At 61.3% G+C, this 57,671-nt stretch carries 48 protein-coding genes and 3 pseudogenes (2 of these 51 running past the window's edge); 11 read left to right on the forward strand and 40 right to left on the reverse strand.

Annotated elements, in window-relative coordinates:
• Nucleotides 1-432, reverse strand: partial view of a cupin domain-containing protein gene (locus tag FXB41_RS02670; protein WP_246648537.1) — the 5' portion only. It extends 165 nt beyond the left edge of the window; only the first 432 of its 597 coding nucleotides appear in the window; its start codon is at nt 430-432; the stop codon falls past the left edge of the window.
• A 29-nt stretch (nt 433-461) separates the two neighbouring features.
• Between FXB41_RS02670 and FXB41_RS02675 the strand changes: the two genes are divergently transcribed.
• Nucleotides 462-1,031 (forward strand): hypothetical protein, encoded by a 570-nt coding sequence (locus tag FXB41_RS02675; RefSeq protein ID WP_219679285.1) that lies wholly within the window; start codon nt 462-464, stop codon nt 1,029-1,031.
• A gap of 221 nt (nt 1,032-1,252) precedes the next feature.
• On the opposite strand, the gene FXB41_RS02680 is transcribed toward FXB41_RS02675, so the two are convergent.
• From FXB41_RS02680 to FXB41_RS02720, 9 genes are all read right to left on the reverse strand, one after another.
• On the reverse strand, nt 1,253-2,533 hold the full coding sequence (locus tag FXB41_RS02680; RefSeq protein WP_245285904.1) for an MFS transporter: 1,281 nt from the start codon (nt 2,531-2,533) through the stop codon (nt 1,253-1,255).
• A 180-nt stretch (nt 2,534-2,713) separates the two neighbouring features.
• A complete protein-coding gene (locus tag FXB41_RS02685) occupies nt 2,714-3,766 on the reverse strand; it encodes a 2,5-dihydroxypyridine 5,6-dioxygenase NicX family protein (protein ID WP_219679286.1) in 1,053 nt (350 codons plus the stop codon).
• Between the two features lies 1 nt (nt 3,767).
• Entirely contained in the window at nt 3,768-4,637 is an 870-nt protein-coding gene (locus FXB41_RS02690) for an alpha/beta fold hydrolase (protein WP_219679288.1), read from the reverse strand.
• Nucleotides 4,634-5,350: an isochorismatase family protein gene (locus FXB41_RS02695; RefSeq protein ID WP_219679290.1), complete on the reverse strand. Its 717-nt coding sequence runs from the start codon at nt 5,348-5,350 to the stop codon at nt 4,634-4,636. The genes FXB41_RS02690 and FXB41_RS02695 overlap by 4 nt, the downstream gene beginning before the upstream one ends.
• A 33-nt stretch (nt 5,351-5,383) precedes the next feature.
• Nucleotides 5,384-6,595, reverse strand: coding sequence for an FAD-dependent monooxygenase (locus FXB41_RS02700; protein ID WP_219679292.1), 1,212 nt, complete (start codon nt 6,593-6,595; stop codon nt 5,384-5,386).
• A gap of 37 nt (nt 6,596-6,632) precedes the next feature.
• Nucleotides 6,633-7,121: a (2Fe-2S)-binding protein gene (locus FXB41_RS02705; RefSeq protein WP_219679294.1), complete on the reverse strand. Its 489-nt coding sequence runs from the start codon at nt 7,119-7,121 to the stop codon at nt 6,633-6,635.
• A gap of 1 nt (nt 7,122) precedes the next feature.
• Entirely contained in the window at nt 7,123-7,992 is an 870-nt protein-coding gene (locus FXB41_RS02710) for an FAD binding domain-containing protein (RefSeq protein WP_219679385.1), read from the reverse strand.
• 2 nt (nt 7,993-7,994) lie between these two features.
• Nucleotides 7,995-8,432: an SRPBCC family protein gene (locus tag FXB41_RS02715; protein WP_246648539.1), complete on the reverse strand. Its 438-nt coding sequence runs from the start codon at nt 8,430-8,432 to the stop codon at nt 7,995-7,997.
• A 16-nt stretch (nt 8,433-8,448) separates the two neighbouring features.
• Nucleotides 8,449-10,707 (reverse strand): xanthine dehydrogenase family protein molybdopterin-binding subunit, encoded by a 2,259-nt coding sequence (locus FXB41_RS02720; RefSeq protein ID WP_219679298.1) that lies wholly within the window; start codon nt 10,705-10,707, stop codon nt 8,449-8,451.
• 419 nt (nt 10,708-11,126) lie between these two features.
• Here FXB41_RS02720 and FXB41_RS02725 point away from each other — a divergent pair, with 419 nt between their 5' ends.
• Nucleotides 11,127-11,597, forward strand: coding sequence for a MarR family winged helix-turn-helix transcriptional regulator (locus FXB41_RS02725; protein WP_219679300.1), 471 nt, complete (start codon nt 11,127-11,129; stop codon nt 11,595-11,597).
• A gap of 877 nt (nt 11,598-12,474) precedes the next feature.
• Here the strand turns inward: FXB41_RS02725 and FXB41_RS02730 are convergent.
• From FXB41_RS02730 to mdeB, 8 genes are all read right to left on the reverse strand, one after another.
• On the reverse strand, nt 12,475-13,050 hold the full coding sequence (locus tag FXB41_RS02730; protein ID WP_311985781.1) for an oxidoreductase dimerization domain-containing protein: 576 nt from the start codon (nt 13,048-13,050) through the stop codon (nt 12,475-12,477).
• Between the two features lie 123 nt (nt 13,051-13,173).
• Complete coding sequence (gene scpA, locus FXB41_RS02735) at nt 13,174-15,348, reverse strand: methylmalonyl-CoA mutase (protein WP_219679387.1); 2,175 nt, start codon at nt 15,346-15,348, stop codon at nt 13,174-13,176.
• 34 nt (nt 15,349-15,382) lie between these two features.
• Nucleotides 15,383-17,260, reverse strand: coding sequence for a methylmalonyl-CoA mutase family protein (locus FXB41_RS02740; protein WP_219679303.1), 1,878 nt, complete (start codon nt 17,258-17,260; stop codon nt 15,383-15,385).
• A 110-nt stretch (nt 17,261-17,370) separates the two neighbouring features.
• The gene (locus tag FXB41_RS02745) at nt 17,371-19,386 is read right to left on the reverse strand and encodes an acetyl-CoA carboxylase biotin carboxylase subunit (RefSeq protein ID WP_219679305.1); all 2,016 of its coding nucleotides are present in this window, start codon (nt 19,384-19,386) and stop codon (nt 17,371-17,373) included.
• Between the two features lie 8 nt (nt 19,387-19,394).
• On the reverse strand, nt 19,395-20,924 hold the full coding sequence (locus FXB41_RS02750) for an acyl-CoA carboxylase subunit beta (RefSeq protein ID WP_219679306.1): 1,530 nt from the start codon (nt 20,922-20,924) through the stop codon (nt 19,395-19,397).
• Nucleotides 20,925-20,941: 17 nt separating this feature from the next.
• Nucleotides 20,942-22,654, reverse strand: coding sequence for a dihydrolipoyl dehydrogenase (gene lpdA / locus FXB41_RS02755; RefSeq protein ID WP_219679309.1), 1,713 nt, complete (start codon nt 22,652-22,654; stop codon nt 20,942-20,944).
• Between the two features lie 8 nt (nt 22,655-22,662).
• Nucleotides 22,663-23,943 carry a 2-oxo acid dehydrogenase subunit E2 gene (locus tag FXB41_RS02760; protein ID WP_219679311.1) on the reverse strand — a complete coding sequence of 427 codons (1,281 nt, stop codon included), beginning with the start codon at nt 23,941-23,943 and terminating at the stop codon, nt 22,663-22,665.
• 17 nt (nt 23,944-23,960) lie between these two features.
• On the reverse strand, nt 23,961-26,639 hold the full coding sequence (gene mdeB / locus FXB41_RS02765; RefSeq protein ID WP_219679312.1) for an alpha-ketoglutarate dehydrogenase: 2,679 nt from the start codon (nt 26,637-26,639) through the stop codon (nt 23,961-23,963).
• A 371-nt stretch (nt 26,640-27,010) separates the two neighbouring features.
• Here mdeB and FXB41_RS02770 point away from each other — a divergent pair, with 371 nt between their 5' ends.
• On the forward strand, nt 27,011-27,871 hold the full coding sequence (locus tag FXB41_RS02770; protein ID WP_187435289.1) for an AraC family transcriptional regulator: 861 nt from the start codon (nt 27,011-27,013) through the stop codon (nt 27,869-27,871).
• Nucleotides 27,872-27,943: 72 nt separating this feature from the next.
• On the opposite strand, the gene FXB41_RS02775 is transcribed toward FXB41_RS02770, so the two are convergent.
• The 12 genes from FXB41_RS02775 to FXB41_RS02830 all read right to left on the reverse strand — a co-directional run bounded on the left by FXB41_RS02775 (nt 27,944) and on the right by FXB41_RS02830 (nt 39,273).
• On the reverse strand, nt 27,944-29,167 hold the full coding sequence (locus FXB41_RS02775; protein ID WP_219679313.1) for an ABC transporter substrate-binding protein: 1,224 nt from the start codon (nt 29,165-29,167) through the stop codon (nt 27,944-27,946).
• A 75-nt stretch (nt 29,168-29,242) separates the two neighbouring features.
• Nucleotides 29,243-31,108 carry an AMP-dependent synthetase/ligase gene (locus FXB41_RS02780; RefSeq protein WP_007594447.1) on the reverse strand — a complete coding sequence of 622 codons (1,866 nt, stop codon included), beginning with the start codon at nt 31,106-31,108 and terminating at the stop codon, nt 29,243-29,245.
• A 1-nt stretch (nt 31,109) separates the two neighbouring features.
• Nucleotides 31,110-31,889, reverse strand: coding sequence for an enoyl-CoA hydratase/isomerase family protein (locus tag FXB41_RS02785; protein ID WP_007594449.1), 780 nt, complete (start codon nt 31,887-31,889; stop codon nt 31,110-31,112).
• Between the two features lie 16 nt (nt 31,890-31,905).
• Entirely contained in the window at nt 31,906-33,039 is a 1,134-nt protein-coding gene (locus tag FXB41_RS02790) for an LLM class flavin-dependent oxidoreductase (protein WP_007594451.1), read from the reverse strand.
• Nucleotides 33,040-33,206: 167 nt separating this feature from the next.
• Nucleotides 33,207-33,998, reverse strand: coding sequence for a creatininase family protein (locus FXB41_RS02795; protein WP_007594454.1), 792 nt, complete (start codon nt 33,996-33,998; stop codon nt 33,207-33,209).
• A 4-nt stretch (nt 33,999-34,002) separates the two neighbouring features.
• Nucleotides 34,003-34,767, reverse strand: a complete 765-nt coding sequence (locus FXB41_RS02800; protein ID WP_148754957.1) for an enoyl-CoA hydratase/isomerase family protein — start codon at nt 34,765-34,767, stop codon at nt 34,003-34,005.
• 105 nt (nt 34,768-34,872) lie between these two features.
• Nucleotides 34,873-35,592, reverse strand: a complete 720-nt coding sequence (locus FXB41_RS02805; RefSeq protein WP_007594456.1) for an ABC transporter ATP-binding protein — start codon at nt 35,590-35,592, stop codon at nt 34,873-34,875.
• Nucleotides 35,585-36,310: an ABC transporter ATP-binding protein gene (locus tag FXB41_RS02810; RefSeq protein ID WP_007594457.1), complete on the reverse strand. Its 726-nt coding sequence runs from the start codon at nt 36,308-36,310 to the stop codon at nt 35,585-35,587. Before FXB41_RS02810 ends, FXB41_RS02805 begins: the two co-directional genes overlap by 8 nt.
• Nucleotides 36,307-37,338 carry a branched-chain amino acid ABC transporter permease gene (locus tag FXB41_RS02815; protein ID WP_007594458.1) on the reverse strand — a complete coding sequence of 344 codons (1,032 nt, stop codon included), beginning with the start codon at nt 37,336-37,338 and terminating at the stop codon, nt 36,307-36,309. The genes FXB41_RS02810 and FXB41_RS02815 overlap by 4 nt, the downstream gene beginning before the upstream one ends.
• Nucleotides 37,322-38,332, reverse strand: a complete 1,011-nt coding sequence (locus FXB41_RS02820; protein WP_246648543.1) for a branched-chain amino acid ABC transporter permease — start codon at nt 38,330-38,332, stop codon at nt 37,322-37,324. Before FXB41_RS02820 ends, FXB41_RS02815 begins: the two co-directional genes overlap by 17 nt.
• On the reverse strand, nt 38,305-38,763 hold the full coding sequence (locus tag FXB41_RS02825) for a flavin reductase family protein (protein ID WP_246648545.1): 459 nt from the start codon (nt 38,761-38,763) through the stop codon (nt 38,305-38,307). The genes FXB41_RS02820 and FXB41_RS02825 overlap by 28 nt, the downstream gene beginning before the upstream one ends.
• A gap of 156 nt (nt 38,764-38,919) precedes the next feature.
• Nucleotides 38,920-39,273: a VOC family protein gene (locus tag FXB41_RS02830; protein ID WP_007594462.1), complete on the reverse strand. Its 354-nt coding sequence runs from the start codon at nt 39,271-39,273 to the stop codon at nt 38,920-38,922.
• A 676-nt stretch (nt 39,274-39,949) separates the two neighbouring features.
• On the opposite strand from FXB41_RS02830, the gene FXB41_RS02835 reads away from it, so the two are divergent.
• Nucleotides 39,950-40,507, forward strand: coding sequence for an Lrp/AsnC family transcriptional regulator (locus FXB41_RS02835; RefSeq protein WP_245285907.1), 558 nt, complete (start codon nt 39,950-39,952; stop codon nt 40,505-40,507).
• Between the two features lie 143 nt (nt 40,508-40,650).
• On the forward strand, nt 40,651-41,727 hold the full coding sequence (ribB, locus tag FXB41_RS02840; protein WP_007594472.1) for a 3,4-dihydroxy-2-butanone-4-phosphate synthase: 1,077 nt from the start codon (nt 40,651-40,653) through the stop codon (nt 41,725-41,727).
• Here ribB and FXB41_RS02845 read toward each other — a convergent pair.
• Nucleotides 41,686-42,624 (reverse strand): AraC family transcriptional regulator, encoded by a 939-nt coding sequence (locus FXB41_RS02845; protein WP_219679317.1) that lies wholly within the window; start codon nt 42,622-42,624, stop codon nt 41,686-41,688. The two genes, ribB and FXB41_RS02845, sit on opposite strands and share 42 nt — an antisense overlap.
• A 90-nt stretch (nt 42,625-42,714) precedes the next feature.
• Between FXB41_RS02845 and FXB41_RS02850 the strand changes: the two genes are divergently transcribed.
• From FXB41_RS02850 to FXB41_RS02860, 3 genes are read left to right on the forward strand one after another with little or no spacing between them, the layout of a single operon-like run.
• Complete coding sequence (locus FXB41_RS02850) at nt 42,715-44,784, forward strand: FUSC family protein (protein ID WP_219679319.1); 2,070 nt, start codon at nt 42,715-42,717, stop codon at nt 44,782-44,784.
• Nucleotides 44,781-44,999, forward strand: coding sequence for a DUF1656 domain-containing protein (locus FXB41_RS02855; RefSeq protein ID WP_219679320.1), 219 nt, complete (start codon nt 44,781-44,783; stop codon nt 44,997-44,999). The genes FXB41_RS02850 and FXB41_RS02855 overlap by 4 nt, the downstream gene beginning before the upstream one ends.
• Nucleotides 44,996-45,898 (forward strand): efflux RND transporter periplasmic adaptor subunit, encoded by a 903-nt coding sequence (locus tag FXB41_RS02860; protein ID WP_219679322.1) that lies wholly within the window; start codon nt 44,996-44,998, stop codon nt 45,896-45,898. The genes FXB41_RS02855 and FXB41_RS02860 overlap by 4 nt, the downstream gene beginning before the upstream one ends.
• A gap of 1,047 nt (nt 45,899-46,945) precedes the next feature.
• Here FXB41_RS02860 and FXB41_RS40455 read toward each other — a convergent pair.
• A pseudogene (locus tag FXB41_RS40455) lies at nt 46,946-47,194 on the reverse strand (oxidoreductase dimerization domain-containing protein); the annotation flags it as partial.
• Between the two features lie 311 nt (nt 47,195-47,505).
• On the opposite strand from FXB41_RS40455, the pseudogene FXB41_RS42135 reads away from it, so the two are divergent.
• The 3 genes and pseudogenes from FXB41_RS42135 to FXB41_RS02880 all read left to right on the forward strand — a co-directional run bounded on the left by FXB41_RS42135 (nt 47,506) and on the right by FXB41_RS02880 (nt 49,996).
• A pseudogene (locus FXB41_RS42135) lies at nt 47,506-48,233 on the forward strand (LuxR family transcriptional regulator).
• Between the two features lie 87 nt (nt 48,234-48,320).
• Nucleotides 48,321-48,952 (forward strand): annotated as a pseudogene (locus FXB41_RS02875) (acyl-homoserine-lactone synthase).
• Between the two features lie 84 nt (nt 48,953-49,036).
• Nucleotides 49,037-49,996 carry a LysR family transcriptional regulator gene (locus FXB41_RS02880; protein WP_219679326.1) on the forward strand — a complete coding sequence of 320 codons (960 nt, stop codon included), beginning with the start codon at nt 49,037-49,039 and terminating at the stop codon, nt 49,994-49,996.
• Here the strand turns inward: FXB41_RS02880 and FXB41_RS02885 are convergent.
• The 8 genes from FXB41_RS02885 to trbE all read right to left on the reverse strand — a co-directional run.
• Nucleotides 49,963-50,208 carry a DUF2274 domain-containing protein gene (locus FXB41_RS02885; RefSeq protein ID WP_007594481.1) on the reverse strand — a complete coding sequence of 82 codons (246 nt, stop codon included), beginning with the start codon at nt 50,206-50,208 and terminating at the stop codon, nt 49,963-49,965. The two genes, FXB41_RS02880 and FXB41_RS02885, sit on opposite strands and share 34 nt — an antisense overlap.
• Nucleotides 50,209-50,211: 3 nt before the next feature.
• Nucleotides 50,212-51,420 (reverse strand): TraB/TrbI/VirB10 family type IV secretion system protein, encoded by a 1,209-nt coding sequence (locus FXB41_RS02890; RefSeq protein ID WP_219679328.1) that lies wholly within the window; start codon nt 51,418-51,420, stop codon nt 50,212-50,214.
• A complete protein-coding gene (gene trbG / locus FXB41_RS02895) occupies nt 51,417-52,451 on the reverse strand; it encodes a P-type conjugative transfer protein TrbG (protein WP_219679331.1) in 1,035 nt (344 codons plus the stop codon). Before trbG ends, FXB41_RS02890 begins: the two co-directional genes overlap by 4 nt.
• Nucleotides 52,448-53,131, reverse strand: coding sequence for a conjugal transfer protein TrbF (gene trbF / locus FXB41_RS02900; RefSeq protein WP_219679333.1), 684 nt, complete (start codon nt 53,129-53,131; stop codon nt 52,448-52,450). Before trbF ends, trbG begins: the two co-directional genes overlap by 4 nt.
• Before the next feature lie 98 nt (nt 53,132-53,229).
• Nucleotides 53,230-54,456 carry a P-type conjugative transfer protein TrbL gene (gene trbL / locus FXB41_RS02905; protein WP_219679336.1) on the reverse strand — a complete coding sequence of 409 codons (1,227 nt, stop codon included), beginning with the start codon at nt 54,454-54,456 and terminating at the stop codon, nt 53,230-53,232.
• On the reverse strand, nt 54,453-54,821 hold the full coding sequence (gene trbK-alt, locus FXB41_RS02910) for a putative entry exclusion protein TrbK-alt (RefSeq protein WP_007594492.1): 369 nt from the start codon (nt 54,819-54,821) through the stop codon (nt 54,453-54,455). Before trbK-alt ends, trbL begins: the two co-directional genes overlap by 4 nt.
• A complete protein-coding gene (trbJ, locus tag FXB41_RS02915; protein ID WP_219679338.1) occupies nt 54,821-55,552 on the reverse strand; it encodes a P-type conjugative transfer protein TrbJ in 732 nt (243 codons plus the stop codon). The genes trbK-alt and trbJ overlap by 1 nt, the downstream gene beginning before the upstream one ends.
• Nucleotides 55,552-57,671, reverse strand: partial view of a conjugal transfer protein TrbE gene (trbE, locus tag FXB41_RS02920; protein ID WP_219679340.1) — the 3' portion only. It continues 319 nt past the right edge of the window; the window shows 2,120 of its 2,439 coding nt (coding positions 320-2,439); its start codon lies off the right edge, out of view; its stop codon occupies nt 55,552-55,554. The genes trbJ and trbE overlap by 1 nt, the downstream gene beginning before the upstream one ends.

Consider the following 57,671-nt stretch of genomic DNA (forward strand, 5'->3'; position numbering starts at 1 on the left):
CACGATCGCATAGTCCAGAGAGAGCGTTTTGTGAAACCAGAAGTGTCGACCAGGCCGATCTCCGACAACGTGGTTTTCGGCGAGGAATTCGGCGAGCTTTGTAGTGTCGATCTCTTGATCGGGCGGAAAGTCGGCGATCCTCAGCAGCGACCCACCTTCGGAGTGGAATCCGAAGATGTGGCCGGCAGGCGCAGGATCATCTCCCGGCGCGGCCGCAGCGCCTGTGGCCCATGGAACCTGTGCCGCTGATGCAAACTTCGTGATTGTGACATTGGGCGTGGGCCCGTCGGACACGATCAAGGAGCGCCCCTCGCTATCTTCGCCGGTGACGATCCGTCGGACCGGCTTGTATTTGATTGCGGCGAGGGGCGTGGTTTGCTCGTCTCTCAAATCGCTCATCAATATCTGACCTTCTGACCTCTTTCCCGCCATTTAGATACAGTACGTTTCGTTTTGTCAAGATGACGCAGCAAAAGAACCGGGCTGCACGGGAGGAATCCCCCCGTGAGAACAGGGATGATGACCTCGCGTGGCTTTGGGTGTCCGAGATCAGACCGATCTACAAGCGCAGACAGCCCAAAACCAATAACTTCAGTTTTCGCGACGTCGCGCGGCTGGCAATCGTCGACGAAGGAAAGATTATCCAGAAGCGCTCGCCGTTGCCCGATGGCAATTTGGCCGCAGATATCGCGAATACATCAACCCTCAAGATGCTGATTACGGTTATCGAGCTTCCTCACGCGCATCATCTGCACGTGCCACCTCTTTCATCTCTTCGACCACGAAGACTACGTCACGGGCTGCGCCTTGGTGCAATACGCCCTCCGAACGGCGGGGCGACGCACGAGATCGCGGCAACTTTCATCAAGTACGAGGTGGTGCTGGCCGCTGGACGCTGCGAACAGCGTCGCATAAGCAGATCCCGATTTCTCCAATCGAGAAATGTTGAAAGGACAGCCGAGAAAGTCCGCAAAGCAACAGACTTGTCCGTGAAGCGTCCTTTCTACCGAGTTGACTTATCCCCACGCTAAGGCGGCAGACGTCTTTGGAGATGCGATTTTGTAATCTCCGCTTTGCATGCACTCGCCAGGGTGAATAACGGTCAGATCCGGCTTCCGGGCGTTCAACTGCGACATGGCAAGGCTGGATCAGACATCCTTGACAAGGCCCCGGTTGACGGAGTGCCCGCTCCTTTTCTTTACGCATGCCAGATCGACAACGGTCATCTCGCTGGTCAAACGTCCTTCCACGGTCAAACACCCTTCACCGAAGCAGCCTTCATCTCGGCTTCCGTTTCCGTCTCGACCTTAAAGCCTTTCGCGGACAAATCACGACCGAGGGTCTCTGGAAGCAGAAGAGAGGCGATAATGAAGACAGTCGCAGCAGGCAGGGCCACCGCGACCATGCCGTTGAGCAGGCTTCCGCCAAAATGGGCGGCCGCAAGTGGCACGATCACAGGGGCTATGCTGCCAAGCCCGCGACCTCCCATATAGAACGTCGACACCGCCGTCGCACGCAGGTTGACCGGATAGAGCTCGGAGATCCAGACGCCGGTCACACCCAGGGCCACGTTGCCAATGCCGAAACAGATGTAGAGCCAGAACATCGGCCATTCAGCCTTCGATCCGGCGTAGAGCTGGCTGCCCCAGAGGGCCATACCAACCAGAGACCCAACCCAAAACAGGGCGGGCACGAGAGCTCCGAAGCGGCGGCCAGCTCTGTCGTTGAAAAAGCCGTTCGCGAGGTAGCAAACGCCGCTGACCACGGAGAGCAGAACGGCCGTCGTGCGAACAACATCACCCGGCGTATGCATATCCCGCAGCAGCAGGGTCGGGATAAAGGAGACGACGCTGTAGTAGCAGAGCATGTAGCTCATCAGCCATACGAACGCGATGACGGTCTGCCGTGCTAGCCCATTGCGGAAAAGGTCCGCAAGGGGAAGTGTGCGAGCTTCTCCGGTGACCTGACCGACCTTGCGTTGGGCCTCATACTCCAGCCAAATCTTGGATTCAGGCATGAAGAAACGAATGAAGACAATCAGCAGAATGGGCACGCCGCCACTCAGCAGGCCGATGCGCCAGCTCCATTCGTCGCTGAACGTCGCAATCAGCCAGATGCCAACGATTGAAGCCGTGGATGACGCGATCACGGCACAGCCTTGAAGCGCGGCCGCCCCCAAACCTCGGCTGCCTTTTTTCCAGGCCTCGTTGAAGAGCACCATGCCCACGCCATACTCGCCGCCAAGACCGATGCCGGTGATCAACCGCAGCCCGGCAAGCGACCAGTAATTCCATGCGAATGCGGAAACAATCGCAGCAACGGAAAACAATGCGATCGTGAGCTGAAGCGAGGTCTTTCGGCCAAGTCGGTCACCGATGACGCCGAATAAAGCGCCGCCAATGGCCGATCCGAACAATGTGAGAGCCTGCAGTGAACCGATCTCGGCGAGCGATAGCGACATCGACCGTTGGATCGCGGGCAAAAGGAACGGAAAGATCAGAACGTCGTAGAAGTCGAGAATGTAGCCCAGCATCGCTGAGATCATAATCGAATACCGTTGCCTCGCTGTGTAATCTTCCGAAGTTCTGATAGTTGTAGACATGTGGTGCGCTTCCCGAAAAGAAACTGGACAAGTGATGGTCGTTACCGAGCGCTTTCCGCGTCATTGGGAGTCGCAAATGCGGCTCCGGGCACAGATTTTGATGAGCTAGGCCTAGCGGCCCAGCGCTCTCAATTCCGGATAAGCAAAGTCGCCTTTGTCGAGGATGTGGATATCGTCGAGCCACAGGCTGCAGCCGCGAAGCGGGATGTCCAAATGACACGGCGTGTCATTCGTGCCGCCGAGCTCCGTGTTCGGACCCGTCGAGAACAGGACGTTCCCGTAGAACGAAAGCGCATTCATGATGTGCTCCGACGAGAGTTCCTGGGAGGCCGCGATGTGGTGCCAGGTGGCACGCTCGTTCGATCCCCAGCCGATATGAGAGATCGCCCAACCGCGCGGATCGCCGAAACTGTCGATATAGTTTTTTATGAGGAGCGCGTCGGTCCCCTCGCCCTTGAGATCGACGATGTAACCGTCCTTTACGGTCAACGTGACCGGCGACTGGATATAGCGCTTGAAAGCGCAGAGGATGTCACCTGGCATCAGCACCACCGTGCCGTTAACCTCGCCGTCGGTCGCCTGAGTGAAGGCAAAGCCTGACGGGAAGTGATCCCAGCGCCCGGGCTCATCCGTGTATCCGTATTCGGAAATGACCGGGTATTGCTTCAGGCCATAAGTTACGTCCGTTCCGCCCGGCGACGTGATCCGCATTTTTCTGGCTGACTGGAGAAGGGTTCGAGAGAGCTCGGTTCGCCGACGCAGATCTTCAGTCGGGAACATCTTCTTAAGGATGTGGAATGGCTCCATCACGCGCAAGATGCGCGTGCCAGCTTCCTGAATTTCGGCTTGCTCACGAGAGAATAGCAACCCGAGGAGATCGATCACCATGTCCACGCGCTTGAGCGTATCGATCGCGGGCTGGTTGCCCGTGAGCGCATGCCGGCCCTGCAAGCCCGCGACCTTGCCCTGGCCGTACTTCGGCACATTCAGATGAAAGGTTGTTGCGCCCAGGCTCCGCGCGGCCAGCATGAAAGCGTGAGCATATTCCTGCTGATCCTCGCCGCCACTCAGGACCGCAACGACTTCGTCCTTCTTCACCTTGCAGAGCGTAAGTTCGGCCTTGAAGAGCTCGAGCATTTCAACATCAACGATTTGTCGGGACATCTTAACTGACCTCCTGTTTGCCGAACGTAGACACGCGACCGTCGAACCGATCGTGCGGTCGCGCTAGAAGCTCTTCAACGATTGAAAGGAAACCCTCGGTATCGTCGACTTGCATTTGGTGACCCGCGCTTTCCAGCGTCCTGGTCGCGATCGACGGCAGCAATCTGCGAAATTCTTCTTCATCTTCGGGCCGAATGACCCCTCCGCGTCCCGCAACGATCAATGCGGTCGGAACGCTGAGATGGGCGAGGTCGCGGTGAATATCATCGTGATGAAACCCCTTGTGGCTCTCGATGAGCGCTCGCTCGTCGCAGGTGTGCATCCACTCGGCCCGGGTGCGGATGTGCTGCTCGGGCCACCGTGGAGCAGAGGGGCTCCGTAGCGCCGCGTCGGCTTCTCCGCGCTTCGCGCTTTGCAGCAATTTGAGAAGCGGTTCGACCGGAATCGGATAGGCGCGACGTCCAGGACCGGAAACTGGCGGGTCGACCAGTATCAATTGGTCCATGGACGACGGCCGCCAACGCGCGGCGCGGATCCCGATGCGGCCACCCATCGAGTGACCCATCAGCGTATAAGAGCCCATTCCAAGCGCTTCAGCGAACCCGATGAGGTCGGATGCGCATGCGTCGAGCGAGTAGTCGAGATGCGGGCCGCTTTCGGAAAGGCCGCGACCGCGGACATCGAGCACAAAAACGTCGTGTCCGGAGCACAGACGCTCTGCGATGAAGGCCCATTGCGCCGCAGTCGTCGAGATGCCGGGGACAATGATGATCGCCGGCCCAGCTCCGCCGAACCGCAGGTAATGCTGCCGAATGCCGTTGGCTCGCACATTGGCGCCGTAAAGCAATCCGGATGTCGCGGCACTGCTCACGTCTGCTGATCCTCGATGTGGTCATCCGACAGCGCGCGAAGCCGCTCAATGGCGGCCTCCGTCGGCATGACATCCGCGTATTTGCTCGCAATATCGAACAGGTTAACGGCATGCGACGTGGGCGAGCGGTCGTAGACCGCGTCGCTTGGCACAATTGATTTGAAGTTCAACGCGCACGCATCCACGACCGAGGCCCGCACGCAGCCGCTGGTCGTGCAGCCGGTCACCACCAGCGAGTCGACGCCGGCACCGATCAGATACGTCGCAAGCGGAGTGCCGAAGAACGCGCTTGCCTGCGTTTTCGGCAGGAGCAACTCGCCGGGCTCCGGAGCCACCTCGCGGACAAAGTCATAGCCCTCTGGCGGAATCCGCATGATACCCGGGATCTTCGCGGAGAACGCGCCCTGGTCCTGGCCCACCTTCCGCGCGACATGTGGAAAAATAGCCGGCCACTTCTTCTCGCGAAACAGCCGCACCAATTCGGCGATGTATGCGATGGCATGCCAGCCGGCCTCGCCGCAGCTGGTAGGGTATTGCTTGATCGCTTGGCGGATCGGCATCGGTCGGTTGCCAACCGAACGATACTGCACGTCGATGACCAGCAATGCCGGTCGTTTGCCGAATCCCGCCGCGTCACCCAGCCCGGCGAGGGCATAGGTCTCGCGCTCGTCCAGCGGTATCACATCGTCCCAGGGTTGCTTGATCCCAATCACTGTTGCGCTCCAGCGGTCAAAATCGTGAGCATGTCAGTGAAGCGGTACGGTGGTCGCATCGTACTGGTAGATCCAATCGTATCGCGCAGCCGTCGCTTTCGGCGTCCACTGGGTCTTGATGTAGTCACCCGCCGTCTCCGGCCTGCACAGCGCCTGGTTATGGAAGATCGGCAGCATGCCAGCCGCGGACTTCACGACCTTGGTGGTGCGATCGAGCCGCAGGCCCTGATACGACTTGAATGCCGCCGCGATGTCATCGGGATTCTCCTCGAAACAGCGGGCGAGGACGGATGCATCCTCCAGGGCCATGTTCACACCCTGCCCGAGGTACGGCAGCATTGAATGGCAAGCATCGCCGAGCAGGGTGATGCGTCCCTTCGACCACGTAGCCAGTGACGGCCGCACGAACAGGCCCCACTTGTTCAAGGTATCCACATTTTTGACCAGCTCGATGATGTCGGGATGCCAGCCCTCGAAGTCCTTCAGGCATTCCTCGACCGAGCCCTTCTCCGACCAGGATTCGAGCAGCCAGTCGTTATGGTCTACCTGACCCGAAAAGGTCATCATGACCGTGTTCTGCCAGCGCACCGGATAGGCCGTGACGTGGGCGGTGGGCCCGATCCAGGTTGCCACCTCGGGTTCGCGCTGATGCGGCGCAAGGCGGTCGACCGGCACGAGACCACGCCAGGCAATGGCTTTCGTGTACTGGCTCTCGATGTTGCCGATCAGGCCAAGACGGACCTTTGAATGAGCACCGTCAGCGCCGATCAGGGCGCGCCCTTCGACTTCGGAGCCGTCAGTGAGCTTAGCCCGAACCGCTTCGTCGTTTTGACTGAACCCTACAACGTGGGCGTTCAGATGAATGGCGCCCGGCTTCAACTGCCGCACGCCGTCAACGAGGATCTTCAGCAGGTGAGCACGCAGCAGCAAATAGGGCTGGTTGCGCGCCGCGTCGGAGCTCCGGTTGTAGAGGGGCCACCTATCACCGGTATTCCAGAGCCGGATCGAGCGTCGTTCGGCCGCGATGCAGTTCTGCTCGACCTGTTCGGTGAGGCCGAGATCCCGAAGAACTCGCACGCCGTTCATAGAGATCCAAAGACCCGCTCCTACTTCGCGCAACTCGGACGCTTGTTCAAATACGTCACAATCGATGCCGCGACGAAGCAGCGATAGCGCCATCGCCAAGCCGCCAATGCCGGCGCCGGCAATGAGGACGCTTGATTTATTGACCTTTTCAATGCTCATGACATCTCCAACGATAATTTCGCTGTCTTGCAACGGGTTAGGCGACATCTTCGGAGACTTGCTCGGCGGCAAGGCTCCTTACGGCCTCGAAGATCTTGGTGTATCCAGTGCAACGGCAGAGGTTGCCGTGCAGGTAATGACGTATCTCTTCGTCAGTCGGATGCGGCGTTGCCTTCAACAACGCTGTGACCGCCATGATGAAGCCTGGCGTGCAGAAGCCGCACTGAAGGCCCCCGTGAAGCACAAACGCCTTCTGAATCCGTGACAGGCCATTGGGCGGCGTCACGCCCTCAATTGTCGTGACCTCGCGCTGATCGACATCGACGGCGAGTGTGGTGCAACTCGAAATCGGCTCACCGTCGAGCAGTACGGTGCACGCGCCGCACACCTCCATGTCACAGGAGCGCTTGGTTCCCTTTAAGCCAAGACGATCCCGGATAAGGTCGAGCAATAGCGTATGGACTGGAACGTCGACCGCTATCACTAAACCGTTCAACGAGAATGAAATCGGCAACACGCGTGTCATTTCACGTGCCCCCGCCTGCGGCGATCGCCTCTTCGGCGTTTCGCAGCAGCAAGACACCTGCAAGGTGGCGCTTATAGTCGGCGCCGCCATGCCGATCCTCATTGACTTCAAGCCCATCTAGCGCGGTCGTGAGCACAGCCTCGATGGCCGGACGGACTTCGCGAACACGGAGGCCCCGAAGAGCGTCCTCGACCACCTTCAAAGGTTGAGGTCGCGAGCCGAGCGCTCCGACCCGCACGCGGGCATCTTTGATCGTTCCTTTGCCAGCGTCCATGGACCAGGCCATCGCGACGTTCACGGAGGGCCTCTCTCCATGCTTGAACCGCCGATAGGTCACCGGGCCGTTCGGGCACGGAAAGACAACGAGTGTCAGCAACTCGTCCGGCTCTCGTATCGTTTCCAGCTCACTTCGGATGAAATCGTCAGCGTGAACGACGCGCGTACCGTCGCGGCCAATGAGCACGAGACGCGCATTAAGAGCCGCGAGCAAGGTCGGAGGATCGGCGTGCGGTTCTCCAAAACAGAGATTGCCACCGATCGTGCCGACGCTGCGAACCCTAATGTTCGCCACATCGGCACAGAGCGACGACAGCGCTGGCACATGCTCGCGAACAACAGGATCACTGCTGATCTTCTTGTGCGTACAGCGCGCACCGATTTCGATATCATTCGCATCGTTCAGAGCAATGCGATCAAGTCCGGGGATACCCTTGATGTCGATAAGCCGGTCCGTATGGATGACGCGCATCTTCATCGCCAGCAGCAGTTCGGTTCCGCCGGAGTAGAACATGCCGTCACCGGAATCCTCGACCGAACGCACGGCGTCGGCAATCGTCGAAGGCCTCTCGAATTCGAAGGGCAATGGGAGCATGATCAAGCCGCGCCCAACATTTCTTTGAGCCGCCTCTCGAACTCCTCGAAGTTCTGATCGACGCGACGCTTGATGACGCCGAACCCCATAGTTGCGAGGCGACCTTGCACGTCGACCTTCGCGTCCACAGCGAATGTGGACCCCGACCCCTCCGGCGTTACGGTTACGTCGAGAACGACCGCCAGCCTCGTCCCGGTGAACTTGTCGCGGCCAGTGGCGCGCGTGCGGACGTGAGACGGCTCCGTTAGCGATTCAACGATGATGTCGGCCGGGACCTCAACCTTGAAAGGGCCGATCTTCTGTTTGACGGTCGCCTTGTAAGTTGCAAGCCGCTCGATTTCCTCGACTTTTTCGCAGCCGGGGATGCAGCCCGATATGCGAGGCACGTCGAGCAGCGTGCTCCAAAGCTCGGCCGGCGTCGCTGGCACCATCATCGACATATTGAATTCCATGAATTCAGTTCCTCTTCTGCAGGGCGCGCCATACCTTTTCAGGGGTCATTGGTAGGTCGGTGATCCGAATGCCGTAAGCAGCGAACAGCGCATTGGCGATCGCTGGCGCGACCGGAAGGATTGCTCCCTCGCCCATACCCTTGGCGCCGCCTGGGCCAGGACCGTCGCCATTTTCGACAAGGATGGTGTCGAACACGAGGGGAACGTCGGAGATGCGCGGTATCGAATAATCGATCGGCGTCGCATTGATCGGCTGGCCATCCTCGAACTCCAGGACTTCATAAAGTGCGTGTCCGAGGCCCATGATCGCAGCCCCCTCGTCCTGCCCTTCCGCGGCGACGCGATTGATCACGCGGCCGACATCAGCGGCGCTGGCATATCGAGGCACATGGATCTCGCCGGTGTCTTCATCGACAACGATCTCAGCGAGGCCCGCGGAAGTCTCCCAGAACAGAGGGGACTCAACCAGGGCGCCCTTCTTCGAGCGTGGCGTAATCGCGCCGCGGCCGATGACCTCTCCCGAATCGACACCCAGCGTGCGGTGAAAAATCTGGTGGAAAGTGAGAACCTCGGATCCGGTCGTGACACCGCCCTCAACAAGCGAGAGGTTCTCCCGGGGAAGCTCCCAAACATCAGCAACCATTTCGAGTATCTGATCGGCTGCGTCGAGTGCGGCATTCTCGACGGAAAGGCCGACGACCACGGTCGATCGGCTTGCGCCTGTGCCCCAGTCGTAAGGGGCGACGGCCGTATCGGTGCGCAAGACGGTTACCGCGGAGGCTGGCTGCTTCAAGGTCTGCGATGCGATGCGCGCCATGGTCGCGTGCGCGCCCTGGCCGACTTCAATGCTGGAGACCGAAACGAGGATCGACCCGTCGATCTTGAGACGTACGATCGCGTTACTAATCGGCGTATTGGCCGGATCGGTCGCGGCGACTGCCAATCCGCGCGCTTGCCGGTTGGAGGCCTTCACCTCCGATGCGAACGACTGGGTCACTCGGCCCATCAGCTCACTCATATCCATATCGAACGCCCGCAAATCGGGGCGGATGCGCTCACCGCGGGACGCCAAATTCCGCAACCGAAACTCGGACGGATCCATGCCGATTGCCGCCGCGACATTATCCATGTGCGATTCTTTGGCCCAAACAGCTTGCGGCCCCCCGATCGAGCGGAACGCCGCACCTGGAACGGTGTTCGTGTAGACCGCGCAGGCCTCAAGACGCAGATTGGGCACCGCGTAGGGGCCCATGATGCGATTTGCCGCTTTAGTGGCGACGGCCGAGCCTGTGTCGGAATATGCCCCGCCATCGAGCAGCAGTTTGGCGCTCTTGGCGAGGATCCGTCCGTTGGCGTCCACAGCCGTTCGAATCGTGATGTCGGCGCCCAACCTTCTGCACGTGAGCATCGATTCAGCTATGGATTGGGCAATCCGGACCGGGCGTTGCACCTTCCACGAAGCAGCGGCGACCAAAGGCTCAATCTTCACCGAGGCCTTGCCGCCAAACCCTCCGCCGACAAACGGAACGATCACCCGGACCTTGGCCAGTTGCAGCCCGAAGAGGCGCGATAGCACTTTCTGAACAGCGGTCGGCGTTTGTGCACCTGCCCAAACCGTCAGAGAGTCCCGCTGGAAATCCGCAATGACCGCATGCGGCTCCATTGCGAAGTGAGAAATGGCCGGGAAAGTGAAGCGATCTTCGTGGATATACGCTGCGGTCGCCTCCGCCGCGTCAACGTCTCCGACGTTGTTCCGGTAAGTGTGGAAAATGTTGGTGTTCTGGGTCGGCCGGGCGCCGCCCTTGAAATAAAAGTCTTCCAGATTTTCATGGCGCTCGTGGATGAGCGGCGCTTCTTCCGCCAGGGCTTCCTGGATGGTCGTTGCGCGCGGAAGGTCATCGTATCCCACATCGACTAGTTCTGCGGCGTTTTCTGCGATCTCGATTGTCTCCGCGATCACCACGGCGACGGGTTCGCCCACATATCTCACGCGGTCGGTCGCAATGATCGGCCGGTCTTTAAGCACAACGCCCCAGTTACCGAACGAGGCGACGTCTTCGCCGATCAGCACGTCCACAACGCCGTCCATGGCCCGTGCAACGCTCGAATCGATAGAAGCGATGCGGGCATGAATGGCTGGCGAGCGAACCACAAACCCATGCAGCATCCCCGGAACCGTCAGGTCGGTAACGTACTCGGCGCGGCCCGTAACCTTTTCGATCAGGTCGGGCCGAACGGAACTCATGTTGTCAATCGCCGACATACGCAAATCCGATGGTACTTTGGTGCGCCGGTCCGTAAGGCGTGAAGCCAAGGTCCGGGGAGCAATCTTAGGACACTACAACATTTATCACTTGTATGCAAGTGCTGCACTTGCTTGCAAGTATTAGATGTTCTCTTCCCGTGATCGGAGGCAAGCCGGAGCGAATCGGTCTAGCCCAGCGCGTGCGAGAATGGGTTTGCCTCTTAGGCGGAGCGGATTTCGATATGCGAACGACGGACGCATCGAAGCGAGCCACTTCCGGGGCTCTCAACGAAGCAAATCGCATTAAACAGAATGAAGTCGAACAAAGATGGATTTCCTAGGTCGGGAAATGTAGACAATCGGCCGGCACCGGAGACCTTCGGAGCTTGAGGCCTGTATTTCTTGAACTGAGGCAACCTACGGCAAGGAAGCAAAAAGTGGTGCAACCCAAGACAAAGCCGCGCGCGGCCGGGAAAGTGAAAGAAGCTATAGATTCGTACCGGCTGGATGACGCACCGGGCTTTTTGTTGCGAGTCGCGCTCCGTACTCACACGTCCATCTTTGCCGCTAAGATGATTGAAGAATTAACGGGGCCCCAATTCTCGACGCTAGCGAAATTGAAGGAGGTAGGCCCTTGCTCGCAAAACCACTTAGGACGGCTAATTCATTATGATTCGGCGACCATCACCGGCGTTATCAATCGCCTGAAATCTCGCGGCCTCATCAAGAGCTCCAAAGACCCTCTGGATCCGCGGCGACGCGAGATAGATTTGACTGAGAAGGGAAGACGGATAGCGGACGCAGCGATTGAAACTATTGGCGAGATTTCCGGCGAGACATTCGCTCCGCTGACCCAAGATGAATATCGAGCGCTCACCGAAATCTTGAAGAAGATCATACGACGCTGATCAACCGGCTTCGAGCGGCACTAGATATCGTCAGCAGCCGAGAAAAAGGGCCCGGCGATCGCGCCGGGCCGAGTAGAGGGAGGAAAACGAAAGATCGCAAATCTTTCGCAGACGCCGAATGCGGAATTCGATCGTAGAAACCCAACGAACGACCTCCGGCAGCAATACTATCGTACATGTCAGACCGCATTTTGTGCTGAAGTCGGCATCTCTCCGCACCGTTTCCGGCATTTGACGGGTCGTACGATTTCGACAGCACGACAAAGAGCGCGCGCGAGACTTGGAAGGTCCCGATCACCAGGCTCCACGCGTCCGGTTCATTTCATCGCCCGGCTCCGATCTCGCAATGCCCGCACCGCCGTACCCGCCTTTGCAGTTCAGAGATCCGAATCTCCTGCCAAGGGATGACTGCCGGTCCCCGTTGCGTCGATGAGTATCTATTCCATGACTCTGCGCGCTGAATGAATCGTGCTAGTGACCCGAGGGGCTGTCCTCAATCGTCCCTACCTAGCGCGCGGAGTATCTTCCTTCTATAGCTCGCCAGGTCGAACAGGAGTCTTGGCACTCTTTTGAGCGCAATCGCCTTGCCCTCGATTGCGAGATGTAGAACTCGTACCAATCTGGCAAGACCAAGTTCTACAAACGCGAGCCGAACATGCGGATCGTTCACAATCCTGAGCTGGTTGTCTACAATGACGATGGATGCCGCGAGATCAGGTTTCGTCTCCAGAACGAAGTCTCGACATGCCGCGGCAAATTCCTCCTCTTGAACGCTCAAAGGTACCTTTACTTCCCTGCGAGAACTCCCCGCCATATTCGGGTCCCCTATGAACGAACGGCAGCGAGGCACCTGATGCCGGCTCAGGTTTTTGGATTTCTAGTGGCTCGCGCGCTTGGTCGATCTCTTCGGACCCGGCAACACATCCGTGCAAACACCTTCATACACTTCGCCAGCCAGGCCTATTGTCTCTCCGAACGTCGGATGCGGATGGATGGTCTTGCTGAGATCAATTGCATCGGCGCCCATCTCGATCGCCAGGCAGATTTCTCCAATCATGTCGCCAGCGTGCGGGCCAACGTTCACACCGCCGATGATGCGGGGCGTCTCTTGGTCGATGATCAGCTTGTTCATGCCATAAGACGCGCCCGAGGCGATCGCTCTGCCCGAGGCAGCCCACGGAAACTTCGCGGATCTAACGTGCCTGCCTGAGGAGGCCGCTTCATGTTCCATGATGCCAACCCAGGCCACCTCAGGATCAGTGTAGGCGACGTTCGGGACGATCCTCGCGTCAAAGAAGCTCTTGAGCCCGGCAGCCGCTTCTGCCGCGACATGCCCCTCGTGAACCGCCTTATGGGCGAGCATCGGGTTACCCGCGACATCGCCGATCGCGAAAATATGAGGCAAATTCGTCCGCATTTGCCTATTGACTGCAACAAAACCTTTGCGTCGCATCTTACACCAATCTTCTCCAAGCCCAGATTTGCGCTGTTAGGCACTTTGCCTGCGGACTGCAGGATCAAATCGTACGTTCGACGCCCCGGCTTTGAGCTTTCAATCTGGACCGATACGCCGTTACTATCTGCCGTGGCGCTTACTATATGCCGCCTCACTGTGCCCGAGCCGAGCATTGAGCTTCTGGATCAGCTGATCCGCGGCGTCTGCGATCACGGTACCGGGCGGGAAGATGGCTTCGGCACCGGCGGCGTAGAGCTCATCATAGTCCTGCGGCGGCACCACGCCGCCGATGATGATCATGATGTCCTCGCGGCCTTGCTTCTTCAGCGCGGCCTTCAGCTCCGGCACCGCGGTGAGGTGCGCGGCCGCGAGCGAGGAGACGCCGAGGATGTGGACGTCGTTCTCGACCGCCTGCCGCGCGGCCTCGTCGGCTGTCGCAAACAGCGGCCCGATGTCGACGTCGAAGCCGATATCGGCGAACGCCGACGCAATCACCTTCTGGCCGCGGTCGTGGCCGTCCTGGCCGATCTTGGCGACCAGGATGCGCGGACGGCGGCCTTCCGCTTCCTCGAACGCGTCGATCAGCGCCTGAACCTTCTCGACCTGGTTGCCCATGCTGGACGCCTCCCGCTTGTAGACGCCGGTGATGGATTTGATCTCGGCGCGGTGCCGCCCGAACACTTTCTCCATCGCGTCCGAAATTTCGCCGACGGTTGCCTTCGCACGCGCCGCGTCGATCGCCAGCGCCAGCAGGTTGCCGTTGCCTTCCCCGGCCGAACGCGTGATCGCGGCGAGCGCGGCTTCGACGTCCTTCTGGTTGCGCTCGGATTTCAGTCGCGTCAGCTTGTCGATCTGCAGGCGGCGGACATTGGTGTTGTCGACCTTGAGAATGTCGATCGGCGTCTCGTCGGTCGGCTTGTACTTGTTGACGCCAATCACCGCCTGCTTGCCGGCATCGATGCGGGCCTGGGTTTTGGCCGAGGCTTCCTCGATGCGCAGCTTCGGCAGGCCGGCCTCGATCGCCTTGGCCATGCCGCCGAGTTCCTCAACCTCCTGGATGTGGCCCCACGCCTTGGCCGCGAGGTCGCGCGTCAGCCGCTCGACGTAATACGAGCCGCCCCAGGGATCGATGATGCGGGTGGTGCCGCTCTCCTGCTGCAGGAACAGCTGGGTGTTGCGGGCGATACGCGCGGAGAAATCGGTCGGCAGCGCCAAAGCCTCGTCGAGCGCGTTGGTGTGCAGCGACTGGGTGTGGCCTTGGGTCGCCGCCATCGCCTCCACGGTGGTGCGCATCACGTTGTTGAAGACATCCTGTGCGGTCAACGACCAGCCCGAGGTCTGGCTATGCGTGCGCAGCGATAGCGAGCGAGGATCTTTGGGATTGAACGGCTTCAGCAGCTTGGCCCAGAGCAGGCGCGCGGCGCGCAGCTTGGCGACCTCCATGAAGAAGTTCATGCCGATCGCCCAGAAGAACGACAGCCGCGGCGCGAAGCGGTCGACGTCGAGACCGGCGGCGAGGCCGGCGCGCAGATATTCGACGCCGTCAGCGAGCGTATAGGCGAGCTCGAGGTCCTGCGTCGCGCCGGCCTCCTGCATGTGATAGCCGGAGATCGAGATCGAATTGTATTTCGGCATCCTTTGTGAGGTGTAGGCAAAGATGTCCGAAATGATCCGCATCGAGGGCGCCGGCGGATAGATATAGGTGTTGCGCACCATGAACTCTTTCAGAATGTCGTTCTGAATGGTGCCCGACAGCTTCTCCGGCGGCACGCCCTGTTCCTCGGCGGCGGCGACATAGAGCGCGAGGATCGGCAGCACTGCGCCGTTCATGGTCATGGACACGCTCATCTGGTCGAGCGGAATCCCTGCGAACAGCGTGCGCATGTCGTAGATGGAATCGATGGCGACGCCGGCCATGCCGACGTCGCCGCCGACGCGCGGATGATCGGAGTCATAGCCGCGGTGGGTGGCGAGATCGAAGGCGACCGAGAGGCCCTTCTGTCCGGCCACGAGGTTACGGCGGTAGAACGCGTTGGAATCCTCCGCCGTGGAGAAGCCGGCATATTGCCGGACCGTCCAGGGCTGGTTGACATACATGGTCGGGTAGGGACCGCGCAGGAACGGCGCGATGCCTGGCCAGGTCTCAAGGAAATCGAGCCCGGCGATATCTGCTTCTCCGTATGCCGACTTGACCGGAATGCCCTCCGGAGTCACCCACGGATCGACGGAAACGGAAGAAGCGGCGACCGAGCACCTTTCGAAAGCAATACTTGCAAAATTCGGGATAACGCTGATGGATGACATCTGAGTGTTCGCGTTCGATTGTCGATTATCCGGAAACCTTCGGGTTTTGGATCCGGTTGTAAGCGGCATTTAGCGTTGCCAAGGCGTCGCAACTGACGTGAATAAAGCTGCAGATGCCAGCCCGCCGAAACGCGGGCTCGGATAGAGAGGGAAGTCCCGCCAAATAGATGTGCCTAGCTCCGACTTGCTGAAGCGCGTGGGCGGAGATTTCGGCGCACTCCGCATAGATCTTATCGCTGGAGCAAAGGCAGGCAAGTTCGGCACCAGAGCCCGTGAATGCGAGGGCAAGCTCGGCTGGGTCGGCGAAGCCGGCGCCGTCGATAGCCTCAATTCCTCCCGCTTCGAAGAAGCTCTTGGCGAATGTCGCGCGGGCCGTAAAGTCGGTCGGTGTGCCGAGATTAGCAAGAAACACTCGCGGCCGCGCGCCGAGTAGCTTCAATATCGCATCGGACTTATCGCGGAGCGATTCGAACGGTTCCGCAAGCCGGATCGGCGGCAGTGGGTCGAATACGAACTTCTGATCAAAGCTAAGCGGAAGAGCCATCGGTCTTACGCTTAGTACCGCCGCTGCGCCTTCACCAAGGTTTGCGAACTCGCTCACTCCGGTCAGCGGGTCGCTGCGTTTCGCGAGATTTGCACAGCGCGCTGTGCGTGTAGCTGTGATCTTCGCCTGAAGCGTTCCTTGCTGTAGAGCGGCAAAAATGCCGCCCGCATTTTCAGTCTCTTGAAAACTCCTCCAGGCCGCCTCGCAAAGCTCCGTTGTTAGCGCCTCAATGCCGCCAGCACCTGCGGCAGGATCGCTAACCTTGGCAAGATTGCTTTCCTCCAGCAGCAGAAGCTGCGTGTTGCGGGCCACGCGCCGGGCAAACGAGTCTGGAAGGCCGAGCGCCAACGTGTGCGGCAGGACTGTGATCGCATTGGCACCGGCGATTCCCGCAGAGAATGTAGCCAAGGTAGCGCGCAACATGTTTACGTAGGGATCGCGCCGGGTCAACATGCGCCAGGACGTGTCAGCCGCAATGAACAGCGGCCTCGGCGCCACATCGCACACCGATTCGATGCGCGCCCAGAGGAGTCGCAACGCGCGGAATTTAGCCATAGTCAAAAACTGGTCGGCGTCAGCAGTGAGTCGCGCATAGATCATACTTCGCGCTTGATCCAGCGGAATGCGCGCTGCCTCCATAGCGTGCAGATATGCCACGCCGCAGGCGAGCACAAAGGCAAGCTCCTGCACTTCTGAGCCGCCGGCGTCATGAACGATACGCCCGTCGCTCGCGGCAAACGGCCCCTTGAACCCCAGCGTTACAAGCCCTTTGATCGTGCTGGCAACGTTCCGTGCGATTTCTTCCCAAGTGTATGGACTGCGTCCGCTTAGGGCGCACGCGCCCAGCGGATCGAGCCCAAATCGAATGTCGCAGACGGCAGGATCGAGACCGACCGACTTCACATATTCCGCAACATGGATCGCGGTCTTACGCCCGTCTGTACCAATTTGGAGTTCAATCCCGATGCCGGCATCAAGGTGGACGTCCTTTAAAGCTTTGGCGACGGTACCTGCCGTTTGATCGAGACCGAACCCGCGGCTGCTGTTGGCGCCGGCAAAGACGAGCGCCAGGCCCGTCGCCCCATTCTCCAGATCGTGAAGGGCCTGCCTATTGGCCGTCACCGCGTCTGGATGATCGATGCGCTGCATGATCTGCCAAGGCGCCGCGGGTGCCCGCCCGTCGACTAGTGCAATGTCTTTCGCGCGGAGATAAATCGGCTCGATTCTCAAGTCGTCGTACGTCCTACCAATCAGCTTTTCGAACGGCGCTCCCTTTAGCACGCCATCAACCAGCTTGTGCCAGTCCTGGCGTGAAGCAGGCGCAAAGCCCGATGCCAATGCCAACCGTTCGGTTTTCATCAAGTCCACCTAATCCCAAGTGACGCCGAGCTGCCCAACATGACTTCTGCCTGGAAGTAACCGGAATTCCTGCAGTCAGGCTGCCCATCTCAGGTCGCCTCTTGCGGTATTCAGGAAAACTCCAAAATCAGCGCGTCGACCGCGAGCGTCGCACCGGCGCTGGCGTGAATCTTCTTCACGGTGCCGTCCTGCTCGGCGCGCAGCACGTTCTGCATCTTCATGGCTTCGACCACCGCGAGCGTCTCGCCGGCCTTGACCTCCTGCCCTTCGGTCACCGCGATCGAGACCACGAGGCCGGGCATCGGACAGAGCAGCTTCTTGCCGGTGTCGGCAGCCGTGGTCACCGGCATCAGCCGCGCCGAGGCAGCTTCCGCTTCGGTCCAGACATAGACCGGCACCTCGACGCCCTGATGCGCAAGGCGGATGCCATTCGCGATCGGGCGCACCTGCACCGCCACGAGGTGCCCGTCGATGGTGCCCTGCCAGACCGGATCGCCCGGTTTCCACGGCGAGGCCAACAGATGCGAATTGCCGGCCTTACCCTCGGCGTCGACGAAGCGCACCGCGATCGCGTCGCCCTCGCGAGCGACCTCGAGCTGGATCTCCTGACGGTCGAGCCAGACCGCGCGGCGACGCTCGCGCTGTACGACGCGGCCGCCCATCTGCCCCGAGATCTGCCGCTTGCGCTCACCCAGCACGTGATCGATGGCGGCGCCGACCGCGGCGATGCGCCGGGCGACCTCGCCTTCGGGTACGCGCACCGCAAAGCCCTTGGGGAATTCCTCGGCAATGAAGCCGGTCGACAGCCGCCCTTCGCGCCAGCGCGGATGATGCATCAGCGCCGACAGGAACGGGATATTGTGGCGGATACCGTCCACATAGAACGAGTCCAGCGCGGTGGCCTGCGCCTCGATCGCGGCCGCGCGCGACGGCGCGTGGGTGACGAGCTTGGCGATCATCGGATCATAATGGATCGAGATCTCGCCGCCCTCCTGCACGCCGGTGTCGTTGCGCACGGTGATGCCGTCCTGGCTCGCTTCCGCCGGCGGGCGGTATTTCACCAGACGCCCGATCGAGGGCAGGAAGTTGCGGAACGGGTCTTCGGCATAGAGACGCGACTCCACTGCCCAGCCCGTCAGCGTGACGTCCTTCTGCGTGATCGCGAGCTTCTCGCCGGCGGCGACGCGGAGCATCTGCTCGACGAGGTCGACGCCGGTGACGAGCTCGGTGACGGGATGTTCGACCTGGAGGCGCGTGTTCATCTCCAGGAAGTAGAAGCTCTTGTCCTGCCCAGCGACGAATTCGACGGTGCCGGCAGAGTCGTAATTCACGGCCTTGGCGAGTGCGACCGCCTGCTCGCCCATCTTGCGGCGGGTGGCTTCGTCGAGCAGCGGCGACGGCGCTTCCTCGATGACCTTCTGGTTGCGGCGCTGGATCGAGCATTCGCGCTCGCCGAGATAGATCACGTTGCCATGCTTGTCGCCCAGCAGCTGGATCTCGATGTGGCGGGGGTCGACGATGAACTTCTCGATGAAGACGCGGTCGTCGCCGAACGAGGCCTTGGCCTCGGCCTTGGCGAGGTTGAAACCCTCGGCGACCTCCGAGGTCGAATGCGCGATGCGCATGCCCTTGCCGCCACCGCCGGCGGATGCCTTGATCATCACGGGATAGCCGATCTCGTCGGCGATCTTGACCGCGTGCTTGTCGTCCTCGATGACGCCGAGATAGCCCGGCACGGTCGAGACCTTGGCCTTGGCTGCCGCCTTCTTCGACTCGATCTTGTCGCCCATCGCCGCGATCGCGCCCGGGTTCGGGCCGATGAAGACGATGCCGGCCGCCTCCAGCGCGCGCGGAAACGCCTCGCGCTCGGACAGGAAGCCGTAGCCGGGATGCACGGCCTGCGCGCCCGTCTTGCGGCAGGCCTCGACGATCTTCTCGATGACCAGGTAGCTCTCCGCCGCGGCGGGCGGGCCGATCAGCACGGCCTCGTCGGCCATCTCGACATGGAGAGCGTCGCGGTCGGCTTCGGAATAGACCGCAACCGTCTCAATTCCCATGCGGCGCGCGGTCTTGATGACCCGGCAGGCGATTTCGCCGCGATTGGCGATCAGAATCTTCTTGAACACAGCTCTTCCTACAACGGAATGTTGTCGTGCTTCTTGGCCGGAATTTCCATCTTCTTGTCACCCAGCATGGCCAGCGCCCGTGCGATGCGGCGCCTCGTTGCATGCGGCATGATGACGTCGTCGATATAGCCGCGCTCGGCGGCGATGAAGGGTGACAGGAAGCGATCTTCGTATTCCTTGGTGCGGGCCGCGATCTTGTCGGGGTCGCCGATGTCGCTGCGGAAGATGATCTCGACCGCACCCTTGGCACCCATCACCGCGATCTGCGCGGTCGGCCAGGCGTAGTTCATGTCGGCGCCGATCTCCTTGGAGGCCATGACGTCGAAGGCGCCGCCATAGGCCTTGCGCGTGATGATGGTCACGAGCGGCACGGTGCATTGCGAATAGGCGAACAGGAGTTTCGCGCCGTGCTTGATCAGGCCGCCATATTCCTGCGCGGTGCCCGGCAGGAAGCCCGGCACGTCGACGAAGGTCACGATCGGGATGTTGAAGGCGTCGCAGAAACGAACGAAGCGCGCCGCCTTGCGCGATGCGTCGCTGTCGAGCACGCCGGCCAGCACCATCGGCTGGTTGGCGACGAAGCCGACGGTGCGGCCGGCGATGCGGCCGAAACCCGTGACGATGTTCTTGGCAAAGCTCTCCGCGATCTCGAAGAAATCGCCTTCGTCCACGACTTTCAGGATCAGCTCCTTCATGTCGTAGGGCTTGTTCGGATTGTCGGGGATCAGCGTGTCCAGGGACATGTCGACCCGCTCGATGTCGTCGAAGCTCGGCCATTCCGGCACGCCGTCTGTGTTGTTGGACGGCAGGAAGTCGATCAGCCGCCGCATCTGCAACAGCGTCTCGACGTCGTTCTCGAACGCGCCGTCCGCGATCGAGGAGCGCGTGGCGTGCACCGAGGCGCCGCCGAGTTCTTCCGCCGTAACCACCTCGTTGGTCACGGTCTTCACGACGTCGGGGCCGGTGACGAACATGTAACTGGTATTCTTCACCATGAAGATGAAGTCGGTCATCGCTGGCGAATAGACGTCGCCGCCGGCACAGGGGCCCATGATCGCCGATATCTGCGGGATCACGCCCGAGGCGAGCACGTTGCGGCGGAACACGTAGGAATAGCCGGCGAGCGCGGCCACGCCTTCCTGGATGCGGGCGCCGCCCGCGTCGTAGAGGCCGATGATGGGCGCGCGCGCCTTCATCGCCATGTCCTGCAATTTTGTAATTTTCAGAGCGTGGGTCTCCGACAGCGAACCGCCGAACACCGTGAAGTCTTTGGCGAAGACAAAGGTTTTGCGGCCGTTGACGGTGCCCCAGCCGGTGACCACGCCGTCTCCCGGAATCTTGGTCTTCTCCATCCCGAATTCGGTCGAGCGGTGCTGGACGAACATGTCCATCTCCTCGAACGAATGCTTGTCGAGCAGTAGATCGATCCGCTCCCGCGCGGTGAGGCGGCCGCGCGCATGCTGCGCGTCGATGCGCTTCTCGCCGCCGCCGAGCTTGGCGCCGGCGCGACGTTGTTCAAGGGCCTCGATAACGGACATCGATTGGGCCAACTGATCTACCGCTTTCTGGCGATTGGAGGCAGGTCGGTGCAAATGCCCTCATGGACTTCGGCAGCCATGCCGATCGTCTCGCCGAGGGTCGGATGCGGGTGAATGGTCTTTCCGATATCGATCGCGTCAGCCCCCATTTCGATAGCGAGACAGATTTCCCCGATCATATCGCCGGCATGCGGTCCGACGATCACGCCCCCGACGATGCGACCGGTTTCGGCGTCGAACAGCAGCTTCGTCATGCCATAGGACGCGCCCGACGCGATGGCCCGGCCGGACGCGGCCCATGGGAATTTTGCCGAACGGATCTTCCGTCCGGATTCGGCGACATCACGCTCGGACTTGCCGACCCAGGCGATCTCAGGATCGGTGTAGGCGACATTGGGGACGATCTTCGCGGTAAAGGCCGCCGGCTTCCCGGCAGCTACTTCCGCGGCGACGTGCCCCTCGTGAACGGCCTTGTGCGCCAGCATCGAACCGCCGACGACGTCGCCGATGGCGAAGACGTTGCGCGCCGTCGTTCTCATCTGCTCGTCGACCTGAATGAAGCCGTTCGAATCGATGGCAACGTCGATCCGTTCGAGGCCGAGCTCGCTACTGTTGGGAACACGGCCGGCCGATTGCAACACCAAATCGTACGATCGTGTCCGTACCGATACGCCTGTGGTACCGACCCTCACGCCGTCCGGCGTGATTTCGGCGGTTGATACGCTGCTTGCGACGTCGATATGCTCGAAGCGATGCGCGTTGCGCGAACGCCAGATCTTCACCGCGTCGGCATCCACGCCCGCCAGGATATCGGGAAGCCTTTCGACAAGATTGATCTTGGCGCCGAGCGAGCTGTAGACGGTCGCCATCTCCAGCCCGATGATCCCCGCTCCGATCACGAGCATGCGGCCCGGAATGCTTCGCAGCGCGAGCGCGCCGGTCGAGGTCACCACCCGCTCGTCCTTGGGAAGCACCGCCAGCTGCACCGCGCGCGAGCCCGTGGCGATGATGCATTGACCAAATTCAATTTGCTGCGAGCCTGCCCCCTCACCGACAATCTCGAGCCGCATGGCGGAGGCGAATTTCGCGATGCCGCGGATCACCGTGACGCGGCGCGCTGCCGCCATCTGGCTCAGCCCATCGGTCAGCTTCTTGACGGTGCCGTGCTTGAAGGCGCGCAGCTCCTGCAGATCGATCTGCGGCGCGGCGAAGCGAATGCCCTTGTCCGCGATCCGTTCGGCTTCCTCCTTGACGGCCGCAACATGAAGCAGCGCCTTCGACGGGATACATCCAACGTTCAGGCAAACTCCGCCCAAGGTGCCGTATCGTTCGACGATCGCGGTGTTCAGTCCAAGGTCTGCGGCCCGAAACGCTGCTGAATAGCCGCCCGGCCCGCCTCCGATCACGACAAGATCGTAGCGCGTATAATCTGTTGCGCGCTGGCCAACATCCTGATCCGCCGAGATCGTCTGGCCTTGCGCGCCCGCTTCGTCCGACGCCGACGCCGTGCCAATCATGGAGCCTTGAGACACCTTGTCTCCAACACGCAGCGACATGCTCGTGATCAGCCCTGCGATCGGCGACGGAATCTCCAGCGTGGCCTTGTCGGATTCCACTGTGATCAACGCCTGTTCCCGCACGACGACGTCGCCCGCCCTGACGTGGACCTCGACGACTTCGACGTCTCGGAAATCCCCGATGTCGGGGACCCGGATTTCCTCTGTCCGCATCTGCGTCCTCACAATGCGAAGCGCCGCAGATCGGAGAGCACCGACGCGACGAAGCCCAGGAACCGGGCCCCAGCCACGCCGTCGACGACCCGGTGATCCCACGACAGACTCATCGGAAGGATGAGGCGCGGTTCAAACTCGCGGCCGTTCCAGACCGCCTCGGTGGCGGCCCGCCCGGCGCCGAGGATCGCCACCTCGGGCGCGTTGATAATGGGCGTAAATCCCTGACCGCCGATGCCGCCGAGAGACGACACCGAGAAACAGCCGCCCTGCATGTCGCCCGACGCGAGCTGCCCCGCGTGCGCCTTGTCGGCGAGCGAGCGCATCTCCGCGGCAATCTGCCGAAGGACCTTCTTATCGCAGTCCCGGATCACCGGCACGACCAGACCTCTCGGCGTGTCGACAGCGACGCCGATGTGGACGTAGTGCTTGAGGATCAACTCATCGCCATCGAGCGACGAATTGAAGCGCGGGTATTTCTGCAGCGCCAAGGCCGCGGCCTTGATCAGCAGCGACACCATGGTGAGCTTCGCCGTGTCCTTCGCGGCCTCGGCATTGGCGAGCTGACGAAAGGCTTCGGCGTCGGTCACATCCGCTCTGTCGAAATTCGTTACATGGGGAATGACGCTCCAGTTGCGCGAGAGGTTCGTACCGGTCAGCTTCTGGATCCGTGTCAGCGGCAGGCGCTCGACCGAGCCGTACCTCTCGAAATCCACCTTGGGCCAATCGACCGGGGCGCCGGGCTCAGGCGCCATCGCCGGTCTCGATCGCCCCAGTCCGTTGACGAAGGCCGCCACATCCTCGCGCAAAATCCGGCCCTTGGGGCCTGTGGGCACGACAGAGTCCAGCGTCACGCCGAGCTCACGCGCCAAAGCGCGGACCGACGGCGATGCATGCGCCGCCCCGCTAGGCTGCGGCTGCTGTGCACGTGCTCGCGAGTCATCGACTGGAGCCGCGGGCGCCGGCCGTGACAGCGCCTCCTGCTGCGAGATCCGTTGCTCCACCAGCGGTGCCGACGCAGTCGCCGGCGGAGGCGCGGTGGATTCGCCGCGACCTTCGAGGACCATCAGAACCGAACCTTGAGAAACCCGCACCCCGACGTCGATCATCAGTTTGGCCACCGTGCCTGCGGCTGGGGATGGCACCTCCATCGTCGCCTTGTCGGACTCGATCGACAGCAACGGCATGTCGATCGTGACCTCGTCGCCGACCGACACATTGATTTCGACTACCGGGACATCCTTGTAGTCCCCAATATCTGGCAGAACGACTTCAATTGAACGAGACATGCGCGCTTCGCCCTCTCTCAGCGCGACCAAGGCGATGCAACGCCGGTCGGCAATTCGTAGCTGGCGATGGCTTCGGCGACCTGCTCACGCGCCACTTGACCCAATTTTGCCAGTGCCGACAGCGCCGCAACGACGATCTGCTTGCGATCGACCTCGAAGAACGATCTCAGCGCGGCGCGTGTATCGCTGCGCCCGAAGCCGTCGGTGCCCAGCACCGTATAGGGCGCCTCGATGTAAGAACCGATCAGTTGCGGATACGCCCGGACATAATCCGATGCCGCGACGATCGGCACCTTGCCGCCGAGGCATTGTACGACGTGGCTCTCGACCGGGGTCGACAGCGGCGAGAGCCGATTAGTTCGCTCCACATCGCGCGCCTCCCGCGCCAGCTCGGAAAAGCTCGTTGCCGACCAGACTTCACAGGCCACTTTCCATTCGCTTTGCAGCATCGCTGCGGCGGCGAGCGCCTCCGGGAGAATGGCGCCCGAGCCGACCAGCCTGATCTTCGCCGGCCCGTCAGCGCTCGGCAGAACCCGATAGAGACCCTTGATGATGCCGTCGCGTGCATCGTCGGGCATCGAGGGCTGCGCATAGTTCTCGTTCATCGCCGTGAGGTAATAGAACTCGTCGTTGCCCTGCTCGAGCATCGACCGCATGCCGTGATCGACGATGACGGCCACCTCGTAGGAGAATGCCGGATCGTAGGCCCGGCAGTTCGGAACGGTCGCCGCCATCAGATGGCTGGACCCGTCCTGATGCTGCAAGCCTTCGCCGCCGAGCGTCGTCCGGCCGGCCGTCGCCCCGATCAAAAAGCCACGCGCGCGCTGGTCCGCCGCCGCCCAGATCAGATCGCCGACCCGCTGAAAGCCGAACATCGAATAGTAGATATAGAACGGCAGCAACGGGAAGTTATGGATGCTGTAGGAGGTCGCCGCCGCGGTCCATGACGAAATCGCCCCCGCCTCGGTGATCCCCTCCTCCAGCAATTGACCGTCGATCGCTTCCTTGTAGTACAGCATCGAACCGGCATCTTCCGGCTCGTAGAGCTGTCCCGCCGGCGAGTAGATGCCGACCTGTCTGAACAGGTTCGCCATTCCGAAAGTGCGGGCTTCGTCGGCGACGATCGGAACGATGCGCGGGCCGAGCGTTTTGTCCTTGAGCAAATTGGTGAACAGCCGCACGATCGCCATCGTGGTCGACGTCTCCTTGCCGTCGCCGCGCAGCGCGAACTCCGCGTAGGTTTGCAGCGGCGGCACTGGCAGCGCCGCCGAAGCGCGTCGCCGCGCCGGCATGTACCCACCGAGTGCCGCGCGACGGGCGCGTAGGTACTGAATTTCCACGCTGTCTTCCGCAGGCCTGAAGAATTCCAGATCCTCGACTTGTTTGTTGCTGAGCGGCAGGGCGAACCGGTCGCGGAACGCATACAGCGCGTCGACGTCGAGCTTCTTGGCCTGGTGCGACGTCATGCGCGACTCGCCGGCGCCGCCCATGCCGTAGCCCTTCTTGGTCTTCGCCAGAATGACGGTCGGCCGACCCTTAATGTCCTTCGCGGCGGCAAAGGCCGCGAACAGCTTCTTGAAGTCGTGGCCACCGCGCTTCAGGCCGTCGATATCCGCGTCCGACATGTGCGCAACTAGCGCCCGGACCTCGGGATCCTCGCTGAAGAAGTTGGCGAGGTTGTAGGCCCCATCCTTGGCGCCGAGCGTCTGATATTTGCCATCGACGGTGTCGGCGAATTTGCGCAGCAGCGCATGCTTGATATCGCGCGCGAAGATATCGTCCCAGTCCGATCCCCACAGCACCTTGATGACGTTCCAGCCGGCGCCCTGGAAAAGTGATTCGAGTTCCTGAATCACCTGCCCGTTGCCGCGGACCGGCCCATCCAGGCGCTGCAGGTTGCAATTGACGACGAAGGTGAGGTTGTCGAGATTTTCCCGTGCCGCCAGGGCGAGCCCGGCGATCGATTCCGGCTCGTCCATCTCGCCGTCGCCGAACACACCCCAGACGTGACGACCAGCCGTCTGCACCAGGCCGCGATGCTGCAGATACTTCATGAACCGCGCCTGGTAGATCGCGCTGATCGGGCCGAGGCCCATCGACGCCGACGGCACCTGCCAGAACTCTGGCATCAGCCAGGGATGCGGATAGGACGACAGACCGGGGCCACTCAGTTCCTGGCGATACAGCTTCAAATTTTCGTCCGACAATCGGCCTTCGAGATACGCTCGTGCATAGACTCCAGGAGACGAATGCGGCTGGAAATACACCAAGTCCCCCTCCGACTCGGAGCTTGACGCGCGAAAGAAATGATTGAAACCGACTTCGAAGATCTCTGCCGCCGAGGCGTAGCTGGCGACGTGCCCGCCGAGTTCCCCATAGGCCTTGTTGGCACGGACCACCATCGCGAGCGCGTTCCAGCGAATGATTGCCGTCAGGCGGGTCTCGATCGCGATGTCGCCGGGGTAGGGCTTCTGCTGCTCAAGCGGAATCGAATTTCGATAGGGCGACAACGGCGGAGAGTCCAGCAGAACGCCGAGCTCCTTCGCACGCCGATCGAGCGCAGCCAGGATGTATCGCACGCGCTCGGCACCGGCGCTGTGGTGGAGCGATCCAAGCGAGGCGAGCCAATCGGCGGTTTCGACCTCATCCTGATCGGCGTTGACGGCCTTGCGTGGCGGATCGATGTGTGCAGTCATGCGTCGGGCTCCTCGAAAGCCCGCACTTGGTAGCATCGGGTGCTATGGCACGTGCTGCTGAATACGGCCGCGTTCCGACAGATTGCCCGGCTCCGGCGGGACGCCGAGGCTCGCATTGCAGCATTCTCTGCTGTTGGTTTAATCGGGCGAGTGATCGAGCCGTCGGCCGCCTGACAGGTGCTCCCGCTTGGTCACGGCGCAGCATGCCGCATCGCTCAGCGCTCACGCCGCAGTAGCGGGCATCTTGTCGCAGATCAGCGAACTCGACGGCTCGCCGCGACTAGTGACCTGACCTTTCAAAACAGCTAACCTCGGCTAGCAGCAGGATCTGCATCAAAGCTTGACCGACTTGACGAATTGGCAGGATTGAAATGCCGCCCGAGACCGAGTTCGATCGCGAATTTGCGCGAATGGATCTGCCCGATCTTCGGATCAACTATGATCCTGTCGATCCGGATCAGTTCGATCGTCCCGTCACTTCATTCTGTCTCGAAACCAGCAAAGACAACGACGATCTGCCGCTGCACTCACACCGCAAAGGCCAATTGGTCGTCGCATCTCATGGCTCGGTGATGTGCCGGGCGCCTGGCGGCTTGTGGATCGTGCCTCCGCAAGGCGCGGTATGGATCCCGGCCGGCGTGCAGCACAGCAATTGCGTGGCCGATTTCGGCAAACTCTACACCGTGTTCATCGATCCGCAGGTCAGCATGCTGCCGCGGACCTGCTGCACGCTGATGATCACGTCGCTGGTGCGCGAATTGATCCACCGTCTCTCGGTGTTCCCACCGCTCTATCCGCTGGAAGGACCAACCAGCCGTCTCGGCCGCGTTTTGCTCGACGAACTCGTGCAGATGTCGACAACGGATGAAATGTATCTGCCGATCTCCCCCGACGCCCGTCTTCAACACCTCGCGACCTCCTTGTTGAATAATCCGGGCGACCGCAGCACGATGGACGAAGTCGCCTCGCGCTACGCGATGAGCGAGAGTACGTTCGCACGCTTCATCGCCAAGGAAACAGGGATGACCTTCGGGCGCTGGCGCCAGCGTCTCCACATTCTGATCGCCATGCAACGCCTCACGGCGGGCACTTCGGTCCAGGCTGTGTCGCTCGAACTGGGCTACGAAACGCCCAGCGCATTCATCACGATGTTCAAGAAGACGATGGGAAAGAGCCCCCGCCGCTTCCTTGCCGAGCGGTCGCGCCTGATCAATTCGGACGGTTTGCCCTAGTTCGCACGTCCCTGCCTGAGCCTTTGACGACCGCGACCCCACGACGCTTTCGTGGGGCCGCCCGTAACGACGTCAGCGTTTGCTGTAAGGCGCAAGCGGATACTCGAGCGACACTTCCGCAATGGCCTTTGGAGCCACCACCCGCGGCCTGCCTTTCAAACCCTGCAGCATCACCATCGAACAGTGGATGTTCTGGCCGGTCTCGTCGAACTTGGTGTTGTCGCCGTACATCAGGATCGGCTTCATGTCGGTCTTCTTGAGCGCGCCGTGAATCGCCGCCGACTCCGGCGACGCCGCCCGCGTCACGGCGTCTGCGACGATCTGCACCGCCTCGAACGCGCAGCCCGCATTGGCATCGAACCAGTCATCCGGGTAGTCGGCCGCGAACATCTTCACGATCTTGTCGGTCTCGGCGCCCTTGGGATTGAGCCACAACGCCGACAGAATCGGACCGTCACCATACTTTCCGAGCGCGTCGTGATACGCCTTGTCCGACACGCCGTTGGAGTTGGGCGAAAACACCATCTTTGGGTCCCAGCCCTGCTTGATGCATTCGCGCGCGATCATGATCGCGTCGTTGACGCGCGTGACCGAGATCAAAGCATCGGCACCCGACGCTTTCGCCTTGGCGACCTCTACCGACAGATCCTTCGCTTTCTCGTCATAGGCAATGTACTGCGCGATCTTGAGCGGAACATCCACTTCCTTCCACGCCTGATCGATGCTGGCCGCCGTCGACTGCCCCATCGTGTTGTTGAGATGGAGAACGACCGCGCTGCTCGGCGGATCCTTCAGCGTGCCGAGCACGGACTTCAGCTCGGTCAGCGATTGCCGCACGATGGTCAGCGACGTGGGATAATAGCGGAACACCTGGGTGAAGCCCTGCGAAGTCACCTGGGTAGCGCTCGCGATGTGGACCACCATGGGCACCTTGGCGGCCTCGCAGGCCTGCAACGCCGAAATGGTGGCGCCGGAATCCCACGCGCCGATCAGCACGGTGCAGCCCTGCCGGATCAGGCTCTCGGCGGCAATCCGACCGTTCTCCGGACGGCTTTGCGTATCGGCGTGAACGATCTCGATGTCGAGGCCGAACTTCTCACGCGCGAATTTGACGCCGAGATCGATGCCGCGCACGCAGGCTTGACCGGGAAACGCCAGCACGCCGCTGCTGGGCATGATCGCTCCCACCTTCACCTTCGTGTTCGCCGCAAACGATGGCCTAGATACCAGGCCTGCCGCAATTCCCAATCCGCTTCCTACAATCGTCCGCCGCGTGATTCCGCTTCGCTTGGTCATCTCAATGTCCTGTTGCTAAGGGGTGAAATCTTTCTCGACTAGTGGTTTCGTACGTTTGAGGAGCGACCGCCGACGTCAAAGGCCCATCTCGGCCTTGATCAATTTCTCCTCGGATTCGTCGTAGAGCGACGCGATCAGCGACTGATAGCGCTCGTTGATCTGCTTGCGACGCTTCTTCCGCGTCGGCGTCATCACGCCGTTCTCGAGCGACAGCTCCTCCGGCAGAATGCGGAACGCCTTGATCTGCTCGGCTCGCGCCAGCCTTCCGTTGGCCTTGCCGATCTCCGCCTCGATCAGCCGGTTGACGATCTCGGAGCCTGCCAGGTCCGCGTAACTCGCGATCTTGTCGTCGCGCGACTTCGCCCAGTCCATTGTGGCGGTGGCATCCACTTCGATCAGGGCGGTGAGATATTTTCGCCCCTCGCCGATCACAGCCGCCTCGGAGATGAACGGGCTGTGCCTCAGCTCGTTTTCGATCTGAGTCGGGCTGATCGATTTGCCATTCGACGTGTTGATGATCTCCTTCTTCCGGTCGACAAGCTTGAAGGTTCCTTCCGGCGACACTTCGACGATGTCGCCGGTGTAGAGCCAGCCGTCGCGAAGCGCCGCTTTCGTCTCGTCCGGCTTGTTCCAATAGCCCGCGAACAATCCCGGTCCACGGACGATCATCTCGCCGTCCTGGAGCACGGCGGTTTCCCAGGCCGGATCCGGCAGAGGGACCCCGACGTTGCCGGCCTTCGGCCACTCCGCCATCTGCACCAGATTGGCACCGACCAGTTCGGTCTGGCCGTAGCACTCCTTGAGCTGCAAGCCCCACAACTGCCACAGCGACATCAGCTCCGACGGCATCGCCGCCGACGAGGTGAACGCGACCTTCAGCTCGTCGAAACCGACCTCCGCGAGCAGCGGTAGGAACACTTGCTCGCGGCAGGCCGCGAACAGTTTCGAGACGAAGGCATCCTCGTGGCCGCGCTGACGGTCTTCGAGCGCCCTGCGCGCGATCGTCATGGCGAGCGTGTAGTTCTGATCTCCCGCTTCCCCGGCGGGATGCACCTTGCTGAGGATCTGTGTCGCAAAGCGCTGGTAGAACCGCGGCGGCGCCATATAGTAGGTCGGCTTCACCTCTTTGATCGTCTGGGCGAAATCCGCGGTCGTCTCGCCGAAATATGGAACTGCGTCGGCAATCAGCGGCAACGTGGTTGCCTGCCCGCGCGCCACGGTGTGCGACATCGGCAAATGCACGACCACCCGGTGCTCCTCTTCGCGCATGCTGGGGCCGAACAGGGTGATGCAATGAACGCCGGCGAGAATGGAAAGGTGCGTCAGCATGGCGCCTTTGGGGTTTCCGGTCGTCCCGGACGTATAGCCGATGCTGACGACATCGGACGCCTTTGCTGTCGCGCTCTCCTTCTGCAGATAGTCATGCGCATCGACATCGAGTGCTCCAACAAAGTCGGCCAGCGACTTGATCGACGCCGAGGCCTCGCCGGTCCAATCCAGGTCGAGCACGATGATGCCGCGGAGCTGCTCGGCCCGACCGGAGGCGAGCACGATGCGAAGCTGCGGCTCCCCGCCGACGAACGCGAACTTCGCGCCTGAATCCGTGAAGCAGTAAGCCACTTCTTCGGGTGACGAGGTGAAGTACACGCCCACCATGACGCCGCCGGCGCACATCGTGGCCATGTCCGCGATCAGCCATTCCTCGGACGAATCGCCCATGATCGCGACCCGATCGCCGCGCTCGAGACCAGCACGCCGCAGCGCGCTGGCCAGGTTCACGACACGCTGCGCATAGGCGCCCCACGTCATGGCGGTCCAGGCGCCGTGACGCTTTTGTTGCAAGGCGATCTTGTCGGGCCGCTCCGCGAGTCGCGCGGCCAAAAGCTGCACGACGGTCGTATCCGCCAACTGGGCGCCGGATGTCATCTCAGCGACGTTCATCTCAGCGCTCCGCGAAACGCTTGCGCTTGGCTGCGAATGCGGCAACCGCCTCGGCCCGCTCGGGCGACTTGAACGTCAACATCTCCAGCGCCGCAGAGGTGTCGAGCAGCAGGTGGGCGTACTGCTTGATGATCTTGTTGACGCTGTACTTGGTCCACACGATCGATTCCTTCGGCCCGCTTGCCAGCAGTTCGGCGTATTCGATCGCGGCATCGAGAACGTTGCCGTCTGCGACCACCTCGTTGATCATGCCGATAGCAGCCGCTTTCTCGGCGGAGATGAATTCGCCGGTCATCAGATAGTGCTTCGCGCGTACCGGCCCCATCAGCAGCGGCCAGATCACCGCGCCGCCATCGCCCGCGACGACGCCGGCATTGACGTGCGTATCGGCGAAACGGGCTGTCGAGCTCGCATAGATCACGTCGCAGAACAGCGCGAGCGTGGCACCCAGGCCGACCGCGACACCGTTGACGGCCGCGACGATCGGCACTTCGACTTCCAGCATGTTGCGGATGAGGTGGCGACCGCTGCGCGTCGGGGACGGCAGCGTTCCCTTATCCAGCGACTTCTGATCGCCACCAGAGCAAAATCCGCGGCCCGCACCGGTGAGAACGATCGCGTTGACAGAACTGTCGTGATCCAGCTTGACGAAGACGTCTTCGAGCTCCTCGTGCATCTCCCAGTTGATCGCGTTGAGGATCTCCGGGCGGTTCATCGTGACGATCGCGACGCCAGTGGCGCGCTGCTCGACGATCAGGTACTTGTAGCCGTATTGCGACATTGATTTCACCGTTCGATTACTGCTTCTGGGTCCGCATCAGCCGGATCTGCCCGAGGATCTCCTCGGTCGGCCGCACGACATTGTTCCCGTCGTTGAAATGCGGGATGACGTAGCGACCGACCATGTCGATCGCCTCCATGATCTTTTCGTGCGGGACAGAGTCCATGTGCAGCAGCACCTCGTCGATACCCATGGCCTCGAACTTCTCGATCTGACGAATGACCGTATCGGGGCTGCCGCACACCGTCGTGGCCGACTCGTTGACCAGATAGTCCCAGTCGTTGGCGGCGCGCTCCATCGACGGCACGCTCTCCCCCATGTATTTGTAGTCGTCGGCAATCGCCGCGAGACGCGGATAGGCATCGGTCGAGATCTTGGCATAGTGCATTAGCGGGCCGGCATAATCTGCCTTGGCCTGCTCGTCCGTTTTCCCGATGCCGATGAACAGCGGAATGCCGATACGCGGACGCTGCAGCGGTCCCTCCGCGTCGCACTTCCAGTTCTTTTGATAGGCGTCGATCAGCTTCTGCTGAGCTTCCCAGCCCTGATAGATGTTGCTGCTCATCACGGCGAAGCCCTGCGAGGCCGCCCAGAGATGACTGCGCTCGCTGGTCGCCGCGATCCCGATCACCGGATGCGGCTTCTGCAGCGGCTTCGGAACCAGCTGGCGCGGAGGGATCTGGTAGTACTTGCCGTCAAACGTGAAAATGTCCTGGCGCATCGCCGTTTTCAGCAGCGCCAGTCCTTCTTCCATCTGCGCCAGCGTTTCATTCGGATCGACGTTGAACGCCCGCATCGCGATGGTGGTGTTGGCGCGGCCGCCGTAGAATTCCATGCGGCCGTTGGACAGGATGTCGGTCACGGCGAGCCGCTCGGCCGAACGCAAGGCGTGATTGATGCGCTGCGGCATCAGCGTCACCGCCGCGCGCAGCTTGACGCGCGACGTCACCGCGGCCAGATAGCCGAACACCACTTCGGGCGCCGAGCTCGAGATCCCGCCCAGTGCCACGTGCTGCTCGGAGAGCGCGACGCAGTCGAAGCCGACCTTCTCGGCCAGACGGACTTCGTCGACCAGTTCGTGAAGCCTGCGCGAGTAACTGTGGCCGACCTGGGTTTCCTGTTCAGACCAGAACCCAAACGTAAGTGCCATGTCTCAATCCTTTTAGCTTGCGAGATGGCACAGGGTTTCATAGGCGTGGCGATATTTTCGCCCGAAAGCCGCGTTGCGTAGTAACGCTTTCCGAATTTTATGCTGTCAGCATTCGCAACATGGCAGACGCCCCGGGAAGCTTCGCCACGCAGCGGACGGGCTGACCGTCAACGGCGGGCGCTAGCGGCTCCGGCCTCGCTATCGAAGGTCTTGATCAGCAACTCGGCGACCGCCGCGAGGCACGCTTCGCCGATGGCGTAGCTCGAGCCGATCGGACTTCCGATCACGCCGTTCTGCGAAACCGATCGGATGCCGTTCTTCCACATCAGCTCGAGATCAGCCTCCGACAAGCCGCCAAGATGGCCCACCTCGAAGCGGTCCGGTCTGACGCTGTCGGGCCTAATGACCATCATCAGCGACGTCTCGGCGATGTCGGCGTGCCCGCCGACGGCCGACACGTCTCCTCCGGCTTCGCGCACCGCATCGCGCCACGTGTCGATCCATTTCGTCGAGTCGAAGAACGCCAGGATCTCGACATCCGAGGGGACGGCCTCGCGCAAGCGACCGAGCATGTCCTTCAGGACCGGAAAATTGCCGATGTGACCCGAGTGAATCAGGATACGCTTGAAGCCGTGCCGCGCCAGGCTTGTGCAATAATCGACACAAATCGCTTCCAGCGTCTCCGGCCGTAGCGAGATCGTACCCGCGAATGGCAGATGGTGAGACGAGCAGCCGACCGTGATGGTCGGCGCCACCAGCGTGTTGCCGCGGCTGCGCGCGATCCGCTCGGCCAGAGCATCGGCATGATCCGCATCCATGCCCAAAGACAAATGCGGCCCATGCTGCTCGACGGCCCCCAGCGGGATCACTACCGTCGTGCACCCATCGGCCAGCGCCGCGGCGACTTCCTCGTGGCTCATCTGCTCCAGATAGATCTGATCGGGATATCCGCGCGTCATCGGCTCAGCCCTTACTGTTCTTCGACAAAAATCTCGCACGCGCGTTGGTTGAGCTCTCGGCTGTGACATAGGCATCGAGGTCGGCCACGGTCATTTTTTCGAGCGCCTGATCGCTCATTTGCGCGGTGAGGTTGAGCGATCGCTTGATGGCATGGAACAGCTTGCGGTCTTTCTGCCGCAACACGCCGCACACGTCTCGCGCACGGGACGCGACCTCCTCGGTCGGGACGATCTCATTCACGGCGCCGATCGCCACGGCGCGCTCCGCGCCGACGAGCTCGCCCCAGTAGAGCAGCTCTTGCGCCGCCCGCACGCCGAGCTTCTCGACGGCCCGGCGCATGCCTTTGGTCACCGGCAGCAGGCCATGGTTGATTTCCGGAAATCCAATCTTGCACACCGCATCGGCCACAACATAGTCCGCATGCAGCAGAAACTCCAGGGCGCCTCCGACCGCATAGCCGCGGACGGCGCAGACGATCGGGCCCGGATAGTTCTCCATCGCCACGAGGAGTTCGTGGAAGAACCGGATGCGCGGCCTCGCGACGTCGATCCCGACGACTTCCTTGATGTCGCCGCCTGCGCTGAAGAAGCGGTCGCCGCTTCCGGTGAGCACGATGCCGGGCGGATTCTCGTCGTCGGCAAGGCGCCGGATCGCCTCCAGCAACTCGACGATGAGTTGCGCATTCAGCGCATTGGCCGGCGGCCGGTTCATCGTGATCGTGACCAGGTCTTGATCACGCTCGATCAGGAGAGAAGTGGCAGTGTTCATCAATGAGACCCAAGCGAGAGGCGGCTGCAACAGCCGGGGAGCGGTGGACCGAACGGCGGCGCGACGAGAGCCGCAACGCCCGACGCCTCGCCGAGACGGCGCGCCTCACAATCCCAGATAGGCGCGCTGGACATCGGGGTTCTCGAGCAGATCGCGGCTAGATCCATGCAACACCACGGAGCCGTTCTCGAGCACATAGCCGCGGCTGCTCATCGCGAGCGACTTGGCGACATTCTGCTCGACGAGAAGGACCGTGATGCCCTGCTCGTTAAGGGATTTGACGACGCCGAACATCACATCGGTCAGTGCCGGCGACAGTCCGATCGACGGCTCGTCGAACATCACGATTTCTGGCTTCGACATGATCGCCCGACCGATCGCCAGCATCTGTTGCTCGCCGCCGGACAGCGTGCCGGCGAGCTGGTCGCGGCGCTCGCGAAGTCGCCCGAACAGCTGATAGACGGAATCAAGCGTATTTGCCAGGTCGTGCCTGGCCCGCTTCAGCGAGCCGCCGATCAGCAGATTGTCCTCGACGGAAAGCGCACTGAAGATCTGGCGGCCCTCGGCGACCTGAGCGATGCCCATTTCGCAGATGTCCCACGGCGGTCGCCGCGAGATTTCGACTCCGTTGATCCTGACGGAACCGCGCGACGACGGCACGATCCCCGCGATTGATCGGATCAGAGAGGTCTTGCCGGCGCCGTTGGCGCCGACCACGCAGATCAGTTCACCCTTGCCGATGCGGAGCGACACGCCGTTCAGCGCATTGGAGCCGTCATAAGCCACGCACAGGTCGTCGATTTCGAGAAGCGCGTCGTCAGGCATGGAAACCGGCTCCCAGATAACTTTCCAGCACCGCAGGATCCGCTACCACCTCTGACGGCTTGCCCTCGGCGATCTTGACGCCGTGGTGAAGCACCACCACGGTCGACGCCACTTCCATCACGATCCGCATCACGTGCTCGACCAGTAGGATCGTCAGTCCACTCTCGGCGAGCCGGTGCAGCACGCCGACGACGCCGGCCGCTTCGGTCGGACGCAGCCCCGCCATCACTTCGTCGAGCAGCAGCAACTTAGGGCGAGTCGAGAGCGCCTTCGCCATCTCGAGCATCTTGCGATCGGGCAACGTCAACTGATCCGTCCGGGCATTCGCCTTGCCGGCGAGCCCGACATTTTCGAGCGACTCATACGCCTTGTCCCGCGCCTCCTTGACGTTCGTCGTCCAACTGAAGGCGCCCACCATGGCATTCTCGAGCACCGACATATCTTTCATCGGCCGGACGATCTGGAAGGTGCGCGCAATGCCCATGCGGCACACCGCTTCGGGCGGCTCGCGCTCGAGCGAACACCCCTCGAACAACACCTGCCCGGCGGTCGGTCTCAGCGCCCCGGCGACGAGATTGAAGCAGGTGGTCTTGCCGGCGCCGTTCGGCCCGATCAGGGCGGTGATGCGGCCTGCCTGCAGTGAGAAGCTGACGTCATTGACCGCGACCAATCCAACGAACGCTTTGGTCAAGTTCTTCACTTCGAGCAGCGCGGTCATTCCTCGGCCTTCCGCAGTTGTGAGATCCGGCCGCGCGCCGGCAGCTGGATCGCCCCGTAGAGCCGGACGATCGCCGGCCAGATGCCGTCGGGCAGAAACCACACGACCAGGATCAGCACCGCCCCGTAGGCGACGCTGTTCAGTCCGGGGAGCCCCAGGCTGTCGCCGAGCGCCCCCATGGCGTGATGCAGCGGGATCGCGGCCATCGAGCCGACCAGCGGGCCGAATGCAGTGCCCAATCCGCCAACCACGGGGCCGATCAGGACATCGACCGAGATCGCCATGCCCATGATCGAATCCGGAAAGATCGCGCCCTGCACCAGGCCCAGGACGCCGCCGCCGATCGCGGCCGTCGCGGCCGATATCGAGACCACCAGCACCTTGTGGCGAAACGTCCGCACCCCCAGCGCGCGGGCGGCCTCGTCGTCGTCCCGCATCGCCCGCCAGACATAGCCCCAATAGGACCGCGAGATCAGCTCCGTTCCCGCGACGCCGATGGCCGCAAGCGCGAGCGCGACGAAGTAGTAAAACCGCGCGTCACCGCGCAGCATCCCGAGGTCCATCGTGCCGCTCGGCGCCTGATAGAACAGGCCCTGCATGCCGCCGACATAGTCCCACCCGCCGAACATGATCCGGGCGAATTCGGCGGCTGCGATCGTGAGCAGCGCGAAATAGATGCCACGGACCTCGAAGCGGAAGCTCAGCCACGCCAGCACCGCGCCGACGAAGCCCGCAATCACCGCGCCCAGCAGCAGACCGATCCACGGGGTGACGCCGTATTTAATGTTCAGGATCGCCACCGCATACGCACCGATTCCAACGAACAGCGCGTGACCGATGGATAGCTGCCCGCCGATCCCGAGCATCAGGTTCCACGATTGTCCCAGGAAGGTGAACAACAGGACGATCGTCAGAAGCGAGATGACGTAGGCGTTGGACATGCCACCCACCATGGCCAGGGCGGCGAAGACCAGAGCGCCGGCGCCCCAACGCTTGGTGTCGCTGGCTTGATCAGATGTCCTTTGCACCGAAAAACCCCCTCGGACGTAAAATCAGGATGATTATCAGGAGCGCGTAAGGGAGTGCAGTTTTCATCGACGGCGTGAACATCAAGGCCGCGATCGCTTCGGCGACTCCGATCGTCAGGCCGCCCAGAAGAGCGCCGCCGAAGCTGCCGAGACCGCCGACGATCACCGTCACGAAGGCCAGCAGCGTGAAGTCGACGGCGAGATAGGGTTGCGCATCGAACAGCGGCGAGATCAATGCGCCGGCGACGCCAGCGCAGGCGGCTCCGATGCCGAAGGTCACCGCATAGACCCGAGGGATATTAAGCCCGACCACCAGTCCGCCGAGTCGATTATTGGCGGCGCCCCGCAGCGATCGGCCGAATGCGGAGTACTTCAGATAGGCTCCCAGTGCGGCGATTAGCAGGCCGGCCGTAGCGGCCGCCTGGATGCGGGCCCAATCCAAGGTGAGCGGTCCCACGCTCACGGTCTGGAAGGACAGCTGAGACGCCGTCGGCCGCGGATCCGGACCGAACGACATCAGCAATACGCCGCTGAAAAGCAGTGAGAGGCCGATGAAGACGATAAACTGATAATGATGCGGCCGGTTGACGAACCGCTTCACGACGAGCGTCTCCAGCAGATAGCCGAACACGAACATGACGACCGCGGCGACCGCAGCGGCTAGAAAGATCGGGGCGTCCCAAATTCGAACGGTCCAGTATCCGATGTAGATCCCGAACACGACCATCTCGCCATGAGCGAAATTGACCACGCGCATGACGCCGAAGATGATCGTGAGACCGAGCGCGACGAGCCCGTAAACCAGTCCGATGAGCACCCCGCCGGCGATGACATTGAGCCAGAGCGACAGCATCAGCGACCGACCGCTGATGGATGCGCGATGGAAAGTCTTCGTCTTCCTTGCATGCTGATCGGCTCCATCTTGGCTGTAGCGGAAACGTAGCGGCGCCTGACGTCGTCTGTGTTTCAGACCGCCTTTGGCGCGGCGAAACATCCGTCGATGTAGACGAGCGACTCACATCCGGCTCTCGTGGTCTGAGCCACCACTTCTCCGGTGAAAATGGTGTGACTACTGTCGCTGTAAGCATTCACCACGCGGCAATCGAAGCTGCAGACCGCGCCGACCAGACTCGGTGCTCCGGTTTTGAGATCGCACCACAAACCGTCGCCGAAGCGGATATCGCCCTTGCTGCCGTCCTGCCCGGAAAACTTGAGCGCCAGATCGCGATGCTCGACCCCCAGAATATTCCAGCAGAACGACCGACTGCTGAGAATGGTGTCGTGCGCACCGGCAGATCGATTGACGCAAACCAGCACGCTGGGCGGAGCCGCCGACAGTGAGCAGCCCGCCGTCAGTGTCAGACCATGGCGGTTCGGCGCCCGGCCTGCCGTGACGATCGACACGGTGCCCGGCACGCTGCGCATTGCAGCGCGGAATGCTGCGGCATCGAGTGGGCTCGTTTCGGACAGCGGCGGTGTTGCGGACGGCATGGCTACGACCCTTGGATTCATGGGATGGATGCGCCCTCTTTGTCTGGTTGTGAGTCCGGGCATGCAGCGCTGCCCCGGTGAACGTCTGAGCTATCCGGCTGCTTGATAGAACTGGATGACGTTGCCGCCCGGATCCCGCACCTTCACCGCACGGCCGTGACTGGCCATGTCCCGAACTGCGCCGACTTGCGCCCCCATGGCTGCGGCACGCTCCATGGCGGCCTCGAGGTCATCGACATCGAAGACAAGAACGGCATCTTGCAGCTGGTCCGAGACCGACTCCGTCGGTCCGGCGACGCAGAACGCAGCCGCATCGCTCACGAACTGGATCCACTTGCCGGGGTCAGCGAAGCGCACCTTCAGACCCAGGCCTTCGTAGAACTCGGCCAGGCGTCCAGGATCGTTCGCTGTCAAATAGACTTGCTTCAGTTTCACGCTCGACATCCAAACCGTCGCTACCCAAGTGCGATCGTGGGTGGATAGTCGCCCGAGCCTCTCAGCATTACTGCTTGAACAACGCCTGTCACAGAAGCTTCATCAGCATTTTATGCTGTAACAACTTGTCGAGTCGCTAGATCCAACTCTGCATCCGGCCGATCTTTGCCATTTTCTGGTTGACGAGGGTGGGCGTCGTTGCTGCCGAACCTTTTGTCTCACGCAACGCCCGCGGCGTGGTCAGCGAAGTGGGACCAGGGCCACACGCGACGACAGGCGGTTGTACGAAACAGGGCAGCTCTCGACATCGAGCTCTGCTGCACATCCCGTCAAGTGACATGGGGAGCCAATCGATGGAGCGGCGGGCATTACATCTTGACCGAATCCGCGGATCAACGTCGGCCTGCATATCGCATAGGCAAAAAATGTATCAGAAGTAGGCAACTAACCTCCTGATCGCAATGCACAATGCGAAGGTTGACGGTTTTTCAATATAAGTCGATGATTTGTCGAAATCCCACAAGCGCAATTGCGGTTAGCTTTTACCACGCGATTGTCATCACCCCGCAAACGACGGTGATACGCGCTGCAGAAGACTGCCATAATTGGGAGATACGCGATGTCAACGACCTCTCTCGACAGAATAGATATCAAGATCCTCAACGAGCTCCAGCAGAATGCGAGCTTGACCAATGTCGAGCTCGCATCACGCGTGAATCTCTCGCCGTCGCCGTGTCTGGCACGCGTCAGAACACTCGAAAAGCTCGGTGTGATCGATCGACGGATCGCCCTTCTCGATCCCGCCGTGCTCGGCATTGGTGTAACGGCTTTCATCCAGATCAAGCTGGAAAAGCAGGTCCAGACGTCCCTCGAGAATTTCACACGATCCATCGACCGGCTGGCCCAGGTAATGGAATGCTATCTCATGACCGGTGAGAGCGACTACATGCTCCGCGTCATGGCGGCCGACATCGAAGATCTCGAAGACCTGATTGTCAACAAACTATCCCGCATCCCCGGCGTCAGCAGCATTCGATCAAATCTGGCCCTCAAGCGCATTTCGTACAAGACCGTGCTGCCGATCGACACCAATCGGCCGGTCACCGTCAAGGCTTGCGCCAACCCCTCGCGCCCTCTGGAGCGCTCACCAAGACCCCGATACGACCCAACTGGTCCTTTGCTGTCCGATGCGCCGATCGGGCTGGACACCAATCGTCCCAGCTACAGCGTGGAAAGACTATGAGGCGCCCCGCCATGCGCTCCGGCCAGTTGGACAATAATGGTGAAGTTAAGATCGGCAGAGTGCTCGAGCGGCGCTGCGAGCCTGACAATCCGCACAAGACCCAACGCGAGCACCCGTCGGTTCCAGCGAGCAGAGCGACCGAGATGACGGGTGTGATCGAAGCGGCCCTGCAGGCGCTCGCCGACGGCGAAATCGTCGTGGTCACCGACGACGACGATCGCGAGGGCGAAGGGGACCTCATCGTTGCCGCCTCGCGGTGTACCGCTGAGAAGATGGCCTTCATCATTCGCCATACATCGGGAATCGTCTGCGCTCCGATTACCCTCGAAGACGCGAGACGCCTGCGGCTTGACCCGATGGTTGTCAACAACGACTCGGCTCACACCACGGCGTTCACCGTGTCAGTGGACTACCGGCCGGATAACGGTACGGGCATCTCGGCCGAAGAGCGGGCCTCGTGCTGCCGTGCACTCGCCAACCCCAACGCCGGCGCCGGCGATTTTTGCCGGCCGGGACACGTCTTCCCGCTGATCGCAAAAGAAGGGGGCGTACTCATGCGCTCGGGTCACACCGAGGCCGCCGTCGACCTGTGCAGACTGGCAGGTCTCGAGCCGGTCGGCGTCATCAGCGAACTGATGAACGACGATGGCTCGGTGATGAAGGGGCCGCAAGTCGCGGCGTTCGCCGACAAGCACAAGCTGAAACAGGTCACCATCGCAGACCTCATCAGCTTCCGGCAGGCCCGCGAGACGCTGATCGAGCGCGTCTCGAGCGTCACGGCGGAGAGCCCGATCGGCCCGCTCCAGGGCTATTCGTATCGCTCGCCGTTCGACCCCATTCATCACGTCGCCTATATCTACGGAGAACTGGGCGACGGCACCAACGTCCTTACGCGCTTCTACAAACCCAACATCCTGCGCGATTTGTTCTCGGGTCAGGAACAGGCCAAGATGAACGTCATTCTGCAACGCTTCAAGGATAATGGCAGCGGCGTGCTCGTCTATCTGCGCGACGGCGCGGCGGGCGTTCCGCCTGCGCCGCTAGGCCCGATCAGTTCGCGCGAAGACGACCGTAATCGGCAATGGCGCGAGATCGGCGTCGGCGCCCAGATCCTGCGGGATCTCAAGATCAGCTCCATCCGTCACCTCACGTCGTCGACGCATCACTTCAAGGGACTGTCAGGCTTCGGCATCGAGATCGTCCGAAACGAAGCGCTCTAACTCCAGCCATCCGCGTTGCGAAAGTCCATTAAGCGCGTCCCGCACCTCAGGCATCCGGCGAAGCTTGCAGTTCGTCTCGCGGCAGGTCTCCCCCGGGCCAGCCTGGCCGGCCTCGCGCTCGGAGAAGTAGCGCGCCGGCGATTTGCCAAGCGCCTTCTTGAACATGGTGATGAACGCACTCACCGACTCGTAGCCGAGCGCCTCGGACACGGACTGAACCGTGTTGCCAGCAGACAATTTCTGGATGGCGACGATGATCTGAAGCTGCTGACGCCAGCGACTGAAGGTCATGCCGGTCTCGCCGAGCACAATGCGCATCAGCGTCCGCTCGCCGAGCGCGACGGCTTGCGCCCACTCCGCCACGGTCCTACGGTCGGCCGGATTGTCCATCAAGGCATCGGCGATCATACGCAGTTTCGAACTCCGCGTGATCGGAAGATGCAGCCGTTCGGTCGGCATGGCGATCAACTCGTTGAGGAGCACCGCGGCGATCCGCGCGGGCGGGCCGTCGGGATCGTAGAGCGGGGGCAGCGTCGCCATCCGATGGATCAGCTCGTGCAACAGCGGTGAGATCGACAGCGTGCAGCATTCCTGCGGCACGCTCGCCGCATCCATGTCCACATAGAGAAACAGCAGGCTGGCGTTGCCGCTGACGCGATTGCTGTGGGGCATACCGCCGGGAATCCAGACGCCGCAGCGCGGCGGGACCATCCACAGGCCGCTCGGCACTTCGCACGTCACACCGCCGCGCTGGGCGAGGACGAGCTGTCCCTTGCGATGGATATGAACCGGCAGTTCGTCCTCCTGCTCCCGGGTATCCACCATGCCGGCCACGATCGGACGGTCCAAAATGTCAGGATCGAACCGCCGATAGTGCTGATAGAGCGTGCCGCGCATTGTCATCCTTTAGCAATTAATTGGCAGAATAACGAAATTCTCTCGACGCAGCAAACCCTATGGTCTCCGTGCTTCACGGACGATCACATCATGCCTTCACCATTTCTGTCTCGGCTTCTCGCAGCAGCAGCGCCCGGCCGGCTCGATCCGAAATGGGCGCTGTTCTCGGCGAACTCCTTCATCGCGGCAATGCTCGCGATCTATTTTGCCTTCCGGCTCGGATTGGAGCGGCCGTATTGGGCGATGCTCACGGTCTATCTGACCGCACAGCCGTTCGCCGGCGCGGTTCGGTCACGCGCCGTCTACCGCTTTGTCGGGACATTGCTGGGCGCCTGCGCGGCGCTGGCGCTGGTCCCGATCCTGGTCGATCAACCCGCGTTATTGTCGGTTGCCGTTACCGCATGGGCCGGACTCTGCCTCTATATCTCCTTGCAGGACCGCACGCCGCGCAGCTATGCTTTCCTGCTGGCAGGCTACACCGCGACGACAATCGCGTTCTCGAGCGTCCACGTTCCGGCGATGGTATTTGTGACCGCGCTGTCGCGTGTCGAGGAGATCCTGCTCGGCATCGGCTGTGCGACCCTGGTGCACACCCTGCTGTTCCCGCGCGACGTCACTACTCCTGTGCTGAAATCCCTCTGCGCCGCATTGTCGGACGCCTTCGCCCGGACCACCGATGTGCTCTGCGCGCGCGTCGACAAGGCACCGAATACGGGGCGCTGGAAGCTCGCTGCGGACATCACGCAAATCGAGATCCTGTCGACGCACCTGCGCTACGACACCGCCGCGAGCAAGCCGGACCTGCGCGCCATCGGTGCCGTGCAGGACCAGCTCGCATTGGTCTTGCCGATGCTGCTGTCGGTGGAGGACGGACTCGCCGCCTTGGGAGAGCGGCGCTCGGCCGAGTTGAACCACCTGCTGTCTGAACTCGCCGACTGGACACGTGCGCCAGAGCGATCACCGGCCACTTCCGACGAACTGATCAGAAAGTGCACATCGTTCGAAGCGACCTGTTGCAACGATCGCAGCGAATGGGATCGGCTGATCGAGGCCGGAACCGCGGCCAGATTGGCCACGCTGATCGAAGCGCTGGCTGCCGCGCGAAACCTGTCGCGCGCATTGCACAGCGGTGCTCACCCTGCCATTTGGAGCCAAGCTAGCCTGCGGGATCGACACGTGAGGCGACGCCTGCACAGCGATCCCGGCCTTGCCGTTCTGTCGGTCGTGGCTCTTGGCGTCGCCGTGCTCGGCTGCTGCACGGTCTGGATCACGACGGCCTGGCCGGAAGGCGGCGTCGCCACGCAAATCGCCGCCATCGCCGCGGCGCTCTACAGCAGCCTCGACGATCCCGCGCCAACGCTGATTTGCTCCGCGCTCTGGACGCTGGCCTGCCTGCCGATCGCCGCGATCTACCTGTTCGTGATCTTCCCGGCCATCACCGGCTTTCCGATGCTGGTGTTCTCGCTGGCGCCGACCTTTCTGGTGATCGGCTATCTGCAGGCCAATCCCCGGCATTTCATCAAGGCGCTGGCGCTCGGTCTCGGACTGATCAGCGCGCTCGACCTCCAGAACAAATTCAGCGCCGACTTCGCTCTGTTCATCAATAGCAATGCGGCTGCGATGATCGGACTTCTCACAGCGTTCATCGCAATTCGATTGCTGCGTTCACTGTCGGCATCGGGAGCGGCGCAGCGTCTGCTGCGCCACGGCTGGTCCGATCTGGCGAGGCTGGCTGCTGCACGGCGGCCGATGAGCCGCGCCAGATGGACCAGCATCATGCTTGATCGATTCGGCCTGGTGATCCCTCGGCTGGCTGGCGCGACGACGGACATCGCGGTGGAAGCCCGTCCTTTGGCCGCGCTGCAAATCGGCCTCGATCTGCTCGCGCTCAGGCAAGCCGCAGTGCACGAGGACGAGCGCAGCGACCCTGGCCTCCAGCAGCTTCTGCCGATGCTGTCGCAGGCATTCCGCTGGCTGGCCCGCGGCAACGCGAAACTGAAGCCTGACGATGCGCGCGCCCTTCTGGCCGCGATCGACAACGCGCTGTGCGACACGCGCAAAGACACGACCGCCTGCCAGCAGCGAACGCTCGCGCTGATCGGCCTGCGTCGGACGATGTTTCCGGATGCTCATGCTTTGTCCAGAAAGGCCATGCCATGAACGAGGAAATCGCCATTGCCGGCGCCTACGTTCCGACGTTTGCGCTGGCCTGTGCTTGTGCGCTCGCGGCCTGCTTTATCGCCTCCGCGGCCAACCGCAAATTCATCGGCGTCCATATTCGAAGGTATGCGTGGCACCCCGCGCTGTTCGACTTCGCCGTCTTCGTCATTCTGACCAAGATCTTCTACGCTGTTCTGGGAAAGCTGCCGCTATGACAACGATGAGTTCGATGTTTCCCCGCATGATGCTCACTGTCCTGATGGTGAGCGTCGCGGCACCGGTCGGCATCGGCATGTGGGAGCATTATGAGGCGGCGCCATGGACACGGGACGGCCGCGTCCGCGCCGACATCATCGCCGTTGCCGCCGATGTCTCCGGGCTGGTCGACGAGGTGCTGGTCCGGGACAATCAGGTCGTCCGCAAGGGCGATATCTTGCTGCGGCTGAATCCCGACCGTTTCCGCCTCGCCGTCCAACAAGCAGAGGCGTCTCTGGCCAACCGCGAAGCCGCCGCGGAGAAGGCAGCGAGCGACCGCGCACGATACGAGAAGCTGAGCGAAGGTGTCGTGTCGCAGCAACAGCGCGAGACGATCCGCGCTACGGATTTGCAAGCCAAGGCGCTTTATGGTGAGGCCGTGGCCGACCTTCAGATCGCGCGGCTCGATCTCGATCGATCCGAAATCCGGGCGCCCGCGAACGGCCGCGTGACCAATTTCGATTTACGGCCCGGCACCTATCTCGCCGCGGGGCGCGGCATCATGGCGCTGATCGACATCGACACCGTGCGTGTCGAAGGCTATTTCGAGGAGACCAAGATCCCGCGGATCCACCTCGGTGACGCCGTTGACGTGAAGCTGATGAGCGGAACGACGCTGAGCGGTCGGGTCGAGAGTATCGCTGGCGGAATCGAGGACCGCGATCGAAGTTTGGGGTCAAGCCTGCTCGCCAGCGTCAATCCATCGTTCTCCTGGGTCAGGCTCGCCCAGCGCATTCCGGTTCGGGTCCGCATCCCGCGCAAAGATGTCGATCGCCTGATCGTCGGAACGACTGCGACGGTGCAAGTCAATGTTGGAAACCGCAACGCACCGCCAAACACCATGGACGTTCTACGGTAACGCTCGGTAACGCGTTCAGCCGGAGCCAAGAAAATCTAATGAGAGCAAAGCTGAATGGCGCGCCCGGAACGATTCGAACGTCCGCTCCTTAGATTCGTAGTCTGGTCCGGAGCATAGAAACAACTAGCGTTTGTTACCGTAAGCGCAAGCAAGAATCGCGAAATAGCGCCGTTTCGCCGCGGCACCAGATGTAGCCAGACCTTGAGAAAGGGCCCGCCGATCGCGCCGGGCCAAGTAGAGGCAGGAAACGAAAGATCGGATATCTTTCGCAAACGCCGAATGCAGAATTCGATCGCGGAAATCTAACGAACGACATCGGGCAGCATACTATCGTGCACATCAGACCGCATTTTGTGCTGAAGTCCGCAGCTCTCAGCGCCATTTTCGGCATTTGACGCGAGGTACGATTTCGACTGCACCAAAAAGCGCGCGCGAAACTTGAAGGGTCCCGATCACCAGGCTCCGCACGTCCAGAACAGCTCATTTCATCGCCCGGCTCAGATCTCGCAATGCCCGCGCCGCCATACCTGCTTTTGCAATTCAGAGCTCCCAATCGCCGAGGGTTCTGCCGAGGATGACTGCCTGGGTTCGCGTTGCGATGATGAGTGTCCATTCCTTTAAATCGCGCGCTGACGAAATCGCGCCTATTTCCCGAGGTACTGTCCTCGATCGTCTCTACCTAGCGCGCGGAGCGTCTTTCTTCTGAAGCTCGACAGGTCGAACAGGAGCCTAGGCACTTTTTCCAGCGCCATCGCCTTGCCTTCGATTGCGAGATGTAGAACTCGCACCAATCTGGCAAGACCGAGTTCTACAAATGCGACCGAACATGCGGATCATTCCCAATCCTGAGCTGGCTGTCTGCAATGACGATGGATGCTGCTAGATCAGGTCTTCTCTCCAGAACGACGTATCGACATGCCGCGGCAAATTCCTCCTCCTGAACGCTCAAAGGTACCTTGACCTCCCTCCGAGAAGTTCCCGCCATATTCGGGTCCCATATGAACGATCGGCAGCGAGACACCTGATGCAGGCTCATGTTTTGAATTTCTAGTGGCTCGCGCGCTTGGTCGACCTCTTCGCTCCCGGCAACACATCCGTGCAAACACCTTCGTACTTCGGCAGCAAGGCCTATTGTTTCTCCGAACGTCGGATGCGGATGAATGGTTTTGCTGATATCAATTGCATCGGCGCCCATCTCGAACGCCGGACAGGTTCTCCGATCATGTCGCCAGCCTGCGGGCCAACGATCACACCGTCGATGATCCGGCGAGTCTCTTGGTCGATGATCAGCTTGGTCGGCAAACTGGCCTTTCTGGCCGGTCAACGCAGTGTCCCGGCACATGCAGGCCCCTGGCCAGTTGCATAGCCGCATCACATTCGGCGCTTTGGGGGTGACGGCTGCGATTTCGGCACAAAATGCCGGGGTCGTTATGAGAATAGGCAAAGACAAACTGTACGAGACACGACGTTGTGGTGTTTGGTACAAGAGCGTTTTGCCCTGACTTCACTGGCCGCGAAGCGCGGCTCTTTGGTCACTTGTTGTGGGCACAATCAACGAATTGGGCGAGATCTCTGCTCTCGCACCATGCACGGCTTGCTTGGCAGCGATGCACCGCATCTTTCAAAATTTCATTGATCTCCTAGCGACCGCAGAAGATCTCCAAGACTTCTCCAAAGCCATGGCGGACACAGCGACCGCTTTGGACCTATCGTGTTTTGCCTATCTAGCTCTCCAGCACTCAAGCAAAGGCAAACCGCGCCTAATCTCTACATATCCATCGCGGTGGGTAGCACACTATCTACGAAGCAATTATCAAGTGCTTGATCCCGTCATCGGAGAAGCTCTTCGAAACCCCGAGCCCTTTCGATGGGGGTTAATTTCAACTCGAAGTTCACATCGAAAGCACAGCATCGGCTTTTCGAAGAGGCCGCAGAATTCGGAATTCGGTTTGGCTTTACGGTGCCCATTCACGATGGCCACGGCCCCATCGCTGCATTGACCTTTGCCGTTGACCAGAGCCGCCCACAATTCGAACGGTTCATTGAATCGCATGGACGCGTTCTTCAGCTTATGGCGATGTATTTCCATGCTCATACCCGCCGAAAGCTAGCAAATGTACACGAAATAGAGGGGGCATGCCTATCCCCGCGCGAGTTCGAATGCTTGGAGTGGGCAGCTCGGGGCAAGAGCGCTTGGGAGATTGGATGCATTCTCGGCATCTCGCGCAACACGGTTGCCTTCTACCTAGAAGGCGCGAAGAAAAAACTCGGTGTTCGGACGATTGTGCAAGCGGTAGCCCGCTTAGCCGCCGTGAAAAGAAAAGGGCAAAATTAGGGGCGCAGCCCCCTACAACTACAGGTAATGACTTAAGACCCGTGATCCGCTCCAAAGGTGACGATGTACACACCCCTTGGAGGGACTATGATTCAGCTAATCACACCGTCCTTGTATGGCCAGTTCGCCGAAACTCTCGCCGAAATGCATCGGTTACGATATCGCGTTTTCAAACATCGCATGGCATGGGACGTTCAAACCAGCGGCGACATGGAGATCGACGATTTCGATGCACTGCATCCCGCTTACCTAGTCCAGCTATGTGACAACGGGCAGGTGCAAGGTTCCGTACGCCTTCTCCCCACACTCGGCCCGACCATGCTTTGCGAAACTTTCCTACGCTTCTTGAAAACCAACCCGCGCCGTCAACTCCTCTCGTTTGGGAAAGTAGTAGATTCGCAATCGATGTTGCTGCCGATGCTCCGAAGGGAGATCACGGTCTTACTCGTGCTGCTTACGAGCTATTTGCGGGAATGGTCGAGTTCGGACTCTCAAGACAACTCACTGACATCGTTACCGTCACGGACGTCCGTATTGAGCGAATCCTTCGACGAGCCAGTTGGCCCCTGCGGCGCATTGGCAATCCTTCCGCCATTGGCAACACCTTAGCCGTGGCCGGTTACCTCGAGATTTCGCGCGATACTCTGGCCAGCCTTCGTAAAGCCGGCGGGCTTTCGGCACCGGCCCTTTGGACGCCAGTAATCTCCGCGGCCGCATAGGACGATCCAGGCCAACAAACGATATGCCCGTCCCCGCCTAGAGCGGGGACGGGTATCTTGCGGTTCGCTTACCGAGCTATGAACATGACGGAAATTGAGACCAGGAACGACCAGCGAAACGCAGCGAGAGCTATTGACCTGCAACAGCTTCGACTCGCGGTCGCCGCTTGTGACTACGGTAGCTTTCGACGAGCCGCGGAAGCGCTTTCAATCAAGCACACCGCGTTCAGCCGTGCTATCGGTCAGCTCGAGCACCTCGTGGGCACTTCACTGTTTGAGCGCTCAAGCGGGGGTATCAAGCCTACGTTGACCGGATGCGCAATTTTGCGCATTGCACGGCTAATACTGGAGCAGGTCGACATGCTCGTTGATGCCGGAAGGTCCGGTGGCCGCGGCGATACTGGCCATCTTGTCGTCGGTTTCTTCACATCCATGTCCACCGGCAATTTGCGAGCGACGATAGGTGAGCTCAAGAAGCTGCTACCAGGGCTTGAACTGGCAACGATCGAACGCTCACGCTTTCGTTTGATGACTGCCCTCGGTAACGGAACCGTCGACGTTGTCGTTAGCCCTGGACGTCCGGCTTCAAAGGACACAAGATCACTATTGCTCTGGAGCGAACGCATCCTGATCTCGCTGCCGCAGGATCATGTCTTGGCGGCACGCGAGATCGTCTATTGGACAGATTTGCGTAACGAAAAGATCCTCCTAAGTGAGTATGATCCAGGACGAGAGCTCGAGGATCTTTTGATTTCGAAGCTCGTACTACCCGACGATCGGCCCAAGGTAGAGCGCCATGACGTAAGCCGCGGCATTATCAAGAGTCTTACGAGTATGGGCATGGGGCTCAGTCTGGCTATGGAATCGGATATTGGCACAAGCTTCGCTGGCGTTGTGTACCGAGAGTTGCAGGACGGAACGGGACCAAGCCGGGTGGACTTCTATGCGCATTGGCGCGAAGACAATCAGAATCCGGCTCTGAAGCGTTTCCTCAATCTGTTGGCAGAACGCTATCCCTCGCCTCCGCCAACACCCGGGGCGTGACCGGCCCGTCTCGCTTTTGCAAATCCGCGGTCCGTGGCCATGAAGCGGGCCAGCATCGGCGCGACAAGCTTTGCCGGATCGATCCGCTGCCCGCTTTCGCGCGCCATGGCCTCCGCATAGGCGACAAGATCCCGATGCACTGATGCCGGAAGTTCAGTGGTGACCTTGACCGGTTTGTCGTCGGGCAGCGCTCCTATTCTAAGCTTTGGCATCTCCTACCCTCCGTAAGGCGCAAGTATAAGGTCACGATTGACGACAACGCGAACTGGGAAGCCGGGTCGCACGGTAAGAGTAGGCTGAATGTTGAGGCTGCGCCGAACTACCTGCTGCCCGGTTTGGTTCAGTGAATCCGAGGCGCCGTGGCGCAATGCCTGGATAATTGCGCTGTCGCTGCTGTTGGTGTCCGAACCGGCGCCAAGTTCAGTCCCGACCGCCAAGAAGGTCGATAGTGCCGCGGCCTTGAACAGTTCACCCCAATGATTGTCGACCTGGTCTTCGAGCCCGGCGTAGCCTGAGGCGTCTGCACCAGGCTGCCGCTCCAGAACAATTGAGCGGCCGTTCGGCATGATCAGCCGCGTCCAGACCAGCAGAACGCGGGACTGGCCGAACGAAACCTGGCTGTCATAACTGCCAATTAGCTTCGCTCCTTGTGGCACGAGCAAAAAGCGGCCAGTTGGAGAATCGTATATGTTCTCCGTCACCTGCGCCGCGATTTGTCCCGGAAGATCTGATCTGATCCCCGTCAGCAATGCGCCCGGAACAACAGTCCCAGCCTGCACGATATACGGTGAAGCCGGCCTGGTGATGCGGTCAGGGCTGACCGTGCGACGGTCCACAGAAGCGTTCACAAAGGCAAGCTTCCTGTCCTGGCCGTTTTGGGTGAATCCATCGTCGCTGTTGCCTGGACCCGCTGGCATGATGCGGTCGCTCCCTACAGCCGTGGTGGCAGGGGGGCGCGCATCTCGTCCGTTGGCCGAAGCAAACAGATGGCTGACACGAGCGGCTTCTGTTTCCTGGTCTCGTCGCTGTTGGTCTGGATCGGCGCCGCTCGGTGCCAGCTGGCCTTGAGCTGCAAGGATCGGCCGGCCAAGGTCGCCAGGCAGCGGGGGACCAAGCTGCGGGACGGATTGCCGTGCAGCGCCAGCGTAGTCCTTCGGCAGCGCGGTGATGCCATCGGCAACGTTGTGATGGTCGGTGCTGTAGAGTTCGTCCGCCGTCTGGGATCGGAGATGGTTGCTCTGCAGCGACCACAACACGACTCCGCTGATGACAAGCAATGCGAAGGTCGTTCCGCCAGCTAGGACCTTCCGCGACAGGCGCGTCACGCGCGGAGGCTCAGCCCTCAGCCGAAATCGCTCGGTTGGCTCGCCCAAGGGTGGGGCCGGAGCCGCATGTCCCTCATCATTTGCGTTCAGGGTGTTCATGACGAGGGCCTCCCGTCGGTCCTGACAATCCTGACCTTCTGCTGGTGCTCTCCGCCAAGGCGAAGCTCGGCGGCCGCGAAGAGCCGATCGACGATCAGCACGTTGCCATAGGCGCGATAGTTAACCAGTTCGGTCTTACCTTCAGAGCCGATCACGAACAGCGGGGGCATTTCACCTTGCACGATGCCGGCCGGGAATTCGACATAGACCTTGCGGCCATCGTCATAGGCGACAAGCGGCCGCCAAGGTGGACTGTCCCCCTCAATCGCGTAACGAGCGATACGCTGCTCCGGATCCGGAAGAACGGGCTTCAGAGCAGCTGAACGCGATCGCTGGCGTACCGTCTCCGGATAGTACCAAGCAACGGATGGCATGTACGGCCGCTCGCGGGAGCGGAGCTCGATCAGATAGGTACGGCGGTCGGTGTTGACGACGAGATTCGTCTCGATTGAGGCCCGCGTTGGCTTGACCAGGATATGGACGCGCCGCGCGTCGCCGCTCCCACTTTCGGTATCGCCCACGACCCAGCGTACGGTATCTCCGGCCGCGATTGGTCCTGATCCCGTTAGCTGTTCTCCTTCCTCGAGTGCAATATCCGTGACCTGTCCAGGCGCAGCGTAGATCTGATAGAGAGCTCCGGGACTGTACGTGTAGATCTGCGCAGCGTTGAAATACCCGCGCTTGCGCGGTTCGACCCGCGCTGCGCTGTTTGCCGTCTCAACCCGGGTCACGGGTTCAGCATCTTCCTTCCCTCCCGACTTGCCGCCGAGAACCGGCTTCCAGAGCGGTGGAATGTGAAGCGGTCGCGATCTGTCGTCCAGAGGCACTGGAGGCGCCGGCAGCGGCGGGACTTCCGCGTCATAGCCGATCTCCGGCGGGATATAGGTCGCGCACCCACCGAGCGCCGACGAGCAAAGCAAGAGCGCTGACAGAAGTGCTCGCCTTGAGGTCACGAACCGGGAGCAAGCCGAGTTGCCCCTGATCTGCGGGAAAGGACGATCCGAATGAACGTCATGCGTCGTGTTGGTCACTGGCTCAACTCCTTCGACCAGTTGATGGCGCGGACGTAGACGCCAAGAGGATTTTTGCGCAGGCGTTCGGCATCGCGCGGCGTCTCGATCACGATCGAGAGAATCGCAGTCCAGCGCTCGGTCGAGCTCAACGAGCCGCTATCGCAAATGCGCTGAGTCCACGCGACCCGAAAGCTCTCCGACGAAGCGCGAATGACGCTCGATACGTCGACGGAGATTTGGGCCTTACCCAACTTGGCAAAGGGGTCATTGCTGCGCGCATAGTCATTCAGCGCTGCGGCGCCACGATCGGTCGTAAAATCATAGGCCCGGAGCCAGTTTTGGCGCAGAACGATGCCGTCGGCGGGTAGGCCTCTGACGTCCTCGATAAAGCGCGCCAGATGGTAGGCGATCTGCGCATCAGTGGGTTGATAATCGATGTTGGCAGGCGCAACCCTTTGGGCCTGACCGAGATGGTCCACTTCAACCACCCACGGCGTGATCGAGCCTTGGCTCGATTGCCAAACGAGGCTCCCTGCGAGACCGGCTGATAACATCAAGCAGCCGAACGCCATCAAGCGCCAGTTCTTGGCCTGCACGCGGGCGGATCCAATGCGTTCGTCCCAAACCTGCGCTGCCTTTTGGTAGGGCGTGATCGGCTCGGGCATACGCCCGTAGTGTACGGAAGGTCGTCTGAACATCGATAGTTGCCCCTGAGATCAAGTGATCGTTTCGAGTTGTTCGGTGTCTGCGTTTCAGTCTGTCGCGCAGCGGCTGGCGAAGGCGCAGTGGCTAAGTGTCAGCGCTCTCCCTCAGACAAATCGACGGAAGAGCCGCCGCCACCGTGATCGCCCGAGCGGACCGCGTGGCCCACTGCCGACGCACCGTGCCGAATAGTCTCGGCACGCTTCATGCGGCGCGCCCAATCAGGCTGCCCTTCAGCCGAGGTGCTCGCGGCCTGCTCGCCCGCTTGCCTACCCCCGAAGGCGGCCGCCGCACGACGCAGGGGACTTATGGCAGCTGAAGTGCCAGCCTCCGCGACGCCAGCAAGGCCGCCACTTCGACAGGCGGCGGATGCGCCGCTCAAGACGGCACCGCCACCACGCGCGGCGCCTGCCATCGCGCCGCCAGCGACACCAGCACCGCCGGCGGCGAGACCTGCGCCAGCCGCAACAATGCCGCCGGCGGCAAGCCCCGTTCCAATCGCGGCGCCGGCGCCGAGCTGCGGCCCGCCGGATACCAGGCCGTTTGCGATTCCTGGACCGAAGATACCCAGCCCGAGCAAGGAGAGCGCCGCGAGCACCAAGGTCATCGCGTCCTCAATGGTCGGCTGTGCGCCGCCGAAGCCAGTGGTGAACTGCGAGAACAGAGTCGATCCAATGCCGACAATGACGGCCAGGACTAGGACCTTGATGCCGGAGGATATGACGTTGCCCAGGACCCGCTCTGCCGCGAAGGCGGTCTTGCCAAACAAGCCAAAGGGAATGAGGACGAAGCCGGCCAGCGTCGTGAGCTTGAACTCGATCAGGGTGACGAAAAGCTGGATCGCCAGAATGAAGAAGGCGAGCAGCACCACGACCCAGGCGAACAGGAGAACGACGATCTGAACGAAATTCTCGAAGAAACTGATGTAGCCCATCAGGCTCGAGATTGAGTCGAGAAGCGGCCGGCCGGCATCCAGGCCGACTTGAGCGATCTTTCCCGGTCGTAAGAAATCTGCCACGGAGAGGCTTGCGCCGGACGCTTTCAGCCCAAGACCGGCAAAGCTCTCGAAGACGACGCGCGCCAGGCTATTCCAGTTGCCGATGAGGTAAGCAAAGACTCCGACAAAGAGCGTCTTCTTGACGAGGCGCGCGATGATGTCCTCGTCCGGCCCCCAACTCCAGAATAACGCGGCGAGAGTGATGTCGATCGTCGCAAGGGTCGTTGCGAGATATCCGACATCGCTACCCAGCAGCCCGAAGCCGTTGTCGATATGGCGCGTGAACGTTTCCAGGAACTGGTCGATGATTCCGGCGCCGGTCATGGCTTGCTCGCGTCAGGTGTCGCCAGGGGCGGATATCCTTGCGGCATCCGACTCTGATCCTTTGGGGCGGGCGCCAAGCCTGCGACGGAATCATCGTGGCCAGGAACCGCTGGACTGTCTTTCCTGCCAAAGAAGCGACGCCGGTTTTCGTCCCAAACCCGCTTGCAACGTTGATACCCTGCCGTGTCCTCCGAAGTGACGCTGCGGCAGCGTGCGAGGTCTGAGCTCGTTGCACTCGTCGTCTGCTCTGCCTTGGGCGCAGGAGACTCCTCTGCACCACGGAGCTGTATCGTGCATGCAGCGACCGCGAATACGCCGATTGTCGTAAGCAGCGACAACGCCTTGAACGCTCTTACATCGGTCATCAGTGGAACATCCGCACGTCTTGGGACTGATAGCCCTGTCCGGGGGTCAGGAACCGCCTGAGCTGTTCTCGCCCCTGATCCTGGGCCGAGGCGCGCTGAGCTGCTTCAAGGCTCTGCGCCCTGCCCTGCGCCGCCACCGCAGCCGTAAGATCGGCGAGTTGTTGCGCCTGGAGGGCCAGGATCTGATTGCCGGCCTGTGTTGCCTGCAGGGCACCACTGGCACCCTGGCTCGACGTTACGAGCGCTGAGGTCTGGATGCGATTGGTGTCGAGGTTGCCGACCACGCCGGCCTGGACGCGAAGAGAATCCTGCAGTGCAGCAACAGAGTTTTGCCACCGCGATTGAGCGTTGGTGATCAAAACCTGGTTGGACTGGCTGCCGGTGACCGGCGCATAGCTGGTCGAGAACGCGCGATCGATCTGTTGGACGTCGTAGGCGATCCTCTGGGCTTGGGCCAGCAATTGCTGGGTCCGCTGGATCGAGGATTGTAGTTGCTGCAGCGACGAAGACGGCAGGCTTGCCAAGTTCTTCGCCTGATTGATCAGCATCTGCGCCTCGTTCTGCAACGAGGTGATCTGATTGTTGATCTGCTGGAGCTCCCGCGCCGCGGTCAGGACATTCTGAACGTAGTTATTGGGATCGAATACGATCCACTGCGCCCGCGCGGGCACCGTGACGCCAAGCACCGACGCGACTGTGCCAGCAGCCACCAATAGGCCGAGACGCCTCATTACGATTTCTCCAGATTGACGAGATTGGGGATCAGATCGATGACCCAGGCGACGCCATGCTGCTGGAGCCAGGCCGGCACGAACCCGTCAAGTCCATGCTCGGAGAGAAGCTGCGCGATCGCAGCCTGGTCGGTCTTGGAAGAGGCTGCGGTGAACGCGAGCGCAACTTCACCAAGGCCAAGTTCGAACATCCGATTGCCGCGACGGGACTGGCAATAATAGTCGCGCTTTGGCGTTGCCCGGCTCAGAAGCTCGATCTGACGGTCATTGAGGCCGAAACGGCGGTAGATGGCAGTGATCTGCGGTTCGATCGCCCGTTCGTTCGGCAGCAACAGGCGCGTTGGGCAGCTTTCGATAATCGCCGGCGCGATCGAAGAGCCATCAATGTCAGAAAGCGACTGGGTGGCGAAGATGACGGACGCGTTCTTCTTGCGAAGCGTCTTCAGCCATTCCCGGAGTTGCCCCGCAAAATCCTCGTCATCGAGGGCAAGCCAACCCTCGTCGACAATCAGGAGTGTCGGCCGGCCATCGAGACGATCACCAATACGATGGAAGAGGTACGTCAGCACGGCCGGCGCGGCACTCGTTCCGATCAATCCTTCGGTCTCAAACGCCTGGACCGAGGCTTCGCCAAGGCGTTCGAATTCGGCATCAAGCAGTCGCCCTGAGGGACCGCCGAGGCAATAAGGTTGCAAGGCGCGTTTCAGGGAGTTCGATTGCAGGAGGACCGACAGGCCGGTCAACGTGCGTTCCTGCCTCGGCGCCGAGGCGAGAGAGGTCAGCGCCGACCACAGGTGATCCTTGACCTCCGGCGTGATCTCGACCTTTTCCCGCGCCAGGATCGCGCCGATCCATTCCGTGGCCCATCCGCGCTCGGAAGGGTCGTCGATCCAGGCCAGCGGTTGCAACGCAACGAGTTCATCACCTCCGTCGGACAATGCGCCGCCGAGGTCATGCCAATCGCCGCCCATGGCAAGCGCGGTTGCCCGGATCGACCCGCCAAAATCGAACGCAAAGACCTGAGAGCTCGGGTAACGGCGGAACTGCAGCGCCATCAGCGCCAGCAGTACAGATTTGCCAGCTCCCGTCGGTCCCACCACCAGAGTATGGCCGACATCGCCAACGTGGAGCGAGAATCGGAACGGTGTCGAGCCCTCGGTCTTGCCGAACAGGAGGGGTGGACCCTTGAAGTGCAGGTCGCTCGCCTCGCCGGCCCATACGGCCGACATCGGGATCATATGGGCGAGGTTGAGGGTCGAAACCGGAGGCTGCCGCACATTGGCGTAGACGTGCCCGGGCAGACTGCCGAGCCAGGCTTCTACGGCGTTTACCGTCTCGATCATGCAGGTGAAATCGCGGCCCTGAATGACCTTCTCGACCAGCCGGAGCTTTTGATCGGCAGCATTGGGATCGCCGTCCCATACGGTGATGGTCGCCGTGACAAAGGCCTGTCCGATCTGATCAGAACCCAATTCCTGCAGCGCCGCGTCGGCGTCTATTGCCTTGTTGTGGGCGTCAGTATCGAGCAGCGTCGACGCCTCGTTGGTCATGACCTCCTTGAGAATGGCGCCGATGGACTTTCGCTTGGCGAACCACTGCCGGCGAATTTTGGTCAGCAGCTTGGTGGCATCGGTCTTGTCGAGCATGATCGCCCGGGTCGACCAGCGATACGAGAATGGGAGGCGATTAAGTTCGTCCAGAATTCCCGGCGTCGTCGCGCCGGGAAAGCCGACAATCGTAAGAACTCGTACATTGGCTGACCCCAGCATCGGCTCAAGCCCGCCGGTCAGCGGCTGGTCGGCCAACAGCGCATCGACGTACATCGGAATTTCGGGCACTCGAACGCGGTGCCGTTTGGTCGAGATCGTCGAGTGCAGGTAGGTCAGCGTGTCCTGATCATCGAGCCAGGCACACTCGGGCATAAACCCTTCAACGAGTTGAAGCACGCGGTTGGTTTGGTCGACAAACCCGCGGAGAACCTCGCGCGCGTCGGCTCCGACGGTGCGATCGCGGCCCTCATAGAGCAGTCGCTCTGCCCTGGCGGCCCCCTCCTCCGGCGGCAGATAGAGGAAAGTCAGAAAATAGCTGGACTCATAATGGGCACCGGCCTCTTCGAACT

Origin of the sequence: Bradyrhizobium canariense (assembly GCF_019402665.1) — a bacterium.
GTDB classification, from domain to species: domain Bacteria; phylum Pseudomonadota; class Alphaproteobacteria; order Rhizobiales; family Xanthobacteraceae; genus Bradyrhizobium; species Bradyrhizobium canariense.

Bases quoted from the DNA above. Each gene is read 5' to 3' on its own strand.
- FXB41_RS02675 (WP_219679285.1), top strand. From the start codon at position 462: ATGACGCAGCAAAAGAACCGGGCTGCACGGGAGGAATCCCCCCGTGAG.
- FXB41_RS02680 (WP_245285904.1), bottom strand. From the start codon at position 2,533: ATGCTGGGCTACATTCTCGACTTCTACGACGTTCTGATCTTTCCGTTC.
- FXB41_RS02685 (WP_219679286.1), bottom strand. From the start codon at position 3,766: ATGTCCCGACAAATCGTTGATGTTGAAATGCTCGAGCTCTTCAAGGCC.
- FXB41_RS02700 (WP_219679292.1), bottom strand. From the start codon at position 6,595: ATGAGCATTGAAAAGGTCAATAAATCAAGCGTCCTCATTGCCGGCGCC.
- FXB41_RS02705 (WP_219679294.1), bottom strand. From the start codon at position 7,121: ATGACACGCGTGTTGCCGATTTCATTCTCGTTGAACGGTTTAGTGATA.
- FXB41_RS02710 (WP_219679385.1), bottom strand. From the start codon at position 7,992: ATGCTCCCATTGCCCTTCGAATTCGAGAGGCCTTCGACGATTGCCGAC.
- FXB41_RS02715 (WP_246648539.1), bottom strand. From the start codon at position 8,432: ATGTCGATGATGGTGCCAGCGACGCCGGCCGAGCTTTGGAGCACGCTG.
- FXB41_RS02720 (WP_219679298.1), bottom strand. From the start codon at position 10,707: ATGTCGGCGATTGACAACATGAGTTCCGTTCGGCCCGACCTGATCGAA.
- FXB41_RS02730 (WP_311985781.1), bottom strand. From the start codon at position 13,050: ATGCGACGCAAAGGTTTTGTTGCAGTCAATAGGCAAATGCGGACGAAT.
- FXB41_RS02740 (WP_219679303.1), bottom strand. From the start codon at position 17,260: ATGAAAACCGAACGGTTGGCATTGGCATCGGGCTTTGCGCCTGCTTCA.
- FXB41_RS02750 (WP_219679306.1), bottom strand. From the start codon at position 20,924: ATGTCCGTTATCGAGGCCCTTGAACAACGTCGCGCCGGCGCCAAGCTC.
- lpdA (WP_219679309.1), bottom strand. From the start codon at position 22,654: ATGCGGACAGAGGAAATCCGGGTCCCCGACATCGGGGATTTCCGAGAC.
- FXB41_RS02760 (WP_219679311.1), bottom strand. From the start codon at position 23,943: ATGTCTCGTTCAATTGAAGTCGTTCTGCCAGATATTGGGGACTACAAG.
- mdeB (WP_219679312.1), bottom strand. From the start codon at position 26,639: ATGACTGCACACATCGATCCGCCACGCAAGGCCGTCAACGCCGATCAG.
- FXB41_RS02770 (WP_187435289.1), top strand. From the start codon at position 27,011: ATGCCGCCCGAGACCGAGTTCGATCGCGAATTTGCGCGAATGGATCTG.
- FXB41_RS02775 (WP_219679313.1), bottom strand. From the start codon at position 29,167: ATGACCAAGCGAAGCGGAATCACGCGGCGGACGATTGTAGGAAGCGGA.
- FXB41_RS02780 (WP_007594447.1), bottom strand. From the start codon at position 31,108: ATGAACGTCGCTGAGATGACATCCGGCGCCCAGTTGGCGGATACGACC.
- FXB41_RS02785 (WP_007594449.1), bottom strand. From the start codon at position 31,889: ATGTCGCAATACGGCTACAAGTACCTGATCGTCGAGCAGCGCGCCACT.
- FXB41_RS02790 (WP_007594451.1), bottom strand. From the start codon at position 33,039: ATGGCACTTACGTTTGGGTTCTGGTCTGAACAGGAAACCCAGGTCGGC.
- FXB41_RS02795 (WP_007594454.1), bottom strand. From the start codon at position 33,998: ATGACGCGCGGATATCCCGATCAGATCTATCTGGAGCAGATGAGCCAC.
- FXB41_RS02800 (WP_148754957.1), bottom strand. From the start codon at position 34,767: ATGAACACTGCCACTTCTCTCCTGATCGAGCGTGATCAAGACCTGGTC.
- FXB41_RS02805 (WP_007594456.1), bottom strand. From the start codon at position 35,592: ATGCCTGACGACGCGCTTCTCGAAATCGACGACCTGTGCGTGGCTTAT.
- FXB41_RS02810 (WP_007594457.1), bottom strand. From the start codon at position 36,310: ATGACCGCGCTGCTCGAAGTGAAGAACTTGACCAAAGCGTTCGTTGGA.
- FXB41_RS02820 (WP_246648543.1), bottom strand. From the start codon at position 38,332: ATGTTTCGCCGCGCCAAAGGCGGTCTGAAACACAGACGACGTCAGGCG.
- FXB41_RS02825 (WP_246648545.1), bottom strand. From the start codon at position 38,763: ATGCGCAGCGTGCCGGGCACCGTGTCGATCGTCACGGCAGGCCGGGCG.
- FXB41_RS02830 (WP_007594462.1), bottom strand. From the start codon at position 39,273: ATGTCGAGCGTGAAACTGAAGCAAGTCTATTTGACAGCGAACGATCCT.
- ribB (WP_007594472.1), top strand. From the start codon at position 40,651: ATGACGGGTGTGATCGAAGCGGCCCTGCAGGCGCTCGCCGACGGCGAA.
- FXB41_RS02845 (WP_219679317.1), bottom strand. From the start codon at position 42,624: ATGCGCGGCACGCTCTATCAGCACTATCGGCGGTTCGATCCTGACATT.
- FXB41_RS02850 (WP_219679319.1), top strand. From the start codon at position 42,715: ATGCCTTCACCATTTCTGTCTCGGCTTCTCGCAGCAGCAGCGCCCGGC.
- FXB41_RS02855 (WP_219679320.1), top strand. From the start codon at position 44,781: ATGAACGAGGAAATCGCCATTGCCGGCGCCTACGTTCCGACGTTTGCG.
- FXB41_RS02860 (WP_219679322.1), top strand. From the start codon at position 44,996: ATGACAACGATGAGTTCGATGTTTCCCCGCATGATGCTCACTGTCCTG.
- FXB41_RS02880 (WP_219679326.1), top strand. From the start codon at position 49,037: ATGACGGAAATTGAGACCAGGAACGACCAGCGAAACGCAGCGAGAGCT.
- FXB41_RS02885 (WP_007594481.1), bottom strand. From the start codon at position 50,208: ATGCCAAAGCTTAGAATAGGAGCGCTGCCCGACGACAAACCGGTCAAG.
- FXB41_RS02890 (WP_219679328.1), bottom strand. From the start codon at position 51,420: ATGAACACCCTGAACGCAAATGATGAGGGACATGCGGCTCCGGCCCCA.
- trbF (WP_219679333.1), bottom strand. From the start codon at position 53,131: ATGTTCAGACGACCTTCCGTACACTACGGGCGTATGCCCGAGCCGATC.
- trbL (WP_219679336.1), bottom strand. From the start codon at position 54,456: ATGACCGGCGCCGGAATCATCGACCAGTTCCTGGAAACGTTCACGCGC.
- trbK-alt (WP_007594492.1), bottom strand. From the start codon at position 54,821: ATGACCGATGTAAGAGCGTTCAAGGCGTTGTCGCTGCTTACGACAATC.
- trbJ (WP_219679338.1), bottom strand. From the start codon at position 55,552: ATGAGGCGTCTCGGCCTATTGGTGGCTGCTGGCACAGTCGCGTCGGTG.